At 42.0% G+C, this 57,671-nt stretch carries 54 protein-coding genes, 3 tRNA genes and 1 pseudogene (2 of these 58 running past the window's edge); 45 read left to right on the top strand and 13 right to left on the bottom strand.

Going from position 1 to position 57,671, the window contains the following annotated elements:
• Nucleotides 1–15 carry the 5' portion of a glycerol-3-phosphate 1-O-acyltransferase PlsY gene (plsY, locus tag FJR71_RS02100; RefSeq protein WP_172605089.1) on the bottom strand. Its footprint begins 627 nt before the window's first position, so the window shows 15 of its 642 coding nt (coding positions 1–15); the start codon lies at nt 13–15; its stop codon lies off the left edge, out of view.
• A 188-nt stretch (nt 16–203) separates the two neighbouring features.
• Between plsY and parE the strand changes: the two genes are divergently transcribed.
• From parE to FJR71_RS02150, 10 genes are all read left to right on the top strand, one after another.
• Nucleotides 204–2,153 (top strand): DNA topoisomerase IV subunit B, encoded by a 1,950-nt coding sequence (parE, locus tag FJR71_RS02105; protein ID WP_140813967.1) that lies wholly within the window; start codon nt 204–206, stop codon nt 2,151–2,153.
• A 341-nt stretch (nt 2,154–2,494) separates the two neighbouring features.
• A complete protein-coding gene (locus FJR71_RS02110; RefSeq protein ID WP_140813968.1) occupies nt 2,495–3,016 on the top strand; it encodes a hypothetical protein in 522 nt (173 codons plus the stop codon).
• The gene (locus FJR71_RS02115; RefSeq protein ID WP_140813969.1) at nt 3,006–3,824 is read left to right on the top strand and encodes an aminoglycoside 6-adenylyltransferase; all 819 of its coding nucleotides are present in this window, start codon (nt 3,006–3,008) and stop codon (nt 3,822–3,824) included. Before FJR71_RS02110 ends, FJR71_RS02115 begins: the two co-directional genes overlap by 11 nt.
• Nucleotides 3,825–4,170: 346 nt before the next feature.
• The gene (parC, locus tag FJR71_RS02120; RefSeq protein WP_140813970.1) at nt 4,171–6,624 is read left to right on the top strand and encodes a DNA topoisomerase IV subunit A; all 2,454 of its coding nucleotides are present in this window, start codon (nt 4,171–4,173) and stop codon (nt 6,622–6,624) included.
• A gap of 173 nt (nt 6,625–6,797) precedes the next feature.
• Complete coding sequence (locus FJR71_RS02125) at nt 6,798–7,823, top strand: branched-chain amino acid aminotransferase (RefSeq protein ID WP_140813971.1); 1,026 nt, start codon at nt 6,798–6,800, stop codon at nt 7,821–7,823.
• Nucleotides 7,824–7,965: 142 nt separating this feature from the next.
• Nucleotides 7,966–8,196, top strand: a complete 231-nt coding sequence (locus FJR71_RS02130; protein ID WP_048715920.1) for a DUF2969 domain-containing protein — start codon at nt 7,966–7,968, stop codon at nt 8,194–8,196.
• 52 nt (nt 8,197–8,248) lie between these two features.
• Nucleotides 8,249–8,329 (top strand) — tRNA-Tyr (locus tag FJR71_RS02135).
• A gap of 49 nt (nt 8,330–8,378) precedes the next feature.
• Nucleotides 8,379–8,450: transfer RNA gene (locus tag FJR71_RS02140), tRNA-Gln, on the top strand.
• A gap of 167 nt (nt 8,451–8,617) precedes the next feature.
• Nucleotides 8,618–9,817 carry a 30S ribosomal protein S1 gene (gene rpsA, locus FJR71_RS02145; RefSeq protein WP_006596419.1) on the top strand — a complete coding sequence of 400 codons (1,200 nt, stop codon included), beginning with the start codon at nt 8,618–8,620 and terminating at the stop codon, nt 9,815–9,817.
• Between the two features lie 76 nt (nt 9,818–9,893).
• Nucleotides 9,894–9,965 (top strand) — tRNA-Arg (locus tag FJR71_RS02150).
• A gap of 162 nt (nt 9,966–10,127) precedes the next feature.
• Here FJR71_RS02150 and FJR71_RS02155 read toward each other — a convergent pair.
• Nucleotides 10,128–11,114 (bottom strand): L-lactate dehydrogenase, encoded by a 987-nt coding sequence (locus FJR71_RS02155; RefSeq protein ID WP_048689936.1) that lies wholly within the window; start codon nt 11,112–11,114, stop codon nt 10,128–10,130.
• A gap of 195 nt (nt 11,115–11,309) precedes the next feature.
• Here FJR71_RS02155 and gyrA point away from each other — a divergent pair, with 195 nt between their 5' ends.
• The 4 genes from gyrA (at nt 11,310) to radC (ending at nt 15,703) form a co-directional block, all read left to right on the top strand.
• A complete protein-coding gene (gyrA, locus tag FJR71_RS02160) occupies nt 11,310–13,772 on the top strand; it encodes a DNA gyrase subunit A (protein ID WP_140813972.1) in 2,463 nt (820 codons plus the stop codon).
• An 8-nt stretch (nt 13,773–13,780) separates the two neighbouring features.
• Nucleotides 13,781–14,527 carry a class A sortase gene (locus tag FJR71_RS02165; RefSeq protein ID WP_048715926.1) on the top strand — a complete coding sequence of 249 codons (747 nt, stop codon included), beginning with the start codon at nt 13,781–13,783 and terminating at the stop codon, nt 14,525–14,527.
• Between the two features lie 153 nt (nt 14,528–14,680).
• Nucleotides 14,681–14,959, top strand: a complete 279-nt coding sequence (locus FJR71_RS02170; RefSeq protein ID WP_140813973.1) for a porphobilinogen deaminase — start codon at nt 14,681–14,683, stop codon at nt 14,957–14,959.
• 60 nt (nt 14,960–15,019) lie between these two features.
• Nucleotides 15,020–15,703 carry a RadC family protein gene (gene radC / locus FJR71_RS02175; protein WP_048689924.1) on the top strand — a complete coding sequence of 228 codons (684 nt, stop codon included), beginning with the start codon at nt 15,020–15,022 and terminating at the stop codon, nt 15,701–15,703.
• 188 nt (nt 15,704–15,891) lie between these two features.
• Here the strand turns inward: radC and FJR71_RS02185 are convergent, their stop codons facing one another.
• From FJR71_RS02185 to FJR71_RS02210, 6 genes are all read right to left on the bottom strand, one after another.
• Nucleotides 15,892–16,536, bottom strand: a complete 645-nt coding sequence (locus FJR71_RS02185) for a redox-sensing transcriptional repressor Rex (RefSeq protein ID WP_048690030.1) — start codon at nt 16,534–16,536, stop codon at nt 15,892–15,894.
• A gap of 92 nt (nt 16,537–16,628) precedes the next feature.
• Nucleotides 16,629–16,865, bottom strand: a complete 237-nt coding sequence (locus FJR71_RS02190) for a DUF4649 family protein (protein WP_140813974.1) — start codon at nt 16,863–16,865, stop codon at nt 16,629–16,631.
• On the bottom strand, nt 16,865–17,212 hold the full coding sequence (locus FJR71_RS02195; protein ID WP_140813975.1) for a DUF1831 domain-containing protein: 348 nt from the start codon (nt 17,210–17,212) through the stop codon (nt 16,865–16,867). The genes FJR71_RS02190 and FJR71_RS02195 overlap by 1 nt, the downstream gene beginning before the upstream one ends.
• Nucleotides 17,202–18,329 carry a cysteine desulfurase family protein gene (locus FJR71_RS02200; RefSeq protein ID WP_140813976.1) on the bottom strand — a complete coding sequence of 376 codons (1,128 nt, stop codon included), beginning with the start codon at nt 18,327–18,329 and terminating at the stop codon, nt 17,202–17,204. The genes FJR71_RS02195 and FJR71_RS02200 overlap by 11 nt, the downstream gene beginning before the upstream one ends.
• A gap of 9 nt (nt 18,330–18,338) precedes the next feature.
• Nucleotides 18,339–19,295 (bottom strand): ribose-phosphate diphosphokinase, encoded by a 957-nt coding sequence (locus FJR71_RS02205; protein ID WP_129822078.1) that lies wholly within the window; start codon nt 19,293–19,295, stop codon nt 18,339–18,341.
• A gap of 62 nt (nt 19,296–19,357) precedes the next feature.
• The gene (locus FJR71_RS02210) at nt 19,358–19,924 is read right to left on the bottom strand and encodes a CYTH domain-containing protein (RefSeq protein WP_140813977.1); all 567 of its coding nucleotides are present in this window, start codon (nt 19,922–19,924) and stop codon (nt 19,358–19,360) included.
• A 95-nt stretch (nt 19,925–20,019) separates the two neighbouring features.
• Here FJR71_RS02210 and yjbM point away from each other — a divergent pair, with 95 nt between their 5' ends.
• The 5 genes and pseudogenes from yjbM (at nt 20,020) to mutY (ending at nt 24,620) form a co-directional block, all read left to right on the top strand.
• Nucleotides 20,020–20,691, top strand: coding sequence for a GTP diphosphokinase (yjbM, locus tag FJR71_RS02215; protein ID WP_048690012.1), 672 nt, complete (start codon nt 20,020–20,022; stop codon nt 20,689–20,691).
• Nucleotides 20,675–21,493: an NAD kinase gene (locus FJR71_RS02220; RefSeq protein WP_281281320.1), complete on the top strand. Its 819-nt coding sequence runs from the start codon at nt 20,675–20,677 to the stop codon at nt 21,491–21,493. The genes yjbM and FJR71_RS02220 overlap by 17 nt, the downstream gene beginning before the upstream one ends.
• Nucleotides 21,490–22,380 carry an RluA family pseudouridine synthase gene (locus tag FJR71_RS02225; protein WP_140813978.1) on the top strand — a complete coding sequence of 297 codons (891 nt, stop codon included), beginning with the start codon at nt 21,490–21,492 and terminating at the stop codon, nt 22,378–22,380. The genes FJR71_RS02220 and FJR71_RS02225 overlap by 4 nt, the downstream gene beginning before the upstream one ends.
• A gap of 21 nt (nt 22,381–22,401) precedes the next feature.
• Nucleotides 22,402–23,376, top strand: coding sequence for a phosphate acetyltransferase (gene pta / locus FJR71_RS02230; RefSeq protein WP_140813979.1), 975 nt, complete (start codon nt 22,402–22,404; stop codon nt 23,374–23,376).
• 89 nt (nt 23,377–23,465) lie between these two features.
• A pseudogene (gene mutY, locus FJR71_RS02235) lies at nt 23,466–24,620 on the top strand (A/G-specific adenine glycosylase).
• Nucleotides 24,621–24,799: 179 nt separating this feature from the next.
• On the opposite strand, the gene FJR71_RS02245 reads toward mutY, so the two are convergent.
• The 5 genes from FJR71_RS02245 to FJR71_RS02265 all read right to left on the bottom strand — a co-directional run bounded on the left by FJR71_RS02245 (nt 24,800) and on the right by FJR71_RS02265 (nt 28,931).
• Nucleotides 24,800–25,147: a DUF6568 family protein gene (locus FJR71_RS02245; RefSeq protein WP_048715945.1), complete on the bottom strand. Its 348-nt coding sequence runs from the start codon at nt 25,145–25,147 to the stop codon at nt 24,800–24,802.
• 109 nt (nt 25,148–25,256) lie between these two features.
• On the bottom strand, nt 25,257–26,975 hold the full coding sequence (locus FJR71_RS02250; protein ID WP_048788992.1) for a phospho-sugar mutase: 1,719 nt from the start codon (nt 26,973–26,975) through the stop codon (nt 25,257–25,259).
• 155 nt (nt 26,976–27,130) lie between these two features.
• Nucleotides 27,131–27,703, bottom strand: a complete 573-nt coding sequence (locus tag FJR71_RS02255) for an ECF transporter S component (protein WP_048690457.1) — start codon at nt 27,701–27,703, stop codon at nt 27,131–27,133.
• Nucleotides 27,700–28,239, bottom strand: a complete 540-nt coding sequence (coaC, locus tag FJR71_RS02260) for a phosphopantothenoylcysteine decarboxylase (protein ID WP_140813980.1) — start codon at nt 28,237–28,239, stop codon at nt 27,700–27,702. Before coaC ends, FJR71_RS02255 begins: the two co-directional genes overlap by 4 nt.
• Before the next feature lie 5 nt (nt 28,240–28,244).
• The gene (locus FJR71_RS02265; protein WP_140813981.1) at nt 28,245–28,931 is read right to left on the bottom strand and encodes a phosphopantothenate--cysteine ligase; all 687 of its coding nucleotides are present in this window, start codon (nt 28,929–28,931) and stop codon (nt 28,245–28,247) included.
• A 267-nt stretch (nt 28,932–29,198) separates the two neighbouring features.
• On the opposite strand from FJR71_RS02265, the gene FJR71_RS02270 reads away from it, so the two are divergent.
• The 26 genes from FJR71_RS02270 to lplA all read left to right on the top strand — a co-directional run.
• Nucleotides 29,199–30,869, top strand: coding sequence for a formate--tetrahydrofolate ligase (locus FJR71_RS02270; protein WP_048690467.1), 1,671 nt, complete (start codon nt 29,199–29,201; stop codon nt 30,867–30,869).
• 79 nt (nt 30,870–30,948) lie between these two features.
• On the top strand, nt 30,949–31,461 hold the full coding sequence (locus FJR71_RS02275) for a GNAT family N-acetyltransferase (RefSeq protein ID WP_140813982.1): 513 nt from the start codon (nt 30,949–30,951) through the stop codon (nt 31,459–31,461).
• A gap of 358 nt (nt 31,462–31,819) precedes the next feature.
• Nucleotides 31,820–32,830, top strand: coding sequence for a DUF3137 domain-containing protein (locus FJR71_RS02285; RefSeq protein WP_125329428.1), 1,011 nt, complete (start codon nt 31,820–31,822; stop codon nt 32,828–32,830).
• A gap of 2 nt (nt 32,831–32,832) precedes the next feature.
• Nucleotides 32,833–33,387 carry a LemA family protein gene (locus FJR71_RS02290; RefSeq protein WP_048690473.1) on the top strand — a complete coding sequence of 185 codons (555 nt, stop codon included), beginning with the start codon at nt 32,833–32,835 and terminating at the stop codon, nt 33,385–33,387.
• A gap of 158 nt (nt 33,388–33,545) precedes the next feature.
• The gene (locus FJR71_RS02295) at nt 33,546–34,622 is read left to right on the top strand and encodes an aspartate-semialdehyde dehydrogenase (RefSeq protein ID WP_048690475.1); all 1,077 of its coding nucleotides are present in this window, start codon (nt 33,546–33,548) and stop codon (nt 34,620–34,622) included.
• Between the two features lie 88 nt (nt 34,623–34,710).
• The gene (dapA, locus tag FJR71_RS02300) at nt 34,711–35,646 is read left to right on the top strand and encodes a 4-hydroxy-tetrahydrodipicolinate synthase (protein WP_048715961.1); all 936 of its coding nucleotides are present in this window, start codon (nt 34,711–34,713) and stop codon (nt 35,644–35,646) included.
• A 71-nt stretch (nt 35,647–35,717) separates the two neighbouring features.
• Complete coding sequence (locus FJR71_RS02305; protein WP_006597242.1) at nt 35,718–36,056, top strand: ATP cone domain-containing protein; 339 nt, start codon at nt 35,718–35,720, stop codon at nt 36,054–36,056.
• A gap of 114 nt (nt 36,057–36,170) precedes the next feature.
• Entirely contained in the window at nt 36,171–37,511 is a 1,341-nt protein-coding gene (locus FJR71_RS02310; protein ID WP_125329427.1) for an ATP-binding cassette domain-containing protein, read from the top strand.
• Nucleotides 37,501–38,328, top strand: coding sequence for an ABC transporter permease (locus tag FJR71_RS02315; protein WP_048690481.1), 828 nt, complete (start codon nt 37,501–37,503; stop codon nt 38,326–38,328). The genes FJR71_RS02310 and FJR71_RS02315 overlap by 11 nt, the downstream gene beginning before the upstream one ends.
• A gap of 18 nt (nt 38,329–38,346) precedes the next feature.
• Nucleotides 38,347–39,777 (top strand): zinc-ribbon domain-containing protein, encoded by a 1,431-nt coding sequence (locus FJR71_RS02320; protein ID WP_048690483.1) that lies wholly within the window; start codon nt 38,347–38,349, stop codon nt 39,775–39,777.
• Between the two features lie 111 nt (nt 39,778–39,888).
• Nucleotides 39,889–40,740: a ribosome biogenesis GTPase YlqF gene (gene ylqF, locus FJR71_RS02325; RefSeq protein WP_048690485.1), complete on the top strand. Its 852-nt coding sequence runs from the start codon at nt 39,889–39,891 to the stop codon at nt 40,738–40,740.
• Entirely contained in the window at nt 40,727–41,497 is a 771-nt protein-coding gene (locus FJR71_RS02330; RefSeq protein ID WP_048690487.1) for a ribonuclease HII, read from the top strand. Before ylqF ends, FJR71_RS02330 begins: the two co-directional genes overlap by 14 nt.
• Nucleotides 41,498–41,508: 11 nt before the next feature.
• Nucleotides 41,509–42,435: an ROK family protein gene (locus FJR71_RS02335; protein ID WP_048690493.1), complete on the top strand. Its 927-nt coding sequence runs from the start codon at nt 41,509–41,511 to the stop codon at nt 42,433–42,435.
• Between the two features lie 76 nt (nt 42,436–42,511).
• Entirely contained in the window at nt 42,512–43,354 is an 843-nt protein-coding gene (gene dprA / locus FJR71_RS02340) for a DNA-processing protein DprA (RefSeq protein ID WP_048690495.1), read from the top strand.
• Between the two features lie 92 nt (nt 43,355–43,446).
• Nucleotides 43,447–45,534, top strand: coding sequence for a type I DNA topoisomerase (gene topA, locus FJR71_RS02345; RefSeq protein WP_125329426.1), 2,088 nt, complete (start codon nt 43,447–43,449; stop codon nt 45,532–45,534).
• A gap of 107 nt (nt 45,535–45,641) precedes the next feature.
• Complete coding sequence (locus FJR71_RS02350; RefSeq protein ID WP_048690499.1) at nt 45,642–46,319, top strand: SatD family protein; 678 nt, start codon at nt 45,642–45,644, stop codon at nt 46,317–46,319.
• Entirely contained in the window at nt 46,303–47,007 is a 705-nt protein-coding gene (locus FJR71_RS02355) for a DUF3307 domain-containing protein (RefSeq protein ID WP_048690501.1), read from the top strand. Before FJR71_RS02350 ends, FJR71_RS02355 begins: the two co-directional genes overlap by 17 nt.
• A 159-nt stretch (nt 47,008–47,166) precedes the next feature.
• Nucleotides 47,167–48,501: a methylenetetrahydrofolate--tRNA-(uracil(54)-C(5))-methyltransferase (FADH(2)-oxidizing) TrmFO gene (trmFO, locus tag FJR71_RS02360; RefSeq protein WP_048690503.1), complete on the top strand. Its 1,335-nt coding sequence runs from the start codon at nt 47,167–47,169 to the stop codon at nt 48,499–48,501.
• Between the two features lie 94 nt (nt 48,502–48,595).
• Nucleotides 48,596–49,423 carry an alpha/beta hydrolase gene (locus FJR71_RS02365; RefSeq protein ID WP_140813983.1) on the top strand — a complete coding sequence of 276 codons (828 nt, stop codon included), beginning with the start codon at nt 48,596–48,598 and terminating at the stop codon, nt 49,421–49,423.
• A gap of 39 nt (nt 49,424–49,462) precedes the next feature.
• Entirely contained in the window at nt 49,463–50,203 is a 741-nt protein-coding gene (locus FJR71_RS02370; RefSeq protein WP_048690507.1) for an esterase family protein, read from the top strand.
• Between the two features lie 21 nt (nt 50,204–50,224).
• Nucleotides 50,225–51,391, top strand: coding sequence for an ATP-grasp domain-containing protein (locus FJR71_RS02375; protein ID WP_048690509.1), 1,167 nt, complete (start codon nt 50,225–50,227; stop codon nt 51,389–51,391).
• A 366-nt stretch (nt 51,392–51,757) separates the two neighbouring features.
• On the top strand, nt 51,758–52,726 hold the full coding sequence (locus FJR71_RS02385; RefSeq protein WP_048691175.1) for a thiamine pyrophosphate-dependent dehydrogenase E1 component subunit alpha: 969 nt from the start codon (nt 51,758–51,760) through the stop codon (nt 52,724–52,726).
• A 16-nt stretch (nt 52,727–52,742) separates the two neighbouring features.
• Nucleotides 52,743–53,735, top strand: coding sequence for an alpha-ketoacid dehydrogenase subunit beta (locus tag FJR71_RS02390; RefSeq protein WP_023026810.1), 993 nt, complete (start codon nt 52,743–52,745; stop codon nt 53,733–53,735).
• Nucleotides 53,736–53,953: 218 nt separating this feature from the next.
• On the top strand, nt 53,954–54,997 hold the full coding sequence (locus FJR71_RS02395; RefSeq protein ID WP_140813984.1) for a dihydrolipoamide acetyltransferase: 1,044 nt from the start codon (nt 53,954–53,956) through the stop codon (nt 54,995–54,997).
• 41 nt (nt 54,998–55,038) lie between these two features.
• Nucleotides 55,039–56,745, top strand: coding sequence for a dihydrolipoyl dehydrogenase (lpdA, locus tag FJR71_RS02400; RefSeq protein ID WP_140813985.1), 1,707 nt, complete (start codon nt 55,039–55,041; stop codon nt 56,743–56,745).
• Nucleotides 56,746–56,973: 228 nt separating this feature from the next.
• On the top strand, nt 56,974–57,671 hold the 5' portion of the coding sequence (gene lplA / locus FJR71_RS02405; RefSeq protein ID WP_048691183.1) for a lipoate--protein ligase. 292 nt of this gene lie beyond the right edge of the window; only the first 698 of its 990 coding nucleotides appear in the window; it begins with the start codon at nt 56,974–56,976; its stop codon lies off the right edge, out of view.

The following is a 57,671-nucleotide window of genomic DNA, read 5'->3' on the forward strand; positions in this document are numbered from 1 at the left end:
AAGAATAGTTTTCATCATAGTTTCATTATATCAAAAATGCTTTGAATGAAAAAGAAAATATCTAGCTGATTTGTCACATCGGATAGTTGGTTTGAATCAATCGCACGTAAATAGCCTAATTAAAGGGGGAGGAGAAAGAAAAATTTTGCAAAATTTCCTAAAAAACTGTAATATAGAAAAGATGAACAAACAGGAGGTTCCTTGTGTCTAAAAAGGAAATCAACATTAATAATTACAATGACGATGCCATTCAGGTACTAGAAGGGTTGGATGCGGTCCGTAAACGTCCAGGGATGTATATCGGATCGACAGATGGAAATGGGCTTCACCATTTGGTCTGGGAAATTGTCGACAATGCGGTCGATGAAGCCCTATCTGGTTTTGGTTCTCAAATTGACGTTACCATCAACAAAGATGGTTCCTTATCTGTAGCTGACCAAGGTCGAGGGATGCCGACAGGGATGCATGCTATGGGCAAACCAACCGTTGAGGTCATCTTTACCGTCCTCCATGCGGGAGGGAAGTTTGGTCAAGGGGGCTATAAGACTTCTGGAGGGCTTCACGGAGTGGGATCTTCGGTCGTAAACGCCCTTTCTAGCTGGCTAGAGGTTGAGATTACCCGTGATGGAGCTGTCTACAAGCAACGTTTTGAAGATGGTGGGAAGCCTGTTACCACTCTTGAAAAGATCGGGTCGGCTCCTAAGTCTAAGACGGGAACCAAGGTTACCTTCATGCCGGATCCAACCATCTTCTCAACGACAGATTTTAAGTTTAATACCATTGCAGAACGGATCAAAGAGTCAGCCTTCTTGCTCAAGGATGTAACACTGACGCTGACAGACCTTCGCAAAGAAGAAGACAACTATGTCGCCTTCCATTACGAGAATGGTGTTCAGGATTTCGTTGAGTACTTGAACGAAGATAAGGAAACCTTGACACCGGTTCTCTACTTTAATGGAGAATCAGAAGGCTTCCAAGTAGAAGTTGCACTCCAGTACAATGATGGCTACTCAGATAATATTTTGTCCTTCGTTAATAATGTCCGCACCAAAGATGGCGGAACCCACGAGACAGGACTGAAGACAGCCATTACCAAGGCCATGAACGACTATGCAAGAAAGACGGGTCTTCTCAAAGAAAAAGACAAGAACCTAGAAGGATCCGACTACCGGGAAGGTCTTTCCGCCGTTCTTTCGATCTTGGTGCCAGAAGCTCATTTGCAGTTTGAAGGGCAGACTAAGGACAAACTAGGAAGTCCACTTGCTCGACCAGTTGTTGACGGGATTGTTGCTGACAAGTTGACCTTCTTCCTCATGGAGAATGGGGAATTGGCTTCTAATCTGATTCGTAAGGCCATCAAGGCCCGGGATGCGCGTGAAGCCGCTCGGAAGGCGCGGGATGAGAGTCGAAATGGCAAGAAGAATAAGAAGGACAAGGGACTCTTATCTGGTAAATTGACGCCAGCCCAGTCCAAGAATCCATCCAAGAACGAACTCTATCTAGTCGAAGGAGACTCAGCCGGTGGATCGGCTAAGCAAGGTCGGGACCGCAAGTTCCAGGCCATCCTTCCGCTTCGAGGGAAGGTTCTTAATACCGAAAAGGCCAATATGAGTGACATCCTCAAAAACGAGGAAATCAACACCATGATCTACACCATCGGTGCTGGAGTTGGGGCTGACTTTACAATTGAAGATGCCAACTATGACAAGATTATCATCATGACCGATGCGGATACGGATGGGGCTCACATTCAGACCCTTCTCCTAACTTTCTTCTATCGCTATATGCGACCTTTGGTCGAAGCAGGACGTGTCTATATCGCCATGCCTCCTCTTTACAAGATGTCTAAAGGGAAAGGCAAGAAAGAAGAAGTGGCTTATGCCTGGACAGACAGTGAATTAGAAGACCTACGGCGGACTTTTGGCCGTGGAGCGACCCTTCAACGGTACAAAGGGTTGGGTGAGATGAATGCGGACCAACTTTGGGAAACCACTATGAACCCAGAAACCCGCACCTTGATCCGTGTCACTATTGATGACTTGGCGCGTGCAGAACGCCGCGTCTCCGTCCTCATGGGGGACAAGGCTGCACCACGTCGTCAATGGATTGAAGACAATGTTAAGTTTACGCTGGAAGAAACGACCGCGTTTTAAGGAGTGTGAGTGATGGATAGTTCAGGACATTCGATTATATGGACTTACTTGGGTTTTATTTTCTTAGTCTCGTCGCCCTAGGTGTTCCTATGATCGTGATTGCCTTGCTTTATCACGTCATCCGATTATTTCCTGTTTTTCCTAAATATGGATGGAAAATAATCCTAATTTTCCTTGCTTATCTAGCGAGTGCTGTCCTTTTTTACCTGGTTGTGCTAGTATGTCGGAAAAGTTTTTGCAACATCGAAGCATGATGATAGGGGTAATGTTCCTTTCTCTTGTTCTATCTTATTTGCCAGCCATATTTTTGAATATTATTTAGAATCGTAGGAAGGTCTGAAATGAATGATATCTTATTACCTATAACTTTCTCTACTTTCCCATTCTTACCGGTCGTATTAGTCGCTACATTTATTTATATTGCAATTAAGAAAAATAAATCCAAGATCCATTTTTTAGGATATTATTTCCCTATTGCAGGGATTTTAACCATGAATGCAATCAGTGATTATTCCTCTAAGAATTTTGAAGGACATTTGTCAATTATCATAGTATTGGTGACGTTTTACTTGCCTTTATTATATACATCCCTAGTTTATAGTGGCATACGTCTCTATTCGGTTTATAGCCATCAATTATTGAAAGCCTCTCTGATTTTAGGGATCTATCTCCTAGCTAGCATCTATATGCATTTGATGATCTTTAAAGTTCAAGGTCAATTTATTAAGGTGGTCATCAACTTCCATTTAGCGAAACTTATAATTACGATTTCCTCGTTTCTTCCATCTGTTTATCTATTTTTTGATAAAAATCAACAATTCCAAGGATTTGTAAGTAATGAAGGAGTAAAAGATGAGAACTGATACAGAAATGATGAATCTGATTGTGCAAATAGCTGAATCCCTGCGAGTGGAAGCAGTAGCCTTATCCGGCTCGCGGGCCGGTATCCACTCTCTAAAAGATGAGTTTCAAGATTATGATGTGGTCTATATTGTTGAGAATCTGAACGACTTGTTAAATGATTTATCATGGCTGGATCAGTTCGGAAACATCCTGATTTCTCAACATAACGTAGTAGAGCATCGTCGGCTTTACCTCATGCTCTTTGAAGATGGCAATCGTATTGATTTGACACTCTGTCCCAAGGAACGTATTCAAGAGTGGGTGGATAGCGAAGCAGATTTCAGAGTGCTTAAAGACGACAAAGGTTTGTTTGACTCTTACATTCCTAGTCCGAAGCGCTACTGGACCGCTCCGCCTACTGAAGCAGAATTTGCGGCCTCCTGCAATGAATTTTGGTGGGTATCGTCTTATGTCGTCAAGGCCATTCGAAGAAATCAACTCATCTATGCGACCGATCATCTCTATGGCATTTGCCAGCAAGAACTCCTCAAGGTCTTAGCTTGGAAGGTAGCAAGCGATAGGGGAACAGTCGATATCGGAAAAAACTACAAGTACCTCTTCCAGTATCTACCAGCTGAGCAAGAGAAGGAGTTCTCAGCTCTGCTAAATCTATCTAGTATAGAGAAGGTCAGCCAGTCCTTTTTTGCTACCATGAAGTTATTCGATTGTGAAGCGCAAAGTCTGGCCCAAAAGATGGGATTTGACTATGATCAGGAAGTGGCTGTAAAGATGATGACTTATGCTGAAGAGAAACTGTCAAATCATTGATTCAATAATCTATTTTAAACACTTTAAACTACAGAAAGGATAGTTTAGTTACTTGTAGTAACTGAACACGGGACTAAACCTTTCTACATCCTTTTATATTTACACATACTCTACATTCTTTGAAAGGAGTTGAACACGCCCTGAGTGCTGTGTGAAACTCTTGATCCATCATTTGATAACGTACTTAAAACTACAGAAAGGATAGTTTAGTTACTTGTAGTAACTGAACACGGGACTAATTTCCTAGGAAAAAAGATAAATCGCTTTGGGTTCATCGAACCCTGCATCGATTTCCTTTTTTTCTACAGAAATTTTCGGCAAGCCGAAACGTCCCTTTGTATCTTATATGAGTAATATCCAAAATATGTCCTTAGAGGACATCATGGGAGAGCGCTTTGGTCGCTACTCCAAATACATTATTCAAGAACGGGCTCTTCCTGATATTCGGGATGGCTTGAAACCTGTTCAACGGCGGATCCTTTATTCTATGAATAAGGATGGGAATACCCATGACAAGGGTTACCGCAAGTCGGCCAAGTCTGTCGGGAATATCATGGGGAATTTCCACCCTCACGGGGATAGTTCGATTTATGATGCCATGGTCCGCATGTCTCAAGACTGGAAGAATCGTGAGATCCTTGTTGAGATGCACGGTAACAATGGTTCTATGGACGGTGATCCACCGGCTGCCATGCGTTATACGGAAGCCCGTCTATCTGAAATTGCTGGTTATCTCCTTCAAGATATCGAAAAGAACACAGTGCCATTTGCCTGGAACTTTGACGATACAGAAAAAGAGCCAACTGTTTTGCCTGCAGCCTTTCCAAACCTCTTGGTCAATGGTGCAACTGGTATTTCTGCTGGTTATGCGACAGATATTCCGCCCCATAACCTTGCTGAAGTCATCGATGCGGTGGTCTACATGATCGACCATCCTTCTGCTAAGGTAGACAAACTCATGGAGTTTCTACCTGGACCTGATTTCCCAACTGGTGCCATTATCCAGGGACGGGATGAGATCAAGAAAGCCTATGAAACAGGTAAGGGCCGGGTGGTTGTTCGCTCTAAGACAGAAATCGAGCAACTCAAAGGCGGCAAGCAGCAAATCGTCGTTACCGAAATCCCTTATGAGATCAACAAGGCGGTCTTGGTCAAGAAGATCGACGATGTCCGTGTTAACAACAAGGTGGCCGGTATTGCGGAAGTCCGGGATGAGTCTGACCGAGATGGTCTTCGTATTGCCATTGAGTTGAAGAAAGATGCCAATGCTGATCTAATCTTGAACTACTTGTTCAAGTACACAGACTTGCAGGTCAACTACAACTTCAATATGGTGGCGATTGATAACTACACACCACGTCAAGTGGGGATCGTACCGATTCTCTCTAGCTACATTTCTCACCGTCGGGATATCATTGTCGCTCGCTCGCGCTTTGATAAGGAAAAGGCAGAACGACGCCTCCACATCGTAGAGGGCTTGATCCGCGTCATTTCTATCCTTGATGAAGTGATTGCCTTGATCAGAGCTTCTGATAACAAGGCAGATGCTAAGGAAAACCTCAAGGTCAGCTACGATTTCACCGAAGAACAAGCAGAAGCTATTGTCACCTTGCAATTGTACCGCTTGACCAATACGGATATCGTGACTTTGGAAGAAGAGCATGCCAGTCTCAAGGAACAAATCGCGACTTTGGCAGCCATCATTGGGGATGAACGGACCATGTTTAATCTCATGAAGAAGGAATTGCGTGAAGTCAAGAAGCTCTTTGGGAATCCCCGTCGCAGTGAGTTGCAAGACACTGCTAAAACGATTGAGATTGATACAGCCAGTCTGATCGTTGAAGAGGAAACCTTCGTCAGTGTGACCCGTGCTGGTTATATCAAGCGAACCTCTCCTCGTTCTTTCAATGCGTCGACAGTGGAAGAAGTCGGTAAGCGGGACGACGATGAATTGATTTTCGTAGAGCCTGCTAAGACCACCCAGCATCTTTTGCTCTTTACCAACTTGGGAAATGCCATCTATCGACCTGTTCATGAATTGGCAGATACCAAGTGGAAGGATATCGGGGAGCACCTTAGTCAGACCTTGACCAATTTCGAGCAAGAAGAAGAGATTCTTTTTGCGGAGATTGTGGATCAGTTTGAAGGAGTGACCTACTTTGCAGCTACCCAACAAGGCCAAATCAAGCGTTTTGAACGCAAGGAATTGAGCCCATGGCGGACCTATCGTTCTAAATCAACTAAGTACGCTAAACTGAAGGACCAAGAGGACCGTATCGTAGCGGTTGCACCAGTGGTCCTCGAGGGCATCATGATCATTACTAAGAATGGTTATGGCCTCCGATTCAATATTGAAGAGGTTCCAGTGGTAGGGGCCAAAGCAGCAGGTGTTAAAGCCATTAACCTCAAAGATGGAGATCAAGTGGTAGCCGTCTTTAAGTCAACGAAACCAAGCATGTATATCCTGACCCAACGAGGCAGTCTCAAACGGATGTCACAAGATGATATTCCTGTGACCAGCCGTGCTAAACGTGGACTGCAGGTCCTGCGTGAACTGAAGTCTAAACCACACCGCGTCTTTAAGGCAGGTCCAGTCTTCACTGACCAGGGAGATTTTGATCTCTTTACGAGCCAGGAAGAAGTGGGAGAGCAGGATCAAATCCTTCAGATTACCTCCACAACAGGTCAGGTGACAGAAGTGGATGTTACCCAACTCAAGTTGTCAGAACGAACTAGCAATGGTTCTTTTGTCAATGATCAAATTTCTGATCAAGAAGTCTTTACTGCTAGAATTAAATAAAAACAAAATTAGCCATAAACTGGCTAATTTTGTTGCTCGATAAATTTTCTGAAAATTGCAAATTTCACTTGAAATTCTCATGAAATGGTGTAAAATAGAGTACATGAATAAAGTCATCCTTTGTGGTGGCTCTTGCTATTTAGCAAGTCTTGAATGGAAGAAGGAAAACTGACATGACAGTATCACTTGATTGGGAAAATCTTGGATTTTCTTATATGAAATTACCTTACCGCTACATCGCCTATTATCGTAATGGTGCCTGGGAAAAAGGAGAACTATCCGAAGATGCCACTCTTCATATTTCTGAATCTTCTCCGAGTTTGCACTACGGACAGCAAGCTTTTGAGGGTCTGAAAGCCTACCGGACAAAAGATGGCAGCATTCAATTGTTCCGTCCCGATGAAAATGCCAAACGTCTTCAACGGACCGCCGATCGTCTTTTGATGCCTCAAGTTCCAACGGATATGTTTGTGGAAGCTTGTAAGGCAGTAGTTCGTGCCAATGAAGAATATGTCCCACCATATGGAACAGGTGGAACCCTCTATCTTCGTCCATTGTTGATTGGGGTCGGAGATATCATTGGGGTGAAGCCAGCAGAGGAATACATCTTTACGATCTTTGCTATGCCAGTTGGAAACTACTTCAAGGGTGGCTTGGTTCCAACCAACTTCTTGATCCAAGATGACTATGACCGGGCAGCTCCTCATGGGACAGGTGCAGCGAAAGTCGGTGGAAACTATGCCGCTAGCCTCTTACCTGGTAAATTAGCTAAGTCTCGGAACTTCTCAGACGTGATTTACTTGGATCCTGCAACCCACACCAAGATTGAAGAAGTGGGATCTGCTAACTTTTTTGGGATCACAGCTGATAATGAGTTTGTGACACCACTTAGCCCATCTATTCTGCCATCCATTACCAAGTATTCCTTGCTCTATCTTGCCGAGCACCGTCTTGGTTTGACACCAATCGAAGGGGATGTCCCAATCGATAACTTGGACCGCTTTGTTGAAGCAGGGGCTTGTGGAACTGCTGCAGTTATTTCACCAATTGGGGGAGTTCAGCACGGAGATGACTTCCATGTCTTCTATTCAGAAACGGAAGTAGGACCGGTTACCCGCAAGCTTTATGATGAATTAACGGGCATCCAGTTTGGTGATATTGAAGCACCAGAAGGATGGATTTTAAAAGTAAACGATTAAAGGAATGATCAGAGGGAGGAGGACTCCCTCTTTTTCTTAGGAAGAAAATACTAGTAAAAAAATAATTTAATCATGAAACATTTTCGACTTGCAAGCATGTGAAAATTTTTGTAAAATAAAGGGGTTGAAATGAGGTAGAAGAATGAGTAAAAAAGATAAAAAAATTGAAATCCAAATTTCTGATAGCAAGGTAGTTGTTGGAAAAGATACCTTTGATGGCTACCAATTAGCGATTGGGAAGAAGGCTATTGCTGAGATTGCTGATATGGGAGCTCAGTTCGCTCTAGTGAAAAACGGAGCAGTAGAAAGTCTTTATAAATCCCTTGAAAAAGCAGTGGAAAGTGCCATCGAAAATTATAATTTGAACAAATAAGGGGTTGCATTTTCATGAAATCAATGGTATAATTGTGTCTGTTGATTTGCTTGGAGAGATAGCGAAGAGGCTAAACGCGGCGGACTGTAAATCCGCTCCTTCGGGTTCGGGGGTTCGAATCCCTCTCTCTCCATTAGCGTTCATTGTGACGATGATAAAGTGACTAAGGTCAGCGCTCTTTTTGGGGTATAGCCAAGCGGTAAGGCAAGGGACTTTGACTCCCTCATGCGTTGGTTCGAATCCAGCTACCCCAGTTCTAGGTAATATCAGATAAGGTGGTAAAATATCTACTCAGGTATTTTATTTCTTTATATGAAGATGTCGTTGTAGATCATTTTGATTTCGTTGCGAGTGCTTGCTTAGGAAAAATAATTATAAGTATGTCAAGTTTAGAAAACTTGATTGTTGGAGGATTTTTTAGATGAATGAATTTGAAGATTTGCTAAACAGTGTTAGCCAAGTTGAGCCAGGTGATGTTGTTACTGCTGAAGTTTTGACAGTTGACGCTACACAAGCTAACGTTGCAATCTCTGGAACTGGTGTCGAAGGTGTCTTGACTCTTCGCGAATTGACAAACGATCGTGATGCTGACATCAATGACTTGGTAAAACCAGGTGAAACACTTGAATTGCTTGTTCTTCGTCAAGTAGTTGGTAAAGATACTGATACAGTAACTTACCTTGTATCTAAAAAACGTTTGGAAGCTCGCAAAGCATGGGACAAATTGGTCGGACGTGAAGAAGAAGTTGTTACTGTTAAAGGAACTCGCGCTGTTAAGGGCGGACTTTCAGTAGAATTTGAAGGACTTCGTGGATTTATTCCAGCTTCAATGCTTGATACTCGTTTTGTACGTAACACTGAACGTTTCGTAGGTCAAGAATTTGATGCCAAAATTAAAGAAGTTGACGCAAAAGAAAACCGCTTCATCCTTTCTCGTCGTGAAGTTGTTGAAGCTGCATCAGCTGCAGCTCGCGCTGAAGTATTTGGTAAATTGAACGTTGGTGACGTTGTAACTGGTAAAGTTGCCCGTATCACTAGCTTTGGTGCTTTCATCGACCTTGGTGGTGTTGATGGATTGGTTCACTTGACTGAATTGTCACACGAACGCAACGTTTCACCTAAATCAGTTGTAACTGTTGGTGAAGAAATCGAAGTGAAAGTCCTTGACTTGAACGAAGAAGAAGGTCGCGTATCACTTTCATTGAAAGCTACAACACCTGGACCATGGGATGGCGTAGAACAAAAATTGGCTGCTGGTGATGTCATCGAAGGTACTGTTAAACGTTTGACTGACTTCGGTGCATTCGTTGAAGTATTACCAGGTATCGATGGACTTGTACACATCTCACAAATTTCACACAAACGTGTTGAAAATCCAAAAGATGTTCTTAAAGTTGGACAAGAAGTAACTGTTAAAGTTCTTGAAGTAAATGCTGCTGATGAACGTGTATCACTTTCTATCAAAGCTCTTGAAGAACGTCCAGCTCAAGAAGAAGGCGAAAAACAAGAAAAACGTCAACAACGTCCACGTCGTCCAAAACAAGAAAAACGTGACTTTGAACTTCCAGAAACTCAAACTGGATTCTCAATGGCTGACTTGTTTGGTGATATTGAATTGTAATCAACATAAAAAGCTTGCTTAGGCAAGCTTTTTTTACTTGTAAAATGATCGATTTTTTGATATACTATCATAGTTGCCACCCTTAGTGTAATGGATATCACGTAAGATTCCGGTTCTTGAGATGGGAGTTCGATTCTCTCAGGGTGGATGACGATAGGAGTGCCTTAAGGCTCTCTTTTTTTATTTTTGGATGAAGAAAGATAGCAGTGGGTTTTTAAGAGTAGGATTGGGCTCTCAGGGCTCTCTAGGATTTCATAATAATGAGATCAAGAAAACACCATGTCTTAAGACATGGTGTTTAACGTTTTGTTTAGTTTTTAGAAGCTGCTTGGAATTCTGGGTTCTTCCATGCTTCATCGATAATCGCTTGCAATTCTTTTGCAGATGCTTGCATTTTTTGTGTTTCAGCGTCGTTCAATGGGATGTTTACTGGACGAACGATACCGTGCGCACCAACGATCGCTGGTTGACCGATAAAGACGTTCTCAACTCCGTATTGTCCTTCTTGGAAGACTGAAAGTGGAAGTACAGCATTTTCATCATCAAGAATAGCACGAGTAATACGAGCAAGGGCAACGGCGATACCGTAGTAAGTAGCCCCTTTCTTGTTGATGATTGAGTAAGCAGCATCACGTACAGAGATGAAGAGATCTACAAGGTCAGCTTCGTCCAAGTCACGGTTTGCTTGCAACCATTGTTCCAATTTCACACCGGCAACGTTGGCATGTGACCAAACAGCGAACTCTGAGTCACCGTGTTCACCCATGATGTAGGCATGGACTGAACGAGCGTCAACACCGATCTTTTCAGCAAGTGCTTGACGGAAACGAGCTGAGTCAAGAGAAGTACCTGAACCGATAACACGTTCTTTAGGGAAACCTGAGAATTTCCAAGTAGAGTAAGTCAAGACGTCAACTGGGTTAGCAGCTACAAGGAAGATACCGTTAAATCCTGAAGCAACAACTTGCTCAACGATTGATTTGTTGATGGCAAGGTTTTTACCAACAAGGTCAAGACGAGTTTCACCTGGTTTTTGAGGAGCACCCGCAGTAATAACAACGAGGTCAGCATCCGCACAGTCTTCGTACTTAGCAGCATAAATCTTCTTAGGAGAAGTGAAGGCAAGAGCGTGGCTAAGGTCTTCAGCATCACCAACCGCTTTTTCAAACAATTGAGGGATTTCGATGATACCTAATTCTTGTGCGATACCTTGAGTAACAAGTGCGAAAGCATAAGATGAACCTACAGCGCCGTCACCAACAAGGATAACTTTTTTATGTTGTTTAGTTAATGTCATTATTCTAAACGTCTCCTTCTATTTTTTGGGGTTTCCCCATTCGCATTTATTCTACCACTTTTACTTTTCTTTGTCACGGTTTTACGCCTATTTTGGACGATGTAAACGTTTTTACTCTTGTGTTCCGAAAGAGAAAAAAAGTCCTAAATGTGTTATAATAGTATGGTGAATTAATTAAAGAGAGGCATTGTTTTAATGCAGGATAATAACTTAGTTGATGTTAACTTAACATCTGAAATGAAGACCAGTTTCATCGATTACGCTATGAGTGTTATCGTGTCTCGGGCTCTTCCTGACGTGCGAGATGGTTTAAAGCCAGTTCATCGTCGGATCCTTTATGGAATGAATGAACTTGGGGTTACACCAGATAAACCACATAAGAAATCTGCCCGTATTACTGGGGATGTTATGGGTAAATACCATCCACACGGGGACTCTTCTATTTATGAGGCTATGGTTCGGATGGCTCAATGGTGGAGCTATCGCTACATGCTTGTAGATGGGCATGGGAACTTTGGTTCTATGGATGGTGATGGAGCCGCGGCCCAACGGTATACGGAAGCTCGTATGAGCAAGATTGCTCTTGAAATGCTTCGGGATATCAACAAGAATACAGTTGATTTCACGGATAACTATGATGCCAGTGAACGCGAACCAAACGTCCTTCCAGCTCGCTTCCCTAACTTGTTAGTCAATGGAGCGACAGGGATTGCGGTAGGGATGGCGACAAATATCCCTCCACACAACCTCGGTGAGTCTATTGATGCTGTCAAGCTAATGATGGACAATCCTGATGTGACTACACGTGAGCTGATGGAGGTGCTTCCTGGACCAGATTTCCCAACAGGGGCCTTGGTCATGGGCAAATCAGGTATTCATAAGGCCTATGAAACAGGAAAAGGTTCAATTGTCTTACGGTCTCGGACGGAAATTGAAGAGACCAAGACAGGCCGTGAACGCATTGTCGTTACAGAATTTCCTTATATGGTCAACAAGACCAAAGTGCATGAGCATATTGTTCGTTTGGTTCAAGAAAAACGAATTGATGGGATTACAGCAGTTCGGGATGAGTCTAACCGGGAAGGAGTTCGTTTCGTCATCGAAGTGCGCCGTGATGCCTCAGCTAATGTTATCTTAAACAACCTCTTCAAGATGACTCAAATGCAAACCAACTTTGGTTTCAACATGTTGGCTATCCAAAATGGTGTCCCTAAGATTCTCTCTCTTCGTGAGATTTTAGGATCTTATATTGAGCACCAAAAAGAAGTGGTGACTCGTCGGACTATCTTTGATAAAGAGAAGGCGGAAGCTCGTGCCCATATCTTGGAAGGTCTCTTAATCGCTCTCGATCACATCGATGAAGTGATTAAAATCATCCGTAATAGTCAGACAGATGCAGAAGCACAAGCAGAATTGATGAGTAAATTCAAGCTTTCTGAGCGTCAAAGTCAGGCTATCTTGGATATGCGTCTTCGTCGTTTGACTGGTTTGGAACGTGACAAGATTCAAAGCGAATACGATGATCTCGTTGCTTTGATTGCTGATCTTGCTGATATTTTAGCCAAGCCAGAGCGTGTAGTTGCGATTATCAAGGAAGAATTGGACGAGGTCAAACGGAAGTTTGGAGATCCACGTCGGACAGAATTGATGGTAGGAGAAGTTCTATCACTAGAAGACGAAGATTTGATCGAAGAAAGCAATGTTTTGATTACTCTCTCTAACAAGGGTTACATCAAGCGATTGGATCAAGATGAATTTACTGCTCAAAAACGTGGGGGACGTGGTGTTCAAGGTACAGGGGTCAAAGATGATGACTTTGTCCGTGAATTGGTTTCTACCAGCACCCATGATCGTTTGCTCTTCTTTACCAATAAGGGACGGGTTTACCGTCTGAAAGGCTATGAAATCCCTGAATACGGCCGTACAGCTAAGGGGCTTCCAATTGTCAACTTGCTCAAGTTAGATGACGGAGAATCCATTCAGACCATTATTAACGTCGCTCAGGATCGTAGTGAAGACGCTTATCTCTTCTTTACAACCCGCTCAGGTTTGGTAAAACGGACCAGTGTAGCTGAGTTTGCCAATATTCGTCAAAATGGCTTGAAAGCTCTTAACCTCAAAGATGAGGATGAGCTGATCAATGTCTTCCTCACAGACGGAAATACGGACGTGATTATCGGGACTAAATTTGGTTATTCTGTCCGCTTCAAAGAGTCTGTTGTACGGAACATGGGGCGTTCTGCAACTGGGGTACGAGGTGTCAACCTTCGCCCAGGTGACCAAGTGGTCAGTGCAAGCGTGATTACAGACCAAGATGAAGTATTGATCATCACTGAAAAGGGATACGGTAAACGCACGCGTGCTGATGAGTATCCAACAAAAGGACGTGGTGGTAAAGGGATTAAAACTGCTAATGTGGCTGATAAGAATGGTCCTCTAGCCGGTCTCATGACTGTCAAAGGAGATGAGGATTTGATGATTATCACCAATACAGGTGTCATGATTCGTACCAGCGTCGCCAATATTTCTCAAACTGGACGTTCGACCATGGGTGTGAAAGTGATGCGTCTGGATCAAGATGCCCAAATCGTAACCTTTACAACGGTTCAAGCTGACGAAAAAGATGAGTCAGAGACTGAAACTGAAAGTGAAGGGTAGGATAAAAAATGGCTTCAAGAAGAAAAAAGAAGAAAACAAGCTTACGCAATCGCTTGATTAATATCTTTGCTACCTTACTAATCCTTTTGTCTATTGCCTTGATTTTTAATGCTCCGATTCGGAACATGATCATGGTGTGGCATACTAATCAGTATCAAGTCAACAAGGTATCGAAAAAGACCATCGATAAGAATAAAGATGCCAAGACTAGCTTTGATTTTAAAGAAGTCAAATCGCTTTCTACAGAATCTGTTATCAATGCTCAGTGGCAGGCGCAGAAGTTGCCTGTTATTGGGGGGATAGCAATTCCTGAGTTGAAGATGAACCTTCCGATTTTTAAAGGCTTAGATAATGTGGGACTCTATTATGGGGCAGGTACCATGAAAGAGGACCAGGTTATGGGGGAAAGGAATTACTCCTTGGCTAGTCACCATGTCTTTGGTTTAACAGGGGCAAATGAAATGCTCTTTTCCCCGTTAGAACATGCCAAAGCTGGAATGAAAATCTATATCACTGATAAGGAAAAGGTGTATACCTATGTCATCAATTCTGTTGAGACAGTGACACCAGATCGTGTCGATGTCATTGCAGATCGTGAAGGGGTTAATGAAATCACCTTGGTGACCTGTGAGGATGCCGCAGCAACTTATCGTACGATTGTAAAAGGGACTTTGGAAACTTCAGTAGATTACTCCAAAGCACCAAAAGATATACTGGAAGCTTTCACAAAATCTTATAATCAAATGCAATTATAATCAACTTAAAAAGAGGTCTTTGACCTCTTTTTTTCTGTTAATTTTCTGCCAACTTGTAAGAGGATAGTCATGAAATGTTACCTGACTGACATATTTTTGCATGCTTTCTATTTTATAATAGAAGAGTGATAGAAAGAAGTTTGGAGGAACTGAATGCTCACAGAAGATATCTATACTTTGTTAAGAAACTTCTATGGCTTACTGGTCAATGATTTCCCCAAAACAGGCCTTATTACCAAGGGGATCTACGAAGTTGAACAGGTCTTCGAAATCATTGAAAACCTTCCTGATGATCAAGAACACTTAATTCGATACGAAATTCGTCAATTTCTTGCGTCTTTGGAACAAGTGCAAGAATGCTATAGAATTAACTTCTCAAATGAAGAAACTCGAATTCTTGAAAACTTAAGAGAAGTAGTTTGTCCAATTTAATTTATACAGAATCGTCCTTTTTCCTCCTCAATTGCGAATTATTAATTGAGGAGGTTTTTTATGTATCATATTGTATTTCAAGAATCAGGTCTCTTACCTAGAGAACGTTTGCTAACAGAGGGCCCTGATAAGCTCAGTCATCAAGAATTGCTGTCCATCTTATTACGGACGGGGAACAAAAATAAACCAGTCTACGAGATCGCTCAAGACCTGTTGGCCTCACTAAAGAGTTTAAAAGAACTGGCTAGTATGAGTTTTCAGGAGTTACAGGAAGTTCCAGGAATTGGGAAAGTAAAGGCTATTGAGCTGTTAGCTGCTATTGAATTAGGGAAACGAATACAGACTTCTGAAGTGATTGAAACGGAACAAATCATGAGTAGTCAGAAGCTGGCAAAAATGATGCAACAAAAAATAGGCCATGAGAAACAGGAGCATTTACTGGCCTTGTATCTGAATACCCAAAATCAAATTATCCATCAGCAAGTGATTTTTATCGGAACAGTCAATCGTAGCATTGCAGAACCAAGAGAAATCTTGCACTATGCCATCAAGCATATGGCGACATCCTTAATCTTGGTTCACAACCACCCGTCCGGAATCATTCATCCTAGCAAGAATGATGATGGCGTTACCCAACAAATGATTGAGGCCTGCAATTGTCTAGGAATTGTTTTCCTGGACCATCTGATTGTCTCAACTGATGATTATTATAGCTACCGGGAAGAAACAGATTTATTGGTATAGAAAAAGAGAATGGGACAGAAATCGGTAATTCGTTAGAATTCGATTTCGTCGTCCCACCTCCGCACAGTTGAGTAGAGCTGTAAAAGCTGATAAAATCAGCGTAGTAGAGCACACTCAACCACTGCGTCTTGCTCGATAATCTAAAGACAATTGAGAGGCTAGGACTTTTGTCCCAGCCTCTTTGCTTATCATGAATTTTTGCGCATAAAGTAGAGAAGGGTTTGCAATTCACTGGTTAGATCGACATATTGGACTACCACATCTTTTGGAACTGTAAGGTGTACTGGAGAAAAGCTAAGGATTCCCTTGATACCAGCTTCAACCAGTAAATCTGCAACTTCTTGAGATTTTACACTTGGAACGGTTAAAATGGCTGTTTGAATCTCTTGTCCCTCAAGTTTTTCTTTTAGTGTGGAGATGCCGTAAATCGGAATACCATCTTTACTTTTAGTGCCGACTAACTTATGATCATCCGTATCAAATGCCATGACAATTTTCATTTTGTTTCGCTCATGGAAGCGATAGTGAAGAAGGGCACTCCCCATATTTCCAATCCCGACGATAGCAACATTGGTGATGGAGTTATCATTCAAGAGATCAGCAAAGAAATTCATTAACTTTTTGACATCATAACCAAAACCACGTCGTCCAAGCTCTCCAAAGTAGGAGAAGTCACGACGAACAGTTGCGGAATCAATCCCGATGGCTTCAGCGATCTGTTTTGAATTTGCTCGTTCGATTTTCTCTGCATTAAAGCGTTTAAAAATGCGGTAATACAAGGAGAGTCGTTTAGCAGTAGCACGAGGAATTGGATTAGTCTTATCTTGTTTCACAATATCACAACCTTTCAAATCTATTGTATAAAAAGTTTGTGAAAAAAGCAACTATCTTATACTAAAAAAACACCAAAATGGTGTTTTCTTTGTTAATTGGAATTTCTTAAACTCAGATCGAACTGAATCAGATAGCGATAAAAGTCACCGATTTTTCCAGTGAAAGGTAAGGGATGCCCCTTGTAGGTCACAGAAACAACCTGATAGGAATCTGGAATGGTCACACAGCCTGAGAAGGCTAATAGACAGTGATCGATGTTATCGTAGCTAACCTGACGTTCTTTTTGGTATGCATCCAAATAGGTGAGGACTACAGGACCATTGGTCATTAGTTTTCAATCCTTTCAAAGATTTCACGTTCAACTAAACTGTCCATGAGGAAGTAGAATTTTTGTTGGATAATTTTGTTTTCTGGATTTTTAAAAATATTTACCAAACGAAGGCCTGACTTGTCAGTAATGTTAATTTTAAATCCTGTTAAATCCTTATTGATGATAATCTTTAACTTAAAGCCATCTCCGCTATTTGGAATAGCTTCTAATAAACGATTTAATTCGTAGTTACCAACCTTTGTTTGTGCAAAAGTATTGTCACGTAGGGTATATTTCTTGATATTTGGGTGGATTGCGTATGTGTAATCACAGTTTGTTAATGAGACAGATGTTTCAAATGCCATGTAATTCTCCTAAAATTTTATGAATGTTTGTAATAAAAATATCGACTTCATCAGAAGTATTGAATTCGGATAAACTAATGCGAATAGATTCCTTCAAGCGAGGGGAATCTTCACCATAATAAGCTGCAAGGACGTGACTTGGTTGAACAGTCCCAGCAGTACAAGCAGAGCCAGTTGAGACTGAAATCCCTGCCATATCTAAACGAAGCAGTAGGATATCATTGCTGATACCTGGGAAGCCAATGTTCAAGACATGAGGAAGTTTGGAGTCTGTGCCATTCAGATAGAAATCTAAATCTTCTAGGCCGGTTAGGATACGTTTAGATAAGGTCTGAATATACTGATAATTTGCGTCTAACTGATCAGTTGCTTCTTTGAGGGCTTGAGCCATTCCAGCAATTGAAATCAAGTTCTCTGTACTAGCTCGACGCTTGTCTTCTTGGTCACCCCCGTGTAAGAGATTGAAGAAGTCAGGCTTTTTAGCATAGAGAAGTCCAACTCCCTTAGGCCCGTGAAATTTATGGGCCGATGCAGTTAGAAAATCAACTCCAAGCTCTTCAGGGGCTACAGCAAGTTTACCAACGGCTTGAACAGCATCGACATGAAAAGCAGCAGGATGGTCTTTTAAAAGGTCAGAAATTGCCTTGATAGGTAAGAGATCACCCGTTTCGTTGTTGGCATACATAGTGGATACTAAAATAGTATCGGGACGAAGTGCAGCTCGAATATCTTCAGGTCGAATATTTTGATCGACTGGTTGAATGATGGTTACTTCAAATCCATATTCTTGGACCAAGTACTCAATCGGTTCAAGAACGGCATGGTGCTCAATAGCCGTGGTAATAATATGCTTCCCTTGCTGTCTATGTTTGAGACAGTAGCCCTTTATAACAGTGTTATTGCTTTCGGTCCCGCCAGAAGTGAAGATAATCTGTTGACTAGAGGTCTTTAAACAAGTTGCAACGCATTCCCTAGCGTCTCTAAGAATCTTTTTCGCTTGGCGACCGTGGGAGTGGAGACTAGAGGGATTTCCGAAACTGGTTTCCATCGTTTCTGTCATCACCTTGATTACTCCTGGGCTTAGGGGAGTGGTTGCCGCATTGTCAAAATAAATCACGCCATCACCTTATTTCTTGTGGTATGCAAAGAGTGGACTAACTGGTTTACGCTCTTGGATACGAACAAGGGCATCTCCAATCAATTCACTTGCAGTAATGTATTTTACATTTTTTGGTTTTTGTTCTTTGGTTGCTACAGAGTCTGTAACCAAAATCTCTTTAATCGGTGCTTGATCCAGTAGGTCTGCGGCTCCCTTAACGAAAAGTCCGTGACTAGAAACGGCATAAATCTCAGTAGCGCCGTCGCGTTGAACAATTTTTGCAGCCTCAGAGAATGTTTTTCCTGTATTTAAAATATCATCGATGAGGATTGCTTTTTTACCTTTAACATCCCCGATGATGTAGCCCTCGTCACGACTAGAGTCGTCTTGGGCGTAGTCGATGATAGCAATTGGGGCATCTAGATATTCTGCAAGATTGCGTGCGCGTTTCACTCCAGAATTTTTAGGGCTGACAACCACTACATCTGAACCGGTTAAACCTTGTTTGATATAGTGATCAGCAAATAGAGGAATCGTAAACAAGTTGTCTACTGGGATATCGAAGAAGCCTTGTACTTGAACCGCATGAAGATCGAGGGTTACAACACGGTCTACCCCTGCCTTGACAAGCATGTTGGCAACTAATTTTGCTGTAATTGGTTCGCGAGGAGCAGCAGTACGGTCTTGACGAGCATACCCAAAGTATGGAAGGACCACGTTTACGGTATGGGCACTTGCTCGTTGGCAAGCATCTACCATGATTAACAATTCCATCAAGTGATTGTTCACTGGGAAGCTAGTAGATTGGATGATGTAAATATCATATCCACGCACACTTTCTTCGATATTAATTTGGATTTCACCATCTGAGAATTGACGTGAAGAAAGCTTTCCGAGTGGGATGCCAGCAACTTCTGAAATTTTTTGTGCAATTTCTTGGTTGGAGTTGAGTGCGAAGAGCTTCATATTGTTTTTTTCTGACATGTGTTTGATCCTCATTTAGATATTTTTGTCTAGTCTTATTTTAGCAAAAAAATTCAGTAATTTCAGCTTTTTAGCAAACTTTGGGCCAATCTTGCTACTTTACTTTTTGCAGGCTTGTATTCAATTTGTTTTTCCTTGAGAAATTCGTGAAAATAAGTTTCATCTGAGGCGGCATCCACCTCCATTTCTAATTCATAATCTTCAATGGAGTTATAGCGACTACGGTCAAAAGCTAATAAACCTTTAGAGATTCTTTTCTCTCGTCTCTCTGTTTCTAGACTTCCCCAGACATCTAAGGAAGTGAGAGGAATGTCTAAATCAGTGAGAAAGCTGGCAATCTCACCTTGAGGAAGTTTTTTCTTGGAGAGAAAGGCTTCTACTTGATCAAAAGTAAGGACTTGATTGTATTCAAAATGTCCCGCATCTTGCGGCACTTTAAGGGTTAGCTCAGCCCGATCAGCTAAGGTACGAATTCGCAAGGCCATCCGATGATTCCGGATAGCATGGTCGGGCGTATCAATATAGTGATTGGTTTGTCGGATAGGTTTTTGGTCTTTGAAAAAGTCTTCTAGAGAATGGTACTCTTCCTTGGTTAGTAAGGTTTTAAATTCAATTTCTAAATGATTCATAGCTACGTCCTTTTCTTTCGTTTGCAAGCTCTTTATGATATAATAATAGATGTGTTTATTTTATACAAAAAACTTTGAGATGACAAGGTGATTCAATGGCGATTGATTGGGAAAATTTTTTAGATCCCTATATCCAAGCAGTTGGGGAGTTGAAGATTAAACTTCGTGGGATAAGAAAGCAGTACCGCAAACAACAAAAGCATTCCCCAATCGAGTTTGTGACCGGTCGTGTGAAGCCGATTGAGAGTATTCTCGAAAAGATGGAACGCAGAAGTATATCTGAAGAGAACCTGGCTCAAGATATGCAAGATATTGCTGGTCTGAGGATCATGGTTCAATTCGTAGACGACGTAGACGAAGTCCTAGAAGTCTTGCGGAAGCGTCAGGATATGCGCGTGGTTCAAGAACGAGACTATATTCGTCACAAGAAATCAAGTGGGTATCGAAGCTATCATGTAGTGGTAGAGTATCCAGTAGATACCATTAATGGCTATGAAACGATTTTGGCAGAGATTCAGATTCGTACCCTGTCTATGAATTTCTGGGCCACCATTGAACACTCATTAAATTACAAATATAAAGGAGATTTTCCGGACGAGATTAAGAAGCGTCTTGAAGTCACCGCGAATTTGGCTTATCAACTCGATGAGGAAATGGGTGCCATTCGTGATGCCATTCAGGAGGCGCAAGCTCTTTTTGATCCAATGCATCGTAAATTAAATGATGGCGTCGGAAATAGTGATGATACAGATGAGGACTACAGGTAAAAAGGTTTCGATTATTCGAAATCGAAAACGCCAGAGCGAAGAGGTTTTTCAACAACTTCGTTATAAATTAAAAAAGAATAATTTTATCTTAACTGAGAAGCATCCGGATATCGTAATCTCTATTGGTGGGGATGGCATGTTGCTCTCTGCTTTTCATAAGTACGAGAGTCAATTGGATCGGGTTCGTTTTGTTGGGGTGCATACGGGGCATCTTGGATTTTATACGGACTATTTAGATGATGAGATTGACAAGTTGGTAGAAAATCTCAAGTTCGATACAGGTGCCAAGGTATCCTACCCAATCCTTAATGTCAAAGTGACTTTTGATAATGGGGATACGAAGATTATGCGAGCCCTTAACGAAGCGACGATTAAACGAAGCGATCGAACCATGGTGGCTGATTTAACCATCAATGGCGTTCATTTTGAGCGATTTAGAGGGGATGGCATTACGGTTTCGACCCCTACAGGTAGCACAGCTTATAACAAATCTTTGGGAGGAGCAGTGCTTCACCCGACGATCGAAGCGCTTCAAATTGCTGAAATCGCTAGTCTGAATAATCGTGTCTATCGAACTTTGGGGTCATCGATTATTGTTCCCAAAAAAGATAAGATTGAAATCACGCCTAGCCGGCCAGGTTTTCACATTCTCTCCGTCGATAATTCAACCTATTCCTATCGAAATATCGCCCATATCGAGTACCAGATTGATAACCACAAGATCAATTTCGTAGCGAGTCCAAGTCATACCAGTTTCTGGAATCGGGTCAAGGATGCCTTTATCGGAGATATTGACGAATGAGGTTCGAGTTTATTGCAGATGAACATGTCAAGGTTAAAACCTTTCTGAAGAAACATCAGGTTTCAAAAGGCTTATTGGCCAAGATCAAGTTTTCTGGAGGCCAGATTTTAGTCAATGGCGTCGAACAAAATGCCATTTATCTTCTGGATATCGGAGATAAGGTAACGATTGATATTCCCTCTGAGGAAGGTTATGAAGCCTTGGAGGCCATTGATCGGGATTTGGAAATTTTGTATGAAGACGATCATTTCTTGGTCATCAACAAACCGGCAGGAGTGGCATCCATTCCTAGTTCCCTTCATTCCAATACCATTGCAAACTTTGTCAAGGGTTACTATGTTCGCAATCAGTATGAAAATCAGCTCGTTCATATTGTCACCCGTTTAGACAAGGATACCAGTGGGATCATGCTTTTTGCCAAACATGGCTATGCCCATGCTCGCTTGGATAAGCAACTTCAGGCTAAGACCATTCAAAAACGTTACTTTGCATTGGTAAAGGGCAAGGGTGAGTTGGAAAGCAAGGGGGATATCATTGCCCCCATTGCGCGTGATGAAGACTCCATTATTACCCGAAAGGTAGCAAAAGGTGGCAAGTATGCTCATACCAGCTACCAAATTGTTCAGTCTTTCGGTGATATTCATCTGGTGGATATCCAGTTGCATACAGGCCGGACCCATCAGATTCGCGTTCATTTTTCTCATATTGGTTTTCCACTTTTGGGAGATGATCTCTATGGAGGTTCGTTAGAAGATGGGATTCTTCGACAAGCCTTGCATTGCCATTCCTTGGCTTTCTATCATCCTTTTTTGGAAGAGGAGCTACGAATTGAAAGCTCTCTGCCAGATGATTTTAGCCAAGTCTTAAAACAGTTATCAAATAATTAATTTTTTTCAAAGGAGAAACTCATGGAAGTTTTTGAAAGCCTCAAAGCCAACCTCGTTGGTATGAATGCTCGTATTGTGTTACCAGAAGGGGAAGAGCCTCGTATTCTGCAAGCAGCAAAACGGATTGTAAAAGAAACAGATGTTACACCTGTCTTGCTTGGTAATCCAGATAAAATTCGTATTTACCTTGAAATTGAAGGAGTTTTAGAAGGATATGAAGTTATCGACCCGCATTCTTACGCAGGCTTTGATGAGATGGTAGCTTCCTTGGTAGAACGTCGGAAGGGTAAAATGACAGAAGAAGAAGCGCGTCAAATTTTGCAAGACGATGTCAACTACTTTGGTGTTATGCTGGTACATCTGGGAATCGTTGATGGTATGGTTTCAGGTGCGATTCACTCAACAGCTGCAACCGTTCGTCCAGCACTTCAAATTATCAAAACTCGTCCGAATGTCAAACGCACCTCAGGTGCCTTCCTCATGGTTCGTGGATCTGAACGTTACTTGTTTGGAGACTGTGCGATTAACATCAGTCCGGATGCTGAAGGATTGGCAGAAATTGCCATCAACTCTGCTATCACAGCCAAGATGTTTGGCATCGATCCGAAAATCGCCATGTTGAGCTATTCAACTAAAGGTTCTGGTTTCGGTGAAAGTGTTGATAAAGTTGTTGAGGCAACAAAAATCGCTCATGAACTTCGTCCAGATCTAGAAATTGATGGAGAATTGCAATTTGACGCTGCTTTTGTACCAGAAACAGCAGCATTGAAAGCTCCAGGAAGCAAGGTGGCAGGACAAGCCAATGTCTTTATCTTCCCAGGTATTGAAGCAGGAAACATTGGGTACAAGATGGCAGAACGTCTTGGTGGCTTTGCCGCAGTAGGTCCAGTTTTGCAAGGGTTGAACAAACCAGTTAACGACCTTTCTCGCGGATGTAATGCAGATGACGTTTACAAATTGACCTTGATCACAGCAGCTCAAGCTGTGGAACAATAAGAATGATTGAAAGGCTTAGGAGTTTCCTAGGCTTTTATTGTAGAGTCAGAATCTCTAAACTAGAACCCATTCTATGGTATACTAGGAATATGATGGATTTAAAAGACTATGGGATTAATATGTGGGAGGAGGAAAAAATTGCCTCTTTCCGAGAAAAGTTATTAGCCTGGTACGATGCCAATAAACGGGATCTCCCCTGGAGACGGACGCAAGATCCTTATAAAATATGGATCTCAGAGATTATGCTCCAGCAGACACGTGTTGATACGGTTATTCCTTATTATGAGCGTTTTTTAGATTGGTTTCCGACGATTGCGGATCTGGCTCAGGCTCCAGAAGAAAAGCTCTTAAAAGCTTGGGAAGGCTTGGGCTATTACTCACGGGTCCGCAACATGCAGAAAGCTGCTCAGCAAATCATGGAGGTCCATGGGGGTGTTTTCCCATCAAGCTATGAGGCTATCTCTAAACTCAAGGGAATTGGACCTTATACAGCTGGTGCCATTGCTAGTATTGCCTTTAGCTTGCCAAAGCCAGCAGTGGATGGCAATGTCATGCGGGTTTTAGCTCGTTTGTTTGAGGTAGACTAAGATATCGGAATCCCGACTAATCGCAAGATTTTTCAAGCCATGATGGAAGTCTTGATCGATCCAGAGCGTCCTGGTGATTTCAATCAGGCTTTGATGGATTTGGGCTCAGATATTGAATCCCCAGTCAATCCACGTCCGGAAGAGAGTCCTGTAAAAGAGTTTAGCGCGGCCTATCAGCATGGGACCATGGATCGCTATCCCATCAAGGCTCCAAAGAAGAAACCAGTACCCGTTTATTTAACAGCCTTTATTGTCAAGGATAGTCAAGGGCGCTATCTGCTGGAAAAAAATGAGCGAGAAGGACTCTTGTCAGGCTTCTGGCATTTTCCCTTGATTGAAGTGGATAGTCTATCTGAGAACCTTGGCCAATTGTCTCTGCTGGATGAGAAAGAACAAGCAGAGGGCAATCTAGAGATTCTCTCCTTTGAACAGGACTATGACTTGGTCATTGATTGGCAAGAGAGAACTTATCCCTTGGTCCAGCATGTCTTTTCGCATCGCAAGTGGCAGGTTCAAATCCGGTACGGATTGGTAAAAGAAGGAGAACAAGCAACCAGTGAATCGACTGTTTGGTTGCAACCAGAAGAATTTTCGGCCTATCCTTTTGCCAAACCCCAGCAAAAGATTTGGACGACTTTTACAGAAAATGAAAATTGAGAGTGGGACAGAAATCGGTAATTCGTTAGAATTCGATTTCGTCGTCCCACCTCCGCACAGTTGAGTAGGGCTTTAAAAGCAGATGAAATCAGCGTAGTAGAGCCCACTCAACCACTGCGTCTTGCTCGACAATCCAAAAACAATTGAGAGGCTAGGACTTTTGTCCCAGCCTCAATTTTTTATAGATGAGCGAATGCTTTGATTTCTTCTTCTGACATGGATGAGTCGCAGCGAACGGTAACTTCACCGGCTTCGACATGTAAAAATCCAGGAACAGTTGGAATGCCATAGGTAGAGCGGAAGACTTGCAAAGCATCCAGTTGACTTGGTTCTTCACTATTAATGAAGTAGATATGAGCTTTAGTTTCGGCTACTACAGTTGCTAATTTAGCAGCGAACTTTCGGCAATATGGGCAAGTCTTGCGTCCAATAAAGAAGGTTGCTGTTTCTTTTTGGTCGATGGCTTCTTGCGCACGCGCAACAGTGGTTACTTCAAGATCTTTAATATCTTCTAAAAATTGTTCCATGAGATTACCTCGCTTTCTTATAAATCTAGTATGCCATAAAGGGCGAAAAAATGCTGTATTTTGATACGAAAAAAAGATGAGATTGGTTGATCTCATCTTTTGTGGTTGCTTATTTTACAAAGGCATTGATTTCAGCTTCGATGTTAGCAATTTTAGCTTGAGAATCTTCGTTGCTTTCACCAACAACGGCAATGTAGAATTTGATTTTTGGTTCTGTGCCAGAAGGGCGAACGGCAATCCAAGAACCATCCGCAAGTGTGTATTTCAATACATCACTTGGAGGAGTTGTCAAGGTTGTTACAGTGCCATCAGCAGCAGTAGATGTTTGTGCTTTGAAGTCTTCAGTGATTGAAACTGCTGTTGCGTTAAATTCTTTTGGACCGTTTTCACGGAATTTAGCCATGATTGCTTTGATTTGCTCAGCTCCGTCAACACCAGAAAGAGTAACAGAGATTGTCTTTTCAGCATAGTAGCCGTACTCTTTGTAGATTTCTTCAATACCATCTGCAAGAGTCAAACCACGAGAGCGGTAGTAAGCAGCAAGCTCAGCAACGACAAGGACAGCTTGAATCGCATCTTTATCACGTACGAATGGTTTGATCAAGTAACCGAAGCTTTCTTCAAATCCCATCATGTAAGTGTGATTGTGTTTTTCTTCGAATTCTTGAATCTTTTCAGCGATGAATTTGAAACCAGTCAAGACGTTGAACATAGTTGCGCCGTAGCTTTCAGCAATCTTCGTTACCAAGTCAGTTGATACGATAGATTTGCAGAGGGCTGCATTTTCTGGAAGGGTGCCAGCATTTTTGTGAGCTTCCAAGATGTACTTAGCCATGATAGCCCCGATTTGGTTACCTGAAAGGTTGAGGTAGCTTCCGTCTTTTTGAAGAACTTCAACACCAACACGGTCAGCGTCAGGGTCAGTTGCGACAAGAACATCAGCGCCTACTTGGCGACCAAGTTCTTCAGCAAGTGCAAAGGCTGCTTGGCTTTCTGGGTTTGGTGATTTTACAGTTGAGAAGTCTGGGTCTGGAGTTGCTTGAGCCTCAACGACCTGAACAGAGTCAAATCCTGCTTGAGCAAGAGCACGACGAGCCAACATTTCACCAGTACCATGAAGTGGAGTGTAGACAATCTTCATGTCTTTACCGAATTCTTCAATTAAAGCAGGGTTGATGTTAACATCTTTGACTTCTTTGAGGTATTCAGCATCAATAGCTTCACCGATGACTTCAATCAAACCAGATGCTTTTTCAGCTTCTACATCCGCAACTTCTACAGCGAAAGGATTGTCAATGGCACGGATATAAGTTGTCAATGCGTCCGCGTCGTGTGGAGGCATTTGGCCACCATCTTCACCGTATACCTTGTAACCGTTAAACGGAGCAGGGTTGTGGCTAGCTGTAATCATGATCCCTGCAAAACAGTTGAGGTGACGAACTGCAAATGAAAGCTCTGGAGTTGGACGGAGACTTTCAAAGACATAGGATTTAATACCGTGTTTAGCAAGAACGGCTGCTGATTCAAAAGCAAACTCTGGAGAGAAGTGACGGCTATCGTAGGCGATGGCTACACCACGTTCTTTTTCATTTCCACCTTTAGATTCGATCAAACGAGCCAAACCTTCAGTTGCTTGACGAACAACGTAGATGTTAATACGGTTAGTCCCAGCACCAATCAATCCGCGCATACCAGCAGTACCGAATTCAAGGTTTGTGTAGAAGGCATCTTCCTTCGTTTTTTCATCCATGTTTTCCAAATCACGACGAAGGTAATCTGGTAGGTCAGCGAAATCAGCCCATTTTTGGAAGTTTTCTTGATAAGTCATAGTGCAACTCCTTATTTCTATAAATTAATCGCTTACATTATAGCATTTTTTTTCTGAAAAAACTAGATTCAATAGCAATTGTTTTCAAATTTATATGCTGAGTGTCCACAAAAAAATCACACCTTCATTTGAAAAGTGTGATAAACGAAAATGCCTTATAATGAATTCTTAACTTTTGAGAGAGGTGGGATGATTGCTAGAGTCAGAATGACTGTCGCAAGGACCTCAATCAATGAGTTGGTGGTTAAAACAGCACCGAGGAAGGCTTGGATACCACCTGGATAATTTTTTGAAAAGAAGATGAAAATTCCTGAAAGCACAAAGAAAGTGTTGGTGAAAGATCCAACCGCGGCAGCGATTGCCAGTCCAGATTTATTATGGATCAACTTGTACACAAAGTAAGGGGTGATCCCGATGAGGATACGGGGAACCAGAACGATGATCAGAGAGTAAAGGTTTCCTTTTTCAACAAAGGGACTGAATAAATAACTACTTGGTAGCTGAACGATGGTGTTGATGGTGAGGCTAAAGAGTCCCATCAAGAGTCCCAAGGTTCCACCAATACGAGGTCCATAAAGAATGGAGGCAATGACCACTGGGATATGGACGAAAGTCGGTGGAATTAGAAAGGGGAAGAATTGAAAGATCATGGTTGATGTAAAATGGATGGTCACCATGATAGCGAAGAAAATAGAAATTTGTGCAATGGATGAAGAAGATTTTCTCATGAGAGCGACTCCTGTATAGTAGTTAGAATGGTTTCGATGGAAGCTAAAGCGCCAGATCCCTGATCGCCACAAGCTAGTAAAGCTTCGCGCGGTGGGATGATTTGGTAGCCGTAGCTTTTTAGAGTTTCAAGATTGTTTTGTGTAGCGGGGTGGTCCAACATCTTGGTATTCATAGCGGGTGCTAGGAATTTCTTCACCTCAGACGGGAGGGCCAAAGCAGTGCTTGTTACGATATTATCTGCAAAGCCGTGGGCTAATTTTGCAATGATATTGGCACTAGCAGGTGCGACTAGAAAAAGATCGGCCTCTTTCCCCAAGTCAATATGTTGGATTTGTTTTGGATCGTCTTCTGTCATGACCTCTACCAGGACAGCTTGTTTGGAGAGGACCTGAAGTGTTAGAGGGGTAATAAAAGCTGTAGCTGCAGGAGTCATCAGAACCTTTACCTGGTGACCGAGCTTGGTCAATTGACTGGTGAGGTCTGCTGCCTTGTAGGCAGAAATGCTCCCAGTTACAGCCAGTAGTATATTCGCCATAGGTTTTATCCTTTGTTTCTAATGTGATGGTAAATTTTTTGAGCAATATCCAATTTCGTTTCGGCTATTTGAGTAGCATCTTTCGTAACTAAGTAAGCTCGATGTTTTCCGTTTTGAATTTCGCTTAAGTCATTGGCAACAATCATTTCTGCCTGATTTTTTTCGAGACTTGCACGAGCAACGGCTAGGAGTTGATCCTGTGCTACACCAACCAGCAGTTTAAAGCCGATCAAGCGAATGTCTGGATTCCATGTTTTTACTAAGGAAATCAACTTAGGATTTTTCTTTAAAAAGAGAACTTGGTAATCTTCCTCTGAAGAAATTTTCGATTCCTGGTTGGTTTGATGAAGAAATTGCTCTAAATTGCTAGCTTCTTTGACAGCCTGAAAGCCTGACATATAAACGGGGCTGTAGTCAGAGACAGCCATCGCATGGATGAGCACATGGTGAGTTGGAGTTTCTTTTTCAAGGACGGTTTGAAGTTCAGCGACATTTTTGATAAATATCTTTCTTAAACGAGGATGTTCTTTAGGCTGAACCGCAGTTTGAGTTGTCACCAGAGTCACAGAAAATCCTGCCTCTAAAAATCGTTCGGAAATAATTTTTCCAAGTTGACCAGTGGAATGGTTGGTAATCGAACGAACCTGATCGATCTTTTCACTCGTCCCACCGGAAGTAATCAAAATATTCATAGGCTTATTTTACAAGAATTTTATATTTTAGTAAAGCCAGGAATACGGCACATACGATTGTTGGTCAAGGGGATGCAAAGGCGGTAGAGTAGACGATGAAGGGACTCATAGTTATTTCATATAGAAGGGTATAAGAAATTAGAATGAAGGCTGATAAGGTCCATTTTAAAGGCAAAATCCGAACGAATGGAAAAAGTTTGACATTTAAAATATATATCCTCGCAAAATTTCTGTATAATAGGATTATAAAATAGTGAGGAGATTCAGATGAAGACAGATATCGAGATTGCACAAAGTATTGAATTGAAACCAATCACAGATGTAGTAGAGAAATTGGGCATTCAATTTGATGACTTGGAACTCTATGGAAAGTACAAGGCAAAATTAACTTTTGACAAGATCCAAGCCGTTCAGAAGGAAGAACCAGGAAAACTCATCTTGGTAACAGCGATTAACCCGACTCCAGCTGGAGAAGGGAAGTCTACCATCACCATTGGTTTGGCAGATGCATTAAATAAAATTGGAAAACAAACCATGATTGCCATTCGCGAACCTTCTTTAGGTCCTGTTATGGGGATTAAAGGTGGTGCAGCTGGGGGAGGCTATGCTCAAGTACTCCCAATGGAGGATATCAACCTTCATTTCACGGGGGATATGCATGCCATTACGACAGCAAATAATGCACTTTCAGCTTTGATCGACAATCATTTGCATCAAGGAAATGAGCTAGGCATTGACCAACGTCGGATTATCTGGAAACGGGTAGTGGACTTGAATGACCGTGCTTTGCGTCACGTATCGGTCGGTCTCGGTGGGCCGCTCAATGGGATTCCTCGTGAAGACGGGTTTGATATCACCGTTGCTTCTGAGATTATGGCCATCCTTTGCTTGGCGACAGATATTGAAGACTTGAAACGTCGTTTGGCCAATATTGTGATCGGTTACCGCTATGATCGTAGTCCAGTTTATGTCCGTGATTTGGAAGTGGAAGGGGCGCTTGCTTTGATTCTGAAAGATGCGATCAAGCCAAACTTGGTCCAAACCATCTATGGAACTCCAGCCTTTGTTCATGGTGGACCTTTTGCTAATATTGCTCATGGATGTAATTCTGTTTTAGCTACCTCAACCGCTCTTCGTTTAGCCGATTACGTAGTGACAGAAGCAGGTTTTGGCGCGGATTTGGGAGCTGAAAAATTCTTGGATATCAAAACACCAAATCTTCCTGTTAGCCCATCTGCAGTGGTGATTGTCGCAACGATTCGTGCTTTGAAGATGAATGGTGGAGTTGCCAAAGATGCTCTTTCTGAAGAAAATGTAGAAGCTGTTCGTTCAGGTTTTGCGAACTTGGAGCGCCACGTAGAAAATATGCGTAAATTCGGAGTTCCTGTAGTAGTGGCTATTAATGAATTTGTCACAGATACAGAAGCTGAAATTGCAGCTCTGAAAGAACTCTGTGCTTCTATTCAAGTTCCTGTTGAATTGGCGAGCGTTTGGGCTGATGGTGCTGATGGAGGATTGGCCCTAGCAGAAACAGTAGTGGAGACACTTGAAACAAGTCCAGCCAACTACACTCGTCTTTATGATAATGACCTTTCTGTTGAAGAAAAGATCACTAAGATTGCCCAAGAAATTTACCGGGCTGACAATGTTGTCTTTGAGAAGAAAGCCAAAACTCAGATTGCTCAAATCGTGAAAAATGGCTGGGACAAGTTGCCAGTTTGTATGGCTAAGACCCAATATAGTTTCTCAGATGATCCAAGTCTCCTCGGGGCGCCGTCTGGTTTTGACATTACCATTCGCGAATTGGTACCTAAGACTGGTGCAGGCTTCATTGTTGCTTTAACAGGTGAAGTGATGACTATGCCGGGATTACCAAAACGTCCTGCTGCTTTGAACATGGATGTAGCAGAAGATGGTACTGCTTTAGGCTTGTTCTAAAAAAATATATAGAGGTTGGCGGACAACCTCTATTTTTGTGCTTTTGGGGTATAATAGAGAGATAGAAAGCGAGAAGACCATGCTGAAGATAAGACCAGTCACCCTTGAAGATGCTCCTGAACTTGTCAGGATTTATGCCCCTTATGTTGAGAAAACAGCCATCACTTTTGAATATGATGTACCATCGATAAAGGAATTTGAAGGGCGTATCGAAAAGATCCTTCAACGTTTTCCCTATTTAGTAGCTGAAGAAGACGGTCAAGTCCTTGCTTATGCCTATGCCTCAACCTATTATGATCAATCAGCATATGATTGGGCGGTGGAAGTATCTGTCTATGTAGATCAGGATTATCGTGGGCAAGGACTGGGTACTCGTTTGTATGAGGCATTAGAGATCGAGTTAGAGGCGAGTGGTTATTTACGTTTCTTAGCTTGCATTGCCCTGCCAAATCCAGCTAGTATCGCCCTCCATGAGAAACGAGGCTATGTGAAAGTTGCTCATTTTCCTAAAATTGGTTATAAATTTGACCAATGGCTTGATATTGTCTGGATGCAAAAGACTATCGAAGGGCCTATGAAGCCCCTAATGTAAAAATTAGAAGGAGTTTAGCTTTGCTCAATTTCTTTTAAGTTATTTAAAAGGAAGTCTAGAACGAGCCTCTTGACATTTTTTGGCCGTTCATGGTACACTAAGTCTATGCGATGAGTCGATTGGCTCTTAGGAGCCTTTTGCGCTGAGGAGGTCTACATTCAATTGTAACGCAGGAGCGGACCTTGAACAGTTGTGTGAACCGGCTGTTCTCATCGAAAGATGCCTCGATCCCTTACCGTTTGGTAGGGGATTTTTTTGTAAAAATTCATTGTAAGCAAATACATAAATTTGTTTGCCTCTTATGACTACCGGTGATATAATGATGTAAATAAATGGATTCATTTGTGTTTGAAAGGAGATGGTTATAGTGTATGATCAAAACAGTCCAAACAACAAGTGGTCACAAGAAACGTTTCAACGGATCAGTGAACTGGAAAAATTAGAACAATATCAGGCTAAGTTGCTCATTATGAAGGAACAAATGAAGAATAATATTCATTGGAGAAACGCCACTATTCTTGGTGGTATTCTAGCTTTTCTCTCCTTCCAACTTGTTAGATGGCGAGCAGCGATTGTTATCATTCTTCTTGTAGTGGTGTTTTATTATTTACCAGCATACAAAAAACGAAAAGCCTTATTCGGAGATCAGGTTCGATCCAATGAAGAGATTTATATTACAGATTTTCTTTGTCCCATCCTGAAAGAAGTTTTTCCTCAAGCGGAGCTAACTCTGACAGCTGACTACCCAATGAATGTCCTGCAGGTCATTAGTCCGAGATCGACTAAGTTTGATCTCTTTCATCAATTGTCTTTCCATGATGAAAAGAATCTCGTAGTAGCCAATCTCTATGCTTATCATATTGAGACGCGAACAAAGAGAGACTCTAGTGGGGAAACTCATACGGTCAGAGAAGAAGTTGAAGATTTTGCTGGTCAGATTTTTTCTTTAAAAGCTCCTATCTCATTTCCAGGGCACTTGAGAGTTGTTCCAACCAAGAAATCTTTGTTTTTAAAAAGAGAACTAAAAGGTGCCTATCCGGGTGCTGGACCTAATGAAGTCCAAATTGAAACAGAAGATATCCAAAACAATGAAAATTACAATATCTATTGTACAGATGAACTGGCTGCTCGAAAATTCTTAAAACCCAAGATCCTAGAATGGTTTGATCAGCAAATTTCTCAAAATGCTATGTGTGTTTATTTAGTACAAGATACACTCTATATTTCCTTATATACTAACCGCTACCTTTTCCCAACACCGAATAGAAAAGATGCAATCGAAAGTCTTTCTATTGCTGCAGAGTATCAAAAACTCTGTAGGGAGATTGATCTCATTGATGAATTAACCAATATATTTAAAGGAGAATAACTATGTTAGGATTATTTATTGCCATTGTCGTTTTTGCTCTTGTCATTGTTATGTGGTTTATCGGTGAAAGCAATCGCTTGAATCGTTATCAGGTCATGATTGAAGAAGCAAAGAGAACGGTTGATATAATTCTTGTCAAACGCTACGATACCATTTCTGAAATGTTGAAGGTGGCTAAGGCCTATGCCAAACATGAAGAGAAAGTCTTTACCGAATTAGTAGCCCTTCGTCAAGGTGCGTCAATCCAAGAATCTAACCAAGTCATTGCCAATCAAAACGATGTTTTGGCACAAATCCGAGCAGTAGGTGAGAATTATCCAGATCTCTTATCTTCTAACCAATTCTTGGCCTTGCAAAAAGAAATTGCAGATGAAAATGAAGATTTGGCAGCTTCTAAACGCATTGTTAATAGTAATATTAGCCAAATCAACCAAGCCATAGTAACCTTCCCAACTTCACTAGTGGCGGGTATCAAAGGGATGCAACAGGTGCCATTTTTATTGGAAGACACACAAGGAAAGAAGGATTTGAATGATTTGGATTATGAAATCCATTAATTTTCAATAAAAGCTATTCGATATCTAGAAACTATCCCGGTCTTAGATCGGGATTATTTTGTTTTTATAAGTGCAAAATACACTTTTCATTTGTAGGGAAAAATAGTATAATAGATGAAATTCACAAATTTTTAGAAAATTCCGAAAGAGGTTTTATTATGGGATATACAGTTGCTGTTGTTGGTGCTACAGGTGCCGTTGGTGCTCAAATGATCAAAATGTTGGAAGAATCAACACTTCCAATCGATAAGATTCGTTACCTTGCGTCTGCACGTTCTGCAGGGAAAGTCTTGCAATTCAAAGGGCAAGACGTTACCATTGAAGAAACAACTGAAAATGCTTTTGAAGGGGTTGATATCGCTCTTTTCTCAGCTGGTGGTTCAACTTCAGCAAAATACGCACCATATGCTGTTAAAGCTGGTGCGGTCGTAGTAGATAACACTTCATACTTCCGTCAAAATCCAGATGTACCATTGGTTGTTCCTGAAGTAAACGCTCATGCTCTTGATGCCCATAACGGGATCATCGCCTGCCCTAACTGTTCAACGATTCAAATGATGGTAGCTCTTGAACCAGTTCGTCAAAAATGGGGCTTGGACCGTATCATCGTTTCAACTTATCAAGCTGTTTCAGGTGCTGGTATGGGAGCCATTCTGGAAACTCAACGTGAATTGCGTGAAGTATTGAATGATGGAGTGGATCCACGTGATTTACATGCGGAAATCTTGCCATCAGGTGGCGATAAGAAACATTACCCAATTGCCTTCAACGCCCTTCCTCAAATCGACGTCTTCACCGATAATGACTATACATATGAAGAAATGAAGATGACGAACGAAACTAAGAAAATCATGGAAGACGATAGCATCGCTGTCTCAGCAACCTGTGTACGTATTCCAGTCTTGTCAGCTCACTCAGAGTCTGTCTACATTGAAACCAAAGAAGTAGCACCAATTGAAGAAGTGAAAGCTGCTATTTCTGCCTTTCCAGGTGCAGTGCTGGAAGATGATGTGGCTCATCAAGTATACCCACAAGCTATCAATGCGGTTGGTTCTCGTGACACCTTTGTTGGTCGTATCCGCAAAGACTTGGATGCTGAAAAAGGTATTCATATGTGGGTGGTTTCTGATAACCTTCTTAAAGGAGCTGCTTGGAACTCAGTTCAAATTGCAGAAACCCTTCATGAACGTGGACTCGTGCGCCCAACAGCTGAGTTGAAGTTTGAGTTGAAATAATTCATTAACTAAATAAAGTGTATAGGGGACAGCTATCAACTTTTGGTGCTGTCCCTCTTCCCTATGGTTGTCTCAAAAAGGAGTATGTATGTCTTATCAAGATTTAAAAAATTGTAGAATGATCACTGCCTTTATCACTCCCTTCCATGAAGATGGTTCGATAAACTTTGAGGCCATTCCTCCACTCATCGAACATCTCTTGGCTCATCACACAGATGGGATTCTTTTAGCTGGTACCACAGCGGAAAGTCCAACTCTAACGCACGATGAAGAATTAGAACTTTTTGCAGCGGTCCAAAAGGTAGTCAACGGACGGGTTCCTTTGATTGCTGGTGTCGGGACCAATGAAACTCGCGACTCGATTGAGTTTGTAAAAGAAGTGGACCAATTTGGTGGTTTTGCTGCCGGATTAGCGATTGTCCCTTATTACAACAAACCTTCTCAAGAAGGTATGTACCAGCATTTTAAGGCTATTGCAGACGCTTCTAACTTGCCAATCATAATCTATAATATTCCTGGGCGCGTGGTGGTCGAAATGACACCAGAAACCATGCTTCGTTTGGCAGAACATCCAAATATCATCGGGGTAAAAGAGTGTACAACCCTTGCCAATATGGCTTACCTAATCGAGCACAAGCCAGAGGAGTTCCTCATTTATACGGGAGAGGATGGAGATGCATTCCATGCCATGAACCTTGGGGCAGATGGTGTGATTTCAGTAGCTTCCCATACCAATGGGGATGAAATGCACGAAATGTTCCTAGCCATTGAAAATAATGATATTAAAAAAGCGGCGGCCATTCAGCGCCAATTTATCCCGAAAGTCAATGCTCTCTTCTCTTATCCAAGCCCAGCTCCTGTTAAAGCAGTCTTGAACTATATGGGCTTTGAAGCTGGTCCGACTCGTTTGCCATTAGTGCCAGCTCCTGCTGAGGAAGCGAAGCGCATCATCAAGGTTGTAGTGGATGGGGATTACCACGCGACCAAAGAAATCATTACGGGAGTTCTTCGTCCGGATTATTGATGTTTTAGATTCTTGACAAATCCCCTATTTATTTAGATAATAGAAGTATATTGATGATCAAGGAGAATAAGATGGAAGTCATTAAACGTAGTGGTGAAGTTGTAGAATTTGATCCAGATAAAATCTATCAAGCTGTTTTGAAGGCAGCACAAACAGTCTATGTCTTGACCGATGATCTTCGCCAAAACTTGGCGCAAGTGACTAAAAAAGTTGTGATGGATTTGGAAGAAGCGAAAGTGGAACGTGCCACAATCAGTATGATCCAATCAATGGTTGAGCACCGTTTACTTGGTGCTGGTTATATTACCATTGCAGAACACTATATTTCTTATCGTTTGCAACGCGATTTGGAAAGAAGTGGTTATGGAGATCACATCGCTGTTCACTTGCACTTTGAACAAATTCGCTAAGCTAAACCACTAGTTAGTAAATCACTCGTGGAGTAAATACCATAGAGTCTAACCACCCTTCATAGGGTGGTTTTGACTGTCTAGCAATTTATTTTTCTTGAAAGGGCTATATTTATGCAGAATCCAACCATCTTTACCTACCTTAATAGGGATTTCTCTGCTATTCCACTTTTTGATGGCTTAAGCGTTGATGGTATATCTCAAGGGAGTCAGGCAGATTTGCATCTGGCTGATGATTATCAGTCCCCTTCTATTGCTGTCTTCCGTTTTCTTGATGATCAATGGTTTCTTGATTGTTTGTCTGGGATGATTGAGGTGGATGGTGTGATCTATCAGAAAAATCAACGTGCTCTATTAAATCATCGTTCCATTATCCACCTTTGTGATGCTGACGGCCATGTTTTTCGCTCAAAATTCATCATTGTAGAAATGCAATCCCTAGAATGGAAGACCATTGAAAAAGATGCATTTCCGGTGGATTTGTCCTCGCTTGCTAGGATTGATTGTGTAGTTTTATCAAATCAGTTGGTTGTCAGACTAGGAAATCAGATCATTTACCAAGATCTTCAGTCAGCAGCTGCAGAACCATCTGTTTCAACTAGAGAGTGCCAGGACTTTTCTCATTCATCACTGACGATTGCTATTCAAGATGTAACAGTCGGAAATCTTTTAAACCGTAAAACCATTCTTAAGGACATTCAGGTAGAATTTAAACCTAAGGAGATGATACTTATTCTGGGTGGTTCTGGTGCTGGGAAATCAACCTTTATGGAAGCAGTGACAGGACTTGTTTATTCAAATACCAGTGCTTATTTTAATGGAGTGGATTTATTAAGTGATGGGGAGAAACAAGGGGTGATCACCCTCGCTCCTCAATCTCCGGATGAGCATTACCGAATGGAAGATACGGTCTATAAGAATTTAGAAGATGCAGCCAAACTCTATGGCCCATCTGAATTAGCAGAAAATCCTGAACTTCGAAAAGAAGAAGTCCTATCAGTTCTGAAAAAGTTGGATTTAGAATCGGTAAAAGGATCTAAGTGTTCTTCTCTTTCAGGTGGCCAGAAGAAAAAACTTACAATAGCAATGGAATACATCACACGCCCTGAGATTCTCTTTATGGATGAGCCGGATTCCGGTGTTGATGGGAGCATGGTCATGGAGGTCATGACCACACTGAGAGAGATTACGGATGAAGGAAAAATCTTATGTGTTATCACTCATACACCCGATCGTATTCGTCATCTCTTTGACAAGGTCATGGTGGTTGGAAAGAGTTCGGAAGGATGCGGAAGACTTTGTTACTTTGGATCTGTTGACAATGCGCTAAAAGTCTTTGCGGCTAATAGCTTAGAAGACATCGTCCATAAAATTTCAGGAGCTGAAAATGCAGCTCTTGTTGACCGATATGTGCTATGGTTTGAAAATGAAAGGAGAGGTGTCCATGCTGGATAAGAAGCAAGTCTCGATTTATTTTAGTAAATTCCTTCGACTCCTCATCAACAAAAAATCCCTATTTTTTGTATCAGAAGCGATTCTCCTTCCTTTCATCATTTCGATCGCTTTTAATGCTAATGAAGTTTTTAATAAATACCACATTACCAGAACTTCTTCGATCATGTTTATTTCTGCAGCTCTCTGGATTGGTCTCTTTAACTCAGTGACCAGTATTTGTAATGAGAGAAAAGTCATCAAGTTTGAGTACCAAATTAAAGGCTTGTCCTTACCTTCTTATGTAGCGGCACGTGTATTGACAGAGTTGGTTCTTTGTTTAGCCGAAGCTGTCTTAATGATAGGAACCATTGTTATACTTTATCCACATGCTCAAGGAAATGGAAGTCAGATAGTTCTTTTTGGGGTTACTTTGTTCTTGGTGATTTTTACTTCCGATATGTTGTCCTTATTGATTTCGGCATTTGTCAAAAAATCGTCCCAAGCGATGACAGCCATGCCGCTAGTATTGATGGTTCAACTGCTGTTTTCAAATTTTCTCCAATCTTTGGATGAAAAAATACCATTTTTAGTGTGGATCTCACATGCAACGATTACGAGATGGGGAACAACGGCCTTCTTTCGGATTGCAAACATGAACAATTTGGTCCCGTCTCAAGGTCATACTGACTGGCAAGTTTATCAAAAAGATGGGGTAGGAACCTATGCTTATGATTTACTTGCGATTCTTGGAAATTGGGGAGTCTTGATTGCTTTTTCAGCTCTATTTATGGTCGCAACTTCCCTAGTATTGACTTCTGTCCGTAAGGACGCTCGATAAAAAATAAGGAGATGATTTATGAAAAACTGTACCAATTGCCAGGCACCCATCAATGCTGGTGATGCCTTTTGTTCTAAATGTGGTGCTAAAGTTCAAGTAGCTGCCAAAGCTGAACCAAAAGCTGTTGCTTTTCAACCAAAGACAGTTCAATTAGGGCCAAGTCCAACTCAAGCCCCAGAACCTAAAAAACCAAAAAGAAACATTAGAGGAATTTTAGCAGGGATTTTTGTCCTTCTTGCTGTCATTGCTGTTTCAAGTTATTTCCTATTGAACCGTGGAAGCAGTGACACCATTAATTTAGAGGATTATGTAAAGCTGGAAATCAAAGGGAATGATGGTGAAGGATTTATTGTTGAGAAGTCAGTTAGTTTAAATAAGGAAAATTTAGACCGGGATATCAAGAAGAAACTTAAAGCGGATCACTCCAAAACGGAGAGTTCAAATTACAATATTGATCAGTTAGTTTCAAAAGTAGAATTTAGCGTTTATAAAGGGGATGAGCTGATAGATGTAAAAGAGCGAAAGAACCTAAACAACCACGATAAAATTACGGTTAAATTACTTTACGATAAAAGTGATCTTGAAAACATGATACCTGGCCTTCACTTTACTGGTACATCTGTAACTCAGGAGGCAGATCTAATCCCGCTTGTAGGTGTTGACCCCTTTAAGGGTTTTTATCCAAAAATCAAGGGCATTTCTCCAAATGGAACTTTATCAAAACCTTCTCAATTTGAAGGAAAAGATGTAGAAATTGTTGCAAAGGCAACCGCTAAATATGGTTTCCCATTTGATTATTATCTGAATGGAAAAGAAGTTTCAAGTAATGATCCCATTGCAGTTGGAGATGAAATTGAAATTCGTCTCAATGAAAGTGGTAAAAATGCGTTGAAAGAAAACGGTCAAACTGTTGAGAAAGGAAAAGACAGTATAAAATACAAGGTCACTTTGGCTGATTTTGAGGAAGGGGCTTATGTGACTTCCTTGTCAAAAGTGGATGAGGATACACAAGAAGCCATCTCTAAGAATGTAGAGGATGCAGCAAAGGCTTATGTGGCTGATCGCAATTACAAAGTCCTTCCAAAATTTGAAGGGATGGCTTTTGCGACAATAAAAGATGGAGTTGACTGGGGAGGTACATTTGATTCCAAAATCCCACAGCTAATCTATGTATACTCTATTACCAATACCTCCTATGGTAAAACAAAAACAAGTTATATTGTAATTTCGAAAATTACAGTTATTGAACAGGTTGAAAATCATGGGAAAGACAATGCTCATGAAAATCCTGGAAAAACTATTCAGACTTTTGAAAAAGATTCTAAGAAGTATGATTTTCAAAACTTTTCTGATCAGAATGATTTGAAGAACTCCTTTACTAGAAATATAGATACTTTTACCTATACAATGGACGATCAATTGAAATCGTTGATTAATTGGACGGAATAGAAAAAAATGAAGTTACCTAGGTAGCTTCATTTTTTGTATTCTCATTTGACGCTGAGAATTCAATAAAACATGTTATAATAGAAAAGACTGAACTGGAAAGGAATGGAGAACATGGCAACTATTCAATGGTTTCCTGGACACATGTCCAAAGCTAGAAGACAAGTACAAGAAAATATTAAATTTGTGGATTTTGTGACAATTTTGGTGGACGCTCGTTTGCCTCTATCAAGTCAAAATCCTATGTTAACAAAAATTGTTGGTGACAAGCCTAAGTTGATGATTCTGAACAAGGTAGACTTGGCCGATCCTGTCGCTACAAAAGAATGGCAGGAGTATTTTGAGTCGCAAGGAATCAAAACCTTGGCTATCAACTCCAAAGAGCAATCTACGGTTAAGAAGGTTACAGATGCTGCCAAGTCTTTGATGGCCGATAAAATTGCTCGCCAGAAAGAACGGGGGATTCAAATCGAAACCCTTCGGACCATGATTATTGGGATTCCCAACGCTGGTAAATCAACGCTGATGAACCGCCTAGCAGGGAAAAAGATTGCGGTTGTTGGAAATAAACCAGGAGTGACCAAGGGGCAACAGTGGTTGAAAACCAATAAGGACCTCGAAATCTTGGATACCCCAGGGATTCTTTGGCCAAAATTTGAAGATGAAGATGTAGCTCTAAAATTAGCTTTAACGGGTGCCATTAAGGACCAGTTATTGCCAATGGATGAGGTGACTATTTTTGGTCTTGAGTATTTTAAATCCCATTACCCAAAAGAGTTACAAGAACGCTATAAACAAATGGATTTGGAGCAGGAAGCGCCAGAAATCATTATGGAGATGACTCAACGCTTAGGCTTCCGAGATGATTACGATCGCTTTTACAGCTTGTTCGTCAAGGATGTACGTGATGGTCGTTTGGGTCACTATACCCTTGATCGTGTAGGTGAAGTGGATGCCAACGATTAAAGAAATCAAAGAGTGTTTGGCAACGATTAATAGGCTGGATCATCCCTTATTTGAAGAGTTGATCCTTGATGGTCGAGCGGGCGTTCAAGCGGCTATCAGCAAACGAAAACGCGAACTCCAAAAACAAGTGGACGAAGACTTGCGTTTAGAAAAAATGCTAGCCTATGAGAAAGAACTCTATGCTCGAGGGATTCATCTTATTGCAGGTGTGGATGAAGTAGGGAGAGGCCCTTTGGCAGGTCCTGTCGTCGCAGCAGCCGTTATTCTGCCGGAAAATTGTAAGATTCCAGGTTTAAACGATAGTAAGAAAATTCCAAAATCGAAGCACTATGCTATTTATCAAGCGGTTTTAGACCAGGCTCTCTCTGTCGGGATTGGGATAAAAGATAATCAGGTCATTGATCAGGTTAATATTTATGAAGCAACCAAATTAGCCATGCTAGAGGCTATTCAAGAATTGGACCCTCGACCTCAACACCTCTTGATTGATGCTATGAAATTGGATCTCCCTATTTCTCAGACATCCATCATCAAAGGAGATGCTAATTCTCTATCTATCGCAGCGGCTTCTATTGTGGCGAAGGTGACACGAGATCAGATGATGGCAGCCTATGACCAACAATATCCAGGTTATGATTTTGCTCAAAATGCGGGGTACGGGACAAGCAATCATCTTGAGGGCTTGGAAAAACATGGGGTCACCCCTATCCATCGCCGAAGCTTCGAACCCATTAAGTCCATGACGGATCTTGACTAGGAGGGAAGGAAATGCTCTTAGCCTTTGACATTGGCGGAACCTTTATTAAATATGCCTTAGTGAATGAAGCCTATCAGGTAAGTGATTCTTCCAAAGTTCCAACACCAGCTACTATTGAGGAATTCTGGGAAGCTCTTGAGCGCGTGATTTGCTTGTTCCAGAATCGAATCACTGGGATCGCCATCTCTTGTCCGGGTGAAATCAATAGTCGACTGGGATTTGTCTTCAAAGGTGGCCTCATTCCTTATTTAAGGAATATTCCTTTAGCTTCTCGTTTAAATAAGACTTTTCAAGTCCCTGTGACCGTCCTCAACGATGGGGATGCTGCAGGCTTGGAAGAAGCACGAATTGGAAACCTCCAGGATTGTGATTGTGGCGCAACCTTTGTGTTAGGAACTGGGGTAGGCTTAGCCTTGACTTCCAACGGTTCCTTAATTTCCACCTGGAATCTCAAGGATTATCTTCGTTGGCCAAGCTTAGGGGAGAAGCAAGTGACTCCTGAACAAAAGCAATATCAGACCGAGATTTTGAGACATGGGATTTCCAGTTTGGTTCAAAATTTAGGCTCTGCAGTCAATTTTGTGGCTAATTCTAGTCGGCTCATAGAATTGCCTGAAGAAGATGGAGTTCAAGTTTTTGAAGTCCTTGAAGCTGGTTATCATGAGGAATTGCAAGACTTATTTGCTTCTTATTGTCGGGAAATTGCGATTCTAATCTATAACCTTCAGTCTTTGGTTCGGCTTGAAAAAGTGACGATTGGTGGGGGAATTAGTAGTCAACCCCTTCTTTTAGAAGAGATTAACCATCAGTATAAAAGCCTGATGGAGGAAAGTGGGGAGCAACGATTTTCTTTAGTGGAGATTCAAGCAGCTCGTTACCACAACTCAAGTAATCTTTTGGGGGCAGTTTGTCATTTTAATATCTTAGAAAATCATTAAAAAGTTCTATTTTTAGAGCTTTTTTTGTTTTCTTTTACGAATATTATAAATAGATAGTAGAAATTGAGGTTTAAAAATGAACAAATATGAACTTTATAAATTAAAGGTTGCTGGCCTGTCAAATCTACAGGTTTTTAACATTGTCAATTACTGGGAAATGAATGGGGAGTGGCCCTCTTTAGAATTAATGGCAAAAATTGCAGGTTGTCGCAATCAAACACTATTTATGGAACGGTATATCCGGATTGATGACAAGGTCTTGAGAGAAGAGTTTAAGGAGTTTGATTCGATTTCCATTATGGATCCGGAATATCCTGAAGAACTTCTCTGGATGCATAACCCACCTGTTTTGTTGTTTTATGAAGGAAATATTGACCTCCTCAAGCATCCTAAGATTGCGGTTGTAGGGAGTCGATCCTGTAGCCGTACAGGGATTCAATCTGTCGAGAAAATCATTAACGAGTTAAATAATGAATTGATTGTGGTGAGTGGATTAGCCAAGGGAATTGATGCTGCGGCCCATTATGCTGCTATTCGAAATGGAGGAAAGACAATTGGAGTGATTGGGACTGGCTTAGATGTCTTCTATCCTAGATCCAATAAACAATTGCAGAAGTACATGAGTGGGAACCATTTAGTGTTAACAGAATACGGTCCAGGCCAAGGTCCGCAAAAACATCATTTTCCAGAACGTAATCGGATTATTGCTGGGCTTTCTAGAGCAGTGATTGTGGCGGAAGCGCGGATGCGGTCTGGAAGTCTGATCACCTGTGAGCGTGCTATGGAAGAAGGGCGAGATGTCTTTGCTATTCCTGGGTCGATCTTGGATGGACGTTCAGATGGCTGTCACCACCTCATTCAAGAAGGTGCAAAGCTGGTCACCAGTGGAAAAGATGTCCTAGATGAGTTTGAATTTTAAAATGAGTTTTCCTATAGGAGAACTTCACGGTTGACATCCCGAAAAAAATAGTTTACACTCTATGAGGTTTATTACAAAATAGAGGTAAAAAAGTGGCTACTAAAACAAAAAAGAAAACCACAACAACTAAAAAGAATTTAGTCATCGTGGAGTCTCCTGCGAAAGCGAAGACGATTGAAAAGTATCTTGGTAGAAATTATAAGGTCATGGCCAGCGTGGGTCATATTCGTGACTTGAAAAAATCTACCATGTCTATTGATTTTGAGAACAATTACGAACCAGAGTACATCAATATTCGCGGAAAAGGTCCTTTGATTAATGATTTGAAAAAAGAGGCTAAAAAAGCCAAACAAGTCTTTCTCGCAAGTGACCCGGACCGTGAAGGAGAAGCTATTTCTTGGCATTTGGCGCATATTCTTCAGTTGGATAAGGAAGATAAGAACCGCGTCGTTTTCAATGAAATTACCAAGGATGCGGTAAAAAATGCCTTTCAAGAACCTCGTAAGATTGATATGGATCTGGTAGATGCTCAACAAGCTCGCCGTGTCTTGGACCGGATTGTTGGGTACTCCATCTCACCAATTCTATGGAAAAAGGTGAAGAAGGGACTTTCGGCTGGTCGGGTGCAATCCGTTGCGCTTAAATTGATTATTGACCGGGAAGAGGAAATCAATGCCTTCCAACCAGAAGAATATTGGACAATTGATGGAACCTTTAAAAAGGGGACTAAGCAATTCCAAGCCAATTTCTATGGAATGAATGGCAAGAAGATAAAACTTCAAAACCAGGAGGATGTAAAAGCTGTACTTTCGCATCTCGATAGGAAAGAGTATATCGTTGAAAAGGTTGAGAAGAAAGAGCGCAAACGCAATGCTCCGCTTCCTTACACAACTTCTTCCATGCAGATGGACGCAGCCAATAAGATTAACTTCCGTACACGTAAGACCATGATGGTGGCCCAGCAATTGTACGAAGGAATCAATATTGGATCTGGTGTTCAAGGTTTGATCACTTATATGCGTACGGATTCGACTCGGATTAGTCCAGTCGCTCAAAATGAAGCAGCTAGCTTTATCGTTGATCGATTTGGAGATAAGTATTCTAAGCATGGTAGCCGGGTTAAGAATGCTTCTGGCGCACAAGATGCCCACGAAGCCATTCGTCCTTCTAGCGTCTACAATACGCCTGAGAAAATCGCCAAGTACCTAGACAAGGACCAGCTCAAGCTCTACACCTTGATCTGGAATCGTTTTGTGGCTAGTCAGATGACGGCAGCTGTTTTTGATACCATGAATGTCCGTTTGGGGCAAAATGGGGTTCAATATACAGCAAATGGAAGTCAGGTGAAATTTGACGGCTATTTGGCGATCTATAATGATTCGGACAAAAATAAGATGCTACCGGACATGGAAGAAGGGGACACCGTCACTCAGGTCAACAGCAAACCTGAACAGCACTTTACCCAACCACCAGCCCGTTATTCTGAAGCGACCTTGATTAAGACTTTAGAAGAAAACGGTGTTGGTCGTCCTTCAACCTATGCACCGACCATTGAGACTATTCAAAAACGCTATTACGTGAAGCTTGTAGCAAAACGCTTCGAGCCAACCGAATTAGGGGAAATCGTCAATAAACTGATCGTTGAATTCTTCCCAGATATCGTCAATGTTACCTTTACCGCAGAGATGGAAGGGAAGCTAGATGATGTCGAACTCGGAAAAGAACAGTGGCAAAAGGTCATTGATTCCTTCTACCAACCATTTAAAAAAGAAGTAGCCAAAGCTGAAGAGGAAATGGAGAAAATCCAAATTAAGGATGAGGCTGCTGGATTTGACTGTGAGGTTTGTGGAAGTCCGATGGTTATCAAGTTGGGTCGATTCGGTAAATTCTTCGCTTGTAGCAATTTCCCTGATTGCCGTCATACGCAAGCCATCGTCAAGGAGATTGGTGTGGAATGTCCAGACTGTCACCAAGGCCAAATCATCGAGCGTAAAACCAAGCGGAACCGTCTCTTCTATGGCTGCAATCGCTATCCAGACTGCGAATTCACCTCTTGGGATAAGCCAATTGGCCGTGACTGTCCGAAATGTGGTCACTACCTAGTTGAGAAAAAAGTTCGTGGTGGTGGTAAGCAAGTCGTATGTAGCAACGGCGACTACGAAGAAGAAAAAGTGAAATAAGATTTTAGAATGATTCTATGTCTATTATAACGGCAATTTTAACAAATGTCTGTTATAATAGACATTTTTGTTTTTTTTCGTTATAATAGACACAAGGAGGTGGGCTTATGTATCTTGCTTTAATTGCAGATGTCATTGATTCCAAAATGGTTCAAGAGCGTTTTGACCTGCAAAAACAGTTAGAAAAAACGCTTCAAACAATGAATGAACTATTTGGAGAATTCATAGCATCCAATTTTACCTTGACCCTTGGTGATGAGTTTCAGGGGCTCTTAAAGGTGGATGCTCCGGTTTTTCAAATCATCGATACCCTGCGTTCTGAACTAACCCCGACTCAACTTCGTTTCGGGATTGGTCTCGGGGAGATTGTAACGGATATTGATCCCTTACAAAGTATCGGTGCGGATGGGCCAGCCTATTGGAATGCACGCGCCGCCATCAATCTGGTCCATCAGAAAAATGACTACGGCAATACCCAGATCTATTTTTCAAGTGGGAAGGAAAAGCAAGACTTTTTTGTGAATGCCCTCATCGCTTCCGGGGAAGCCATTCGTTCAGGTTGGCGTGGCAGTCAGGAAGAAATCCTGCTAGATCTTCTTAAGAGATGTGTATATAGTGAGAATTTTAGCCAGCAGGATTTGGCCCAATCGCTAGCCATCAACCCGAGTGCTCTCTCTAAACGGCTGAAAAGTAGTAGTATCCGTGTTTACTTACGGGGGCGAGCAGCAGCACTAGCGAGTATTCAAAGTTTAGCGAAAGGAGAGGCTTATGACAGGATTATCTAGTATCGTAACAAATCCATACTTGCTTCTCTTGTTAAGTTGTCATTTGTTGTCGGATTATTATTTTCAAAGTCAAAAGATGGCGGACCACAAGGATCATGATAAGAAGGTGCTTGGCCTTCACATTCTGTATGTAGCTCTGCCTCTATTCGTCGTTTCCCTCTGCCATCTGGATTTGTGGTGGATTTGCTTGGCCATTTTGCTGACTCATGCAGGGATTGATTACGGAAAACCTTTGGTGCAGAAGCAATTGAATTTAACAGCAGCATGGACTTTTGCATTGGATCAAGTCTTGCATGTCGCTATCATTAGTTTCCTAGTTCTTTGGGGAGCTAAAAATGGCACGACTTATTTGCCTAGTGACAGTTTAAAGCTAATCTTTTATGTCTTCCTAGTGGGAAAACCGACCAATATCGTCTTTAAAATTCTCTTTTCCAAGTATCAGCCGACGATGGAGGAGAAAATGGATACCATCACTGGGGCTGGCTCTATGATTGGCTTCTTAGAGCGGTTGATTATCGGTGCCTGTCTCGTCTACGGCCAATTTGCTTCTATCGGCCTGGTCTTTACAGCAAAGTCCATCGCCCGCTACAATAAAATTTCGGAGAATCCAGCCTTCGCAGAGTATTATTTAATCGGGTCCTTATTCAGTATCCTATCAGCCCTCTTTGCTGCTTGGTTGTGTCTATAAGAAAACAAATAACAGACTTAGGTCTAAGACAGGAAGGAAAACCCTCCCTGTCTTTTTACTTGGCTTTCTGGTATAATGGACCAAGTAGAAAATTAGAAAGATTTGTGGGTGTCTAACAGCTTAGTGGGGTGTTTGGATACCCAAAGAGGTATTAGTGTCATGTCTCAATCTTATATCAATGTTATCGGTGCAGGCCTTGCTGGCTCGGAAGCAGCTTATCAGATTGCCCAACAGGGTATTCCGGTCAAGCTTTACGAAATGCGGGGAGTCAAATCTACTCCACAACACAAAACAGACAACTTTGCTGAGTTAGTCTGTTCCAACTCTCTCCGAGGGGATTCTCTAACCAATGCTGTCGGGCTCCTCAAAGAAGAAATGCGACGTTTAGGTTCTGTTATCCTTGAAGCTGCAGAAGCGACTCGTGTGCCGGCTGGTGGAGCATTGGCAGTGGACCGAGAAGGCTTTGCTAGTCGGGTAACGGAGAAGGTATCTCAACACCCGCTCATCGAAGTGATTCGCGATGAAATTACAGAATTGCCGACAGACGCGATCACAGTGGTCGCAACGGGTCCTCTAACCAGTGATGCCTTGGCGGAAAAGATCCACGCGCTCAATGGTGGCGATGGCTTCTATTTCTACGATGCAGCAGCTCCTATTATCGATGTCAATACCGTCGATATGAATAAGGTTTACCTCAAGTCTCGTTATGACAAAGGAGAAGCGGCTTATCTCAACTGTCCCATGACCAAACAAGAGTTTATGGACTTCCATGAGGCTTTGGTGAATGCGGAAGAAGCCCCGCTCAACTCTTTTGAAAAAGAAAAGTATTTCGAAGGTTGTATGCCAATTGAAGTCATGGCCAAACGAGGCATCAAAACCATGCTCTATGGTCCTATGAAACCAGTTGGTCTCGAGTATCCAGATGACTACAAAGGACCTCGTGATGGGGAGTTTAAGACCCCTTATGCGGTAGTCCAATTGCGCCAAGACAATGCAGCTGCTAGCCTCTACAATATCGTTGGCTTCCAAACTCACCTTAAATGGGGTGAGCAAAAACGAGTCTTTCAAATGATTCCTGGTTTGGAAAATGCGGAATTTGTGAGATACGGCGTCATGCACCGTAATTCCTACATGGACTCTCCAAATCTGCTTGAACAGACTTACCGTTCTAAGAAGCAAGCCAACCTCTTCTTTGCGGGTCAAATGACAGGAGTAGAGGGCTATGTCGAGTCAGCGGCTTCAGGTTTGGTGGCTGGGATCAATGCGGCACGTCTTTTTAAAGGAGAAGAAGCAGCGATTTTCCCAGAAACAACGGCCATCGGAAGTCTCGCTCACTATATTACCCATGCCGACAGCAAGCATTTCCAACCCATGAATGTCAACTTTGGAATTATCAAGGAACTGGAAGGCCCACGCATTCGAGATAAGAAGGAACGGTATGAGAAAATTGCCGAACGTTCCTTGCAAGATTTGGCAACATTTATTGGAAAATAAAGTCAATCAATGAAAAAGTTTGGAGAAATCCAGACTTTTTCTTATAAAAATGGTATAATAAGTAAAAATTTAGAATATAGAGAGTTTTCTGACAATGAATAAATCCTACTTTTATTTAGAGATGAAGACACACGAGTTGAAAGTGCCTTATACCGGAATACTCCGTCGTGTGCGAGTCTTATTACCTAAGAATTATGAAGCAGATACAGATCGAAGCTACCCTGTGGTTTATTTTCACGATGGTCAAAACGTTTTGTATAGCAAGGAGGCCTATGCGGGTCATTCCTGGAAAGTCATTCCAGCCATTAAGCGAAATCCTGACATTAGTCGCATGATTGTCGTTGCCATTGATAACGATGGTTTGCAACGGATGAACGAATACTCTGCCTGGAAGTACAAGGAGTCCAATATCCCTGGTATGCAATTTGGAGGCAAGGGTGTCGAGTATGGGGAGTTTGTCATGGAGGTCGTCAAACCCTTTATCGATCAAGAATATCGAACCCTTGCTGATAGAGAACATACAGCTATGATTGGATCTTCGCTTGGTGGGAATATCACTCAATTCTTGGGCCTAGAGTACCAAGACCAAATTGGTTGTCTAGGAGTCTTCTCCTCTGCTAACTGGTTGCACCAAGAGGCCTTTGACCGCTATATCGAGAGGAAGAAGCTTTATGCAGATCAACGGATCTACATCTATGTGGGGACTGAAGAAGCTGATGATACGGATAAAACGCTGATGGCGGGAAATATCAAGCAAGCCTATATCGACTCATCCCTTCGTTACTATCACGATGTCATTCAACAAGGAGTGGCTTTGGAAAATATTGCTATTCGGATACAATCTGGGGCTATTCACCACGAAGAAGCCTGGGCTGAGAATCTTCCAGAATGCCTTCGTTTTTTGGCAGAAAAATGGGATTAATAGTCTGTAAATAAAGAAATATAGAGAAAGAGGGAACTTATGAATATTGAACATTTAAGCCATTGGAGTGGCCAACTTAACCGCGAAATGTATCTAAACCGCTATGGACATGCAGGGATTCCTGTAGTGGTCTTTGCTTCATCAGGTGGGAGCCATAACGAGTACTATGACTTTGGTATGATTGATGCTTGTGCTCAGTTTATCGAAGAAGGTCGGGTTCAATTCTTCACCCTTTCGAGTGTCGATAGTGAAAGCTGGCTTTGTGATTGGAAAAACCCTCATGATCGAGCAGAGATGCACCGTGCTTACGAGCGCTATGTGATTGAAGAAGCCATTCCTTTCATCAAGCACAAAACAGGCTGGTTTGATCCGATGATGACGACTGGTTGTTCTATGGGAGCCTATCACGCCCTTAATTTCTTCTTGCAACATCCAGATGTCTTCAACAAGGTGATTGCCTTGAGTGGTGTCTATGATGCTCGTTTCTTTGTTGGTGAGTTTGGTGGTGACGAAGCGATTTATCAAAACTCGCCATCTGATTATATTTGGCATCAAAATGACGGCTGGTTTATTGACCGTTACCGTCAGGCGGAAATTGTCATTTGTACCGGTCTTGGAGCTTGGGAACAAGATGGCCTACCATCTTTCTACAAACTAAAAGAAGCCTTTGACCACAAAAATATTCCTGCATGGTTTGCTGAGTGGGGCCATGACGTCGCTCACGATTGGGACTGGTGGCGCAAGCAAATGCCTTATTTCTTAGGTCAGATGTATTTATAAGCTAAAAAGGAGGAGACCTCTATGAATTATCTTGTTATTTCACCTTATTATCCGCAAAACTTTCAACAATTTACCATCGAGCTGGCTAACAAAGGCATTACTGTCTTAGGGATTGGTCAGGAGCCTTATGAACAGTTAGACGAGCCATTGCGCAATAGTTTAACAGAGTATTTCCGAGTTGATAACATGGAAAACTGGGACGAAGTGAAGCGAGCAGTAGCCTTTCTTTTCTACAAACACGGGCCAATCGATCGCATCGAATCCCACAATGAATACTGGTTGGAATTGGATGCAGCGCTTCGTGAACAATTCAATGTCTTCGGTGCCAAACCAAAAGATTTGAAGAAAACCAAGTTTAAATCAGAAATGAAAAAACTCTTCAAGAAAGCTGGAGTCCCAGTCGTTCCGGGTGCAGTGGTCAAAGCCGAAAAAGACATTGACAAGGCTGTGAAGAAGATTGGGTTGCCATTAATCGCCAAGCCTGACAATGGGGTAGGAGCAGCAGCAACCTTCAAGCTTGAAAATGCAGAAGATGTAGACCATTTCAAGGCAGAATGGGATGGCCATACCGAGTACTTCTTTGAGAAATTCGTCACTTCTAGTGAGATTTGTACCTTTGATGGTCTGGTCGATCGCGATGGCAACATTGTCTTCTCAACGACTTTTGACTATGCTTATACGCCACTTGACTTGATGCTCTACAAGATGGACAATTCTTATTATGTCCTAAAAGAGATAGATCCAAAATTGCGTCAATACGGGGAAGCGATTGTTAAAGCTTTTGGCATGAAGGAGCGTTTCTTCCACATTGAGTTCTTCCGAGATGGGGATGACTATATTGCGATCGAGTACAATAATCGTCCTGCAGGTGGCTTTACAATTGATGTCTACAACTATGCTCACTCGATTGATTTGTACCGTGGTTATGCAGCCATCGTAGCCGGAGAACCATTCCCAGCTTCTGAATTTGAACCCCTATATTGCTTGGCGACTTCACGCCGTGCCAATGCAGCTTATGTCCTTTCTGAGGATGAAGTTTTAGCTAAATACCATGACCAATTCCGCGTGAAGAAAGATATGCCTGCTGCCTTTGCCGAGCTTCAAGGTGACTACCTTTACATGTTAACAACGCCAAGTCGTGAAGAGTTAGAACAAATGATTCATGACTTTGGCCAACGCCATCAATAAAATGATTGAGAGTGGGACAGAAATCGGTAATTCGTTAGAATTCGATTTCGTCGTCCCACCTCCGCAAAGTTGAGTAGGGCTGTAAAAGCTGATGAAATCAGCGTAGTAGAGCCCACTCAACCACTGCGTCTTGCTCGACAATCCAAAGACAATTGAGAGGCTAGGACTTTTGTCCCAGCCTCTTTTTGATGTGACTAAATTAGTATGTGAAAGTTTGTGAAATATCAAATTAATCCACTTGAAAGCCTGCCTTTAGTACTATTAGAGGGTGTTTGGATTGTGATTTATTTGAGCAAATTCTTTGACAGTGCTTACATTTTTGGCTAGAATAAAAGAGAATGAATAATTGCTTAGAAAGGCGAAATAATGGCAACATTAGATAAAAGTCTCTTATTGGAAATGTTCCGTAAAATGGAAGAAATCCGTCGCATGGACTTAAAAATTGCACAGTTAGTAAAAAAAGGAAAAGTGCCAGGAATGACGCACTTTTCTGTTGGGGAAGAAGCGGCTAACGTTGGAGCGATGTTGGCTTTGAACGAGGATGATCTGCTAACTTCAAACCACCGTGGTCATGGACAAGCCATCGCTAAAGGAATCGATTTGAATGGTATGATGGCAGAAATCCTTGGTAAGTATACCGGTACTTGTAAAGGGAAGGGTGGATCAATGCACATCGCCGACCTGGATGCAGGTAACCTTGGTGCCAACGGTATTGTTGGTGGTGGTATGGGGATTGCAGTAGGAGCTGCTCTTACTCAACAAATGCATAAGACTGGCAAGATTGTTGTCTGCTTCTTTGGGGACGGCGCAACCAACGAAGGTGTCTTCCACGAAGCAGTGAATATGGCTTCTATTTGGAATCTTCCGGTAATTTTCTACTGTATCAATAACGGTTATGGAATCTCTGCTGACATCAAAAAAATGACCAATGTCAAGCATATCCACGAGCGTAGTGCTGCTTACGGTATTCCTGGAATGTTTATTCCTGATGGAAACAATGTTATCGATGTCTATGAAGGATTCCAAAAAGCTGTTGAACATGTCCGCTCTGGTAAAGGCCCTGTCTTGATTGAAAGTGTCACTTATCGTTGGCTCGGTCACTCATCTTCAGACCCTGGTAAATACCGGACCCGTGAAGAAGTTGAAGAGTGGAAGAAGAAAGATCCAATCGAAAACCTTCGCAAGTATCTCCTTGAGAATGAGATTGCGAGCACAGAAGAATTGGATCAGATCCAAGAAGAAGTAAAAGAAGCAGTGGAAGCTTCAGTTAAATTTGCGGAAGAAAGCCCATTCCCTCCACTCGAATCAGCTTTCGAAGATATTTACGCAGACTAAGGGGGAGTAAAGAATTATGGAAACTAAATTAATGTCTTTCCGCGATACCATTATCCTTGCTATGTCTGAGGAAATGCGTCGCGACGAAAACGTATTGTTGATGGGGGAAGATGTCGGAGTTTTCGGTGGAGACTTCGGAACTTCAGTAGGAATGCTTGAGGAATTCGGTCCAGAACGTGTTCGTGACTGTCCGATTTCTGAGGCTGCGATTTCAGGTGCGGCAGCAGGGGCAGCCATGACCGGACTTCGCCCAATCGTTGATATGACCTTCATGGATTTCTCAGTAATTGCCATGGATGCTATTGTCAACCAAGCTGCTAAAACTCGCTACATGTTTGGTGGAAAAGGGCAAGTGCCGATGACCGTTCGCTGTGCTGCTGGTAACGGAGTTGGTTCTGCAGCCCAACACTCCCAATCCTTGGAATCATGGTTTACTCATATTCCTGGTTTGAAAGTTGTTGCTCCTGGTACGCCAGCGGATATGAAGGGGCTTCTCAAGTCATCTATCCGCGATAATAACCCCGTTATCATTCTTGAATACAAATCAGAATTCAACCAAAAAGGGGAAGTGCCTGTTGATCCGGACTACACGATTCCACTTGGTGTCGGAGAAATCAAACGCGAAGGTACAGATGTCACTGTCGTAACCTATGGGAAAATGCTTCGTCGCGTGATGCAAGCTGCTGAAGAATTGGCAGAAGAAGGCATCTCAGTAGAAGTAGTAGACCCACGGACCTTGGTCCCACTTGATAAAGAGATCATCATTAATTCTGTCAAGAAGACAGGAAAAGTAGTGCTTGTTAATGATGCCCATAAAACGAGTGGCTATATCGGTGAGATTTCAGCTATCATTTCTGAATCAGAAGCATTTGATTACTTGGATGCACCGATCCGCCGTTGTGCGGGGGAAGATGTGCCAATGCCTTACGCACAAAATCTTGAGAATGCAATGATCCCAACAGTTGAAAGCATCAAAGATGCCATTCGTAAAACATACAACAAAGAATAATACATAACATAAATTATGTAATGTTAATTAAATTAGACTAGGAAACTTTGTATCTAGTGATGCAAAGTTCTCTACGTCCTTGATATCTTAGATTAGAGCATGGGCTAAAAGCTCGGAAAAAAGATAAATCTCCTTGACTTCATCGAAGTCTGCGTTGATTTCCTATTTTTCAGTCGCTTTTAAACGCCCTTTGCATCATAAATAGAATAGGAGAGGTCATGGCTGATGATAAGCTAAGAGCGACTCCTGCGGCTAGAAAATTAGCGGATGATCTTGGGATCAACCTCTATGATGTTTCTGGTTCAGGCGCAAACGGTCGTGTCCACAAAGAAGACGTGGAAACATATAAAGACACAAATGTGGTTCGCATTTCACCACTTGCAAAACGAATTGCTTTAGAACACAATATTGCTTGGCAAGAAATCCAAGGAACTGGTCATCGTGGTAAAATTATGAAGAAGGACGTCCTTGCTTTCCTTCCTGAAAATATTGAGAATGAGACCATTAAGTCACCTGCTCAAATTGAGAAAGTCGAAGAAGTTCCTGATAATGTGACACCTTATGGTGAGATCGAGCGGATTCCGATGACACCAATGCGTAAGGTAATCGCTCAACGGATGGTGGAATCTTACTTGACAGCACCAACCTTTACTTTGAACTATGACATTGATATGTCTCAAATGTTGGCCCTTCGTAAGAAGGTATTGGATCCAATCATGGAGGCCACTGGCAAGAAAGTCACTGTAACAGATTTGCTTTCTCTAGCAGTGGTTAAGACCTTGATGAAACATCCATACATCAATGCGTCATTAACAGAAAATGGCAAAACCATCATCACTCACAATTATGTCAACTTAGCGATGGCAGTTGGGATGGACAATGGATTGATGACTCCAGTTGTCTACAATGCTGAAAAGATGACCTTGTCAGAGTTGGTCGTAGCCTTCAAGGATGTTATCGGACGTACCTTGGATGGTAAGCTTGCTCCAAGTGAATTGCAAAACTCAACCTTTACCATCAGTAACTTGGGAATGTTTGGCGTTCAATCATTTGGACCAATTATCAACCAACCAAATTCTGCCATCCTTGGCGTTAGTGCAACGGTTGAAAAACCAGTGGTTGTGAATGGTGAAATTGTTATTCGTCCAATCATGAGCTTGGGCTTGACCATTGACCACCGAGTAGTCGATGGGATGGCTGGTGCCAAATTCATGAAAGACTTGAAAGCCTTGATTGAAGACCCGATTTCAATGTTGGTCTAATCAACGAGAGAGAATAGAAACAAGAAAAAGAGGGAAATAAAATGGCCTTAGAAGTAATTATGCCGAAAGCCGGCGTAGATATGACCGAAGGACAAATCGTTCAGTGGAATAAAAAAGTTGGCGAATTTGTAAAAGAAGGAGAAGTTCTCCTTGAAATCATGACAGACAAAGTCAGCATGGAGTTGGAAGCGGAAGAAGACGGTTACTTGATTGCTATCTTGAAAGGGGACGGCGAAACTGTTCCTGTAACAGAAGTGATCGGTTACCTTGGTGAAGAAGGGGAAAACATCCCTACAGCTGGAGCAGTAGCACCAGAAGCGAGTCCAGCACCAGTCACAGTAAGTGCTTCAAACGATGACAATAAGAGCGATGATGCTTATGATATCGTAGTAATCGGTGGGGGTCCTGCTGGTTACGTATCTGCTATTAAGGCAGCTCAATTAGGTGGTAAGGTTGCACTCGTTGAGAAATCTGAACTTGGTGGAACGTGCTTGAACCGCGGATGTATCCCAACTAAGACTTACCTCCACAACGCTGAAATCATTGAAAATATTGGTCATGCGGCAAACCGTGGTATTATCATTGAAAATCCAAGTTTCTCAGTGGATATGGATAAGGTTCTTGAAACCAAGAACAAGGTCGTAAATACCTTGGTTGGTGGTGTTGCTGGACTTCTTCGTAGCTACGGAGTGGATGTTCATAAGGGTATCGGTACCATTACGAAAGATAAGAATGTCTTGGTCAATGGCTCAGAATTGCTTGAAACCAAGAAAATCATCCTTGCTGGTGGTTCAAAAGTTAGCAAGATTAACGTTCCAGGTATGGAATCATCCCTTGTCATGACCAGTGACGACATCCTTGAAATGAATGAAGTTCCAGAAAGCCTTGTCATCATCGGTGGTGGGGTTGTTGGTATCGAACTTGGTCAAGCCTTCATGACCTTTGGTTCAAAAGTTACTGTTATCGAAATGATGGACCGTATTGTTCCAGCTATGGATGCAGAAGTATCTAAGAACCTTCGCTTGATCCTTGAACGCAAGGGTATGACCATCTTGACGGATACGAAATTGCAAGAAATCATTGAAGAAGATGGCAAACTCCGTATCAAGGTTGAAGGAAAAGATGATATCATCGCAAACAAAGCTCTTCTTTCAATCGGTCGTGTTCCAGATCTTGAAGGAATCGGTGAAGTCGAGTTTGAATTAGACCGTGGTCGTATCAAGGTTAACGAATACATGGAAACTTCTGTTCCAGGTATCTATGCACCAGGTGATATCAACGGTACTAAGATGTTGGCCCATGCTGCCTTCCGTATGGGTGAAGTGGCAGCTGAAAATGCTCTTAAGGGAAATCATGCTGTTGCAAAATTGAACTTGACTCCTGCAGCCATCTACACACTTCCAGAAGTGGCGGCTGTTGGTTTGACAGAAGAACAAGCTCGTGAGAAATACGACGTTCAAATCGGTAAATTTAACTTTGCGGCGAACGGTCGTGCCATTGCATCAGATGCGGCTCAAGGCTTTGTTAAAGTCATTGCAGACAAGAAATACGGTGAAGTTCTTGGGGTTCATATCATTGGTCCTGCAGCAGCTGAATTGATCAACGAAGCTTCAACCATCATTGAGATGGAAATCACTGTGGAAGAAATGCTCAAGACCATTCATGGTCACCCAACCTTCTCAGAAGTGATGTACGAAGCCTTTGCGGATGTACTTGGCTTGGCAGTTCACTCACCTAAGAAGAAATAATACTATTCTTTCAACTAAATTTTCTTAAAGTAGTACGGACGGCAGCGACCTCTCTTAGAGTTCCATGCCTAAAAATTGAGCCACTTGTCTCAATTTTTCCGAGAAATGTAACGAGTTATCGTTACATTTCTTTTTACTACTTCAGAAATTCAAGTGAAATTCAACTATTTCTGTCTAATGCTTATCTTACTATGAGTAGGATTTATAAAACGAATTTTTGGAATTACTATGAAATACATTATTAATTATTCAAATGATACTGCTTTTAATATTGCTTTAGAAGAGTATGCTTTTAAGCACCTCTTGGATGAGGATCAAATCTTCCTTCTTTGGATTAACAAACCTTCGATTATCGTTGGTCGTCACCAAAATACCATCGAAGAAATCAACCGTGACTATGTTCGGGAGCATGGGATTGAAGTGGTTCGCCGAATCAGTGGTGGTGGGGCTGTTTATCACGATTTGAACAATCTCAACTACACCATCATTTCAAAAGAAGATGAAAACAAGGCCTTTGATTTCAAGAGCTTCTCAACTCCTGTGATCAACACCTTGGCTCAACTTGGGGTTAAGGCTGAATTCACGGGTCGTAACGACTTAGAGATTGATGGCAAGAAATTCTGTGGAAATGCCCAAGCTTACATCAATGGTCGGATCATGCACCATGGTTGCCTTCTTTTTGACGTTGATTTGTCAGTCCTTGCTAATGCGCTTAAGGTGTCTAAAGACAAGTTTGAGTCCAAAGGGGTTAAATCAGTCCGTGCTCGTGTGACCAATATCATCGATGAGTTGCCAGAAAAAATCACGGTTGAAGAGTTCCGTGACTTGCTTTTGGACTACATGAAGAAAGAATACCCTGAGATGACAGAATATGTCTTCTCGGATGAAGAATTGGCTGAAATCAATCGTATCAAGGAAACCAAGTT

Source organism: Streptococcus xiaochunlingii (assembly GCF_006385805.1).
GTDB lineage: Bacteria > Bacillota > Bacilli > Lactobacillales > Streptococcaceae > Streptococcus > Streptococcus xiaochunlingii.

Excerpts from the sequence above, each read along its gene's own strand:
- FJR71_RS02110 (WP_140813968.1), top strand. The coding sequence starts at position 2,495 with ATGAATGATATCTTATTACCTATAACTTTCTCTACTTTCCCATTCTTA.
- FJR71_RS02115 (WP_140813969.1), top strand. The coding sequence starts at position 3,006 with ATGAGAACTGATACAGAAATGATGAATCTGATTGTGCAAATAGCTGAA.
- parC (WP_140813970.1), top strand. The coding sequence starts at position 4,171 with ATGAGTAATATCCAAAATATGTCCTTAGAGGACATCATGGGAGAGCGC.
- FJR71_RS02125 (WP_140813971.1), top strand. The coding sequence starts at position 6,798 with ATGACAGTATCACTTGATTGGGAAAATCTTGGATTTTCTTATATGAAA.
- FJR71_RS02130 (WP_048715920.1), top strand. The coding sequence starts at position 7,966 with ATGAGTAAAAAAGATAAAAAAATTGAAATCCAAATTTCTGATAGCAAG.
- rpsA (WP_006596419.1), top strand. The coding sequence starts at position 8,618 with ATGAATGAATTTGAAGATTTGCTAAACAGTGTTAGCCAAGTTGAGCCA.
- FJR71_RS02155 (WP_048689936.1), bottom strand. The coding sequence starts at position 11,114 with ATGACATTAACTAAACAACATAAAAAAGTTATCCTTGTTGGTGACGGC.
- gyrA (WP_140813972.1), top strand. The coding sequence starts at position 11,310 with ATGCAGGATAATAACTTAGTTGATGTTAACTTAACATCTGAAATGAAG.
- FJR71_RS02165 (WP_048715926.1), top strand. The coding sequence starts at position 13,781 with ATGGCTTCAAGAAGAAAAAAGAAGAAAACAAGCTTACGCAATCGCTTG.
- FJR71_RS02170 (WP_140813973.1), top strand. The coding sequence starts at position 14,681 with ATGCTCACAGAAGATATCTATACTTTGTTAAGAAACTTCTATGGCTTA.
- radC (WP_048689924.1), top strand. The coding sequence starts at position 15,020 with ATGTATCATATTGTATTTCAAGAATCAGGTCTCTTACCTAGAGAACGT.
- FJR71_RS02190 (WP_140813974.1), bottom strand. The coding sequence starts at position 16,865 with ATGACCAATGGTCCTGTAGTCCTCACCTATTTGGATGCATACCAAAAA.
- FJR71_RS02195 (WP_140813975.1), bottom strand. The coding sequence starts at position 17,212 with ATGGCATTTGAAACATCTGTCTCATTAACAAACTGTGATTACACATAC.
- FJR71_RS02205 (WP_129822078.1), bottom strand. The coding sequence starts at position 19,295 with ATGTCAGAAAAAAACAATATGAAGCTCTTCGCACTCAACTCCAACCAA.
- FJR71_RS02210 (WP_140813977.1), bottom strand. The coding sequence starts at position 19,924 with ATGAATCATTTAGAAATTGAATTTAAAACCTTACTAACCAAGGAAGAG.
- yjbM (WP_048690012.1), top strand. The coding sequence starts at position 20,020 with ATGGCGATTGATTGGGAAAATTTTTTAGATCCCTATATCCAAGCAGTT.
- FJR71_RS02220 (WP_281281320.1), top strand. The coding sequence starts at position 20,675 with ATGAGGACTACAGGTAAAAAGGTTTCGATTATTCGAAATCGAAAACGC.
- FJR71_RS02225 (WP_140813978.1), top strand. The coding sequence starts at position 21,490 with ATGAGGTTCGAGTTTATTGCAGATGAACATGTCAAGGTTAAAACCTTT.
- pta (WP_140813979.1), top strand. The coding sequence starts at position 22,402 with ATGGAAGTTTTTGAAAGCCTCAAAGCCAACCTCGTTGGTATGAATGCT.
- FJR71_RS02245 (WP_048715945.1), bottom strand. The coding sequence starts at position 25,147 with ATGGAACAATTTTTAGAAGATATTAAAGATCTTGAAGTAACCACTGTT.
- FJR71_RS02250 (WP_048788992.1), bottom strand. The coding sequence starts at position 26,975 with ATGACTTATCAAGAAAACTTCCAAAAATGGGCTGATTTCGCTGACCTA.
- FJR71_RS02255 (WP_048690457.1), bottom strand. The coding sequence starts at position 27,703 with ATGAGAAAATCTTCTTCATCCATTGCACAAATTTCTATTTTCTTCGCT.
- coaC (WP_140813980.1), bottom strand. The coding sequence starts at position 28,239 with ATGGCGAATATACTACTGGCTGTAACTGGGAGCATTTCTGCCTACAAG.
- FJR71_RS02265 (WP_140813981.1), bottom strand. The coding sequence starts at position 28,931 with ATGAATATTTTGATTACTTCCGGTGGGACGAGTGAAAAGATCGATCAG.
- FJR71_RS02270 (WP_048690467.1), top strand. The coding sequence starts at position 29,199 with ATGAAGACAGATATCGAGATTGCACAAAGTATTGAATTGAAACCAATC.
- FJR71_RS02275 (WP_140813982.1), top strand. The coding sequence starts at position 30,949 with ATGCTGAAGATAAGACCAGTCACCCTTGAAGATGCTCCTGAACTTGTC.
- FJR71_RS02285 (WP_125329428.1), top strand. The coding sequence starts at position 31,820 with ATGGTTATAGTGTATGATCAAAACAGTCCAAACAACAAGTGGTCACAA.
- FJR71_RS02290 (WP_048690473.1), top strand. The coding sequence starts at position 32,833 with ATGTTAGGATTATTTATTGCCATTGTCGTTTTTGCTCTTGTCATTGTT.
- FJR71_RS02295 (WP_048690475.1), top strand. The coding sequence starts at position 33,546 with ATGGGATATACAGTTGCTGTTGTTGGTGCTACAGGTGCCGTTGGTGCT.
- dapA (WP_048715961.1), top strand. The coding sequence starts at position 34,711 with ATGTCTTATCAAGATTTAAAAAATTGTAGAATGATCACTGCCTTTATC.
- FJR71_RS02305 (WP_006597242.1), top strand. The coding sequence starts at position 35,718 with ATGGAAGTCATTAAACGTAGTGGTGAAGTTGTAGAATTTGATCCAGAT.
- FJR71_RS02310 (WP_125329427.1), top strand. The coding sequence starts at position 36,171 with ATGCAGAATCCAACCATCTTTACCTACCTTAATAGGGATTTCTCTGCT.
- FJR71_RS02315 (WP_048690481.1), top strand. The coding sequence starts at position 37,501 with ATGCTGGATAAGAAGCAAGTCTCGATTTATTTTAGTAAATTCCTTCGA.
- FJR71_RS02320 (WP_048690483.1), top strand. The coding sequence starts at position 38,347 with ATGAAAAACTGTACCAATTGCCAGGCACCCATCAATGCTGGTGATGCC.
- ylqF (WP_048690485.1), top strand. The coding sequence starts at position 39,889 with ATGGCAACTATTCAATGGTTTCCTGGACACATGTCCAAAGCTAGAAGA.
- FJR71_RS02330 (WP_048690487.1), top strand. The coding sequence starts at position 40,727 with ATGCCAACGATTAAAGAAATCAAAGAGTGTTTGGCAACGATTAATAGG.
- FJR71_RS02335 (WP_048690493.1), top strand. The coding sequence starts at position 41,509 with ATGCTCTTAGCCTTTGACATTGGCGGAACCTTTATTAAATATGCCTTA.
- dprA (WP_048690495.1), top strand. The coding sequence starts at position 42,512 with ATGAACAAATATGAACTTTATAAATTAAAGGTTGCTGGCCTGTCAAAT.
- FJR71_RS02350 (WP_048690499.1), top strand. The coding sequence starts at position 45,642 with ATGTATCTTGCTTTAATTGCAGATGTCATTGATTCCAAAATGGTTCAA.
- FJR71_RS02355 (WP_048690501.1), top strand. The coding sequence starts at position 46,303 with ATGACAGGATTATCTAGTATCGTAACAAATCCATACTTGCTTCTCTTG.
- trmFO (WP_048690503.1), top strand. The coding sequence starts at position 47,167 with ATGTCTCAATCTTATATCAATGTTATCGGTGCAGGCCTTGCTGGCTCG.
- FJR71_RS02365 (WP_140813983.1), top strand. The coding sequence starts at position 48,596 with ATGAATAAATCCTACTTTTATTTAGAGATGAAGACACACGAGTTGAAA.
- FJR71_RS02370 (WP_048690507.1), top strand. The coding sequence starts at position 49,463 with ATGAATATTGAACATTTAAGCCATTGGAGTGGCCAACTTAACCGCGAA.
- FJR71_RS02375 (WP_048690509.1), top strand. The coding sequence starts at position 50,225 with ATGAATTATCTTGTTATTTCACCTTATTATCCGCAAAACTTTCAACAA.
- FJR71_RS02385 (WP_048691175.1), top strand. The coding sequence starts at position 51,758 with ATGGCAACATTAGATAAAAGTCTCTTATTGGAAATGTTCCGTAAAATG.
- FJR71_RS02390 (WP_023026810.1), top strand. The coding sequence starts at position 52,743 with ATGGAAACTAAATTAATGTCTTTCCGCGATACCATTATCCTTGCTATG.
- FJR71_RS02395 (WP_140813984.1), top strand. The coding sequence starts at position 53,954 with ATGGCTGATGATAAGCTAAGAGCGACTCCTGCGGCTAGAAAATTAGCG.
- lpdA (WP_140813985.1), top strand. The coding sequence starts at position 55,039 with ATGGCCTTAGAAGTAATTATGCCGAAAGCCGGCGTAGATATGACCGAA.